Origin of the sequence: Streptomyces sp. NBC_00080, assembly GCF_045041255.1 — a bacterium.
GTDB classification, from domain to species: Bacteria; Actinomycetota; Actinomycetes; order Streptomycetales; family Streptomycetaceae; genus Streptomyces; species Streptomyces coriariae.
The window spans coordinates 2,231,890-2,289,560 of sequence record NZ_CP108235.1 but is presented as its reverse complement, the minus strand read 5'-3'; the positions used below and the strand labels follow the sequence as shown (position 1 = coordinate 2,289,560).

The window sequence follows — 57,671 nt, the reverse complement described above, 5'->3', positions numbered from 1 at the left end:
TCTACGCCGGCCCCGGCGGGATCCTCTGCGAAGGCAGCAAGAACATCCGCGTCCAGGACGTCATCATCATGAATCCCAACGGCTACGCGGGCACGTTCGGCGAAAGCGAGAACGTCCACGTCAAGAAGGCGCGTTCGTTCAGCTCGAAAGGAAATGGAGACGGTTTCGACGTCTTCTCCTCGACCGGGATCGTCTTCGACGGATGCTACATGCGCAACTCGGACGACTGCTTCGCCATCTACGCCCACCGTTGGAACTACTACGGCGACACCCGCGACATCACCATCCAGAACTGCACTCTCTGGGCCGACGTAGCCCACCCCATCAACGTCGGCACCCACGGCAACACCGATGCCCCGGAGGTGATCGAGAATCTCGTCATCAAGAACCTCGACATCCTCGACCACCGTGAGCCGCAGATGGGATACCAGGGCTGCATCGCCCTCAACCCCGGTGACTCCAACCTCATCAAGAACGTCCGCATCGAGGACGTACGGATAGAGGATTTCCGCTGGGGTCAGGTCATCCACATGCGGATCATGTACAACACGAAGTACAACACCTCGGTCGGCCGCGGCATCGAAGACGTCTACATCAAGAACCTCAGTTATCGCGGCACCCACGCCAACCCATCACTGTTCCTCGGCTACGACGCCGAGCACGCCATCAAGAACGTCACCTTCGAGAACCTGGTGATCAACGGGCAGGTCATCGCCGACTCGATGAAGAAGCCCAGTTGGTACTACACCACCGACGCCATGCAGTGGTTCTGCAACGAGCATGTGGTGGACCTCAAGTTCCTCACCACCGCAGAGGCAGAGGTGGCCGCGCAGTGAGCGACATCAGCCGACGCGGCCTGCTGAGGTCGTCCACGGCTTTGCTGCTCGCCTCGGGCATGAACACCCGGTGCGTGCCGGAGGCCAGGGCGGCGACCGAGGGGTCGGCAGGTGACGGATCCGCGTTCGCCTTCACCCACCCCGGTCTGCTGCACAGCGCTGCCGATCTGGCGCGCATGAGGTCCGCAGTCGACGGTAGACAGTCACCTGTCTACGACGGGTATCTCGCGCTCGCTGCACACAGTCGATCGCAGTCTGCATACACCGTCCAGAACGCCGGCCAGGTCACCTCCTGGGGTCGCGGCCCCGCCAACTTCATGAACCAGGCCGTCGCCGACTCGGCGGCCGCCTACCAGAACGCCCTGCTGTGGGCTGTCACCGGAGTGCGCGCGCACGCCGACAAGGCCCGCGACATCCTCAACGCCTGGTCAGCCTCTCTGACGATGATCACGGGAGCCGACGGACCACTCGGCGCCGGCCTCCAGGTATTCAAGTTCGCCAATGCGGCCGAACTGCTGCGCCATACCGGCTACGACGGATGGGCCCACTCGGACATCTCCCGCTGCGAGGAGTCCCTTCTGGACGTCTGGTATCCGGCAGTCTCCGGATACATGCTCTACGCCAACGGCAACTGGGACCTGACGGCCATTCAGTCCATCCTGGCCATAGGCGTGTTCTGCGAGCAGCGCACCCTTTTCGAGGACGCTCTACGGTTTGCTGCGGCCGGCGTCGGAAACGGCAGCGTGGCCCACCGCATCGTCGCGGCGACCGGGCAGGGGCAGGAGAGCGGTCGCGACCAGGGCCATGAACAACTCGCTGTGGGCCTCATGGGCGATGCCGCCCAGGTCGCGTGGAACCAAGGTGTCGATCTGTGGAGCTATGACAGCAACCGCATTCTCGCCGGGGCCGAGTACACCGCCCACTACAACCTCGGCGGCGAAGTCCCCTTCACCCCCGACCTCGACCGCACGGGCAAGTACATCAAGCAAACGGTTTCGGCGACCGGACGCGGCACCCTGCCTCCGATCTACGAGATGTACCACGCGCACTACGCCGGAGTCCGAGGCCTGGAAACCCCCTACACGCGGGCGGCGGTCTTCCGCGGTACCGGCGACGCACGAGTCGTCGAGGGCAGTAACGACGACCTGCCCGGCTGGGGAACCTTCACCTACGCGGGTGCCACCGCGCCTGCCCCGACCGTCCCAGCGTCTCCGGCCGGTGTCACGGCCGCGGGGGAGGAGCGGGCCGTCACGGTCTCCTGGCTGCCGTCCGCCTCGGCGACCAGCTATACGGTCCTGCGCGGCACTGCCCCCGAAGGCCCCTTTGAGCGGATCGCGACCGACGTCCGAAAGCCTACGTACACCGACACCGGGACCGGCGTCCGCGCTGGACGCACCTACCACTACGCGGTCGCTGCAGCCAACTCGCTTGGATGCAGCGGAAGGTCGATCGTTGTCCCGGCTGCCGCCGGGCTTCCCGGGCCCTGGTCGACGACCGACGTCGGCGCTGTGGCGATCGGGGGTTCGGCCGCTTTCGACGGCGAGCGGTTCCTGCTGGAGGCGTCCGGCGACGCCGGTTCCTACCGCCTCGTGCACCTCCCACTGCGAGGCGACGGCGCGGTCACCGCCCGGATCGTGTGGCCGCTCAGCTCTCAGTACTCCAAGATCGGTGTCACCGTCCGCGCCTCCCTGGACGCGGACGCGGCGCACGCCTCGATGCTGATCCAGGGGCTGCCGCTGCACACGTGGAGCGGCGTGTGGACCGTACGGCCGAGTGCCGGGTTGCCCGTCTCGGCGACCGGGAGTACACCCGTACCCCCGTCGCAGCAGGAGGCGATCACCAGCAAGGCCTCGTTCCCGATCTCCGACCTCGGCGTACTGCCGGAGTCCGCCACGCCGATCGAGGCTCCCTACGTCGAAGGCGCGGGTGACGGATACCGCTTGCGGGCGCCCTACTGGGTGCGGGTGACCCGGAAAGGGCGACGTTGCACAGGCTCCATTTCGGCAGACGGTATGCGGTGGACCGTAGTCGGTACGACCGAAGTCCACGATATGCCGCACATTGCATACGCCGGCTTCGCTCTCACCTCCTCCCTCGGAGTGGAAGAGCAGTATGCCGAGACCGGCACCGGCGCCTTCGACAACGTCAGTGTCACCGGGGCGAGCGGGGACGTCTGGTGCACGCCCCGTCCCACCCGCACCACCGCCGACCTGAGCGCCGCCACCACCTCCGACGGCGTCCGGCTGACGTGGAGCGACTCCGACCTCTCCGCCCGCTACACAGTGCTGCGCGCACCACGCGCACAGGGCCCCTATCGGGCGATCGCCACCGCGGTCGGTCCGATCGGATTCGGCACCCGCATCCGCTACACCGACGCGAGCGGCACCTCTGGGACGACCTACCACTACGTCGTTTCCAAGACCAACTCCGCAGGTCAAGGCCCCCGTTCGCGCCCGAGCAGCGCTGTCGCGCCGGCCCTCTCCGTGACCGCCGCCAGGACGATACGTGTCGAAGCCGAGCCACTTCCGTCCCCCTGGACGTACGGCGACCTCGGTGACGTGGTTCTCGATCGGCGGGACTACGGAACCCTCGGTGCCGTGGCCGTCCTCACACCCGGCGACACGGCGTACGACAGCGGGACCTTCGTCGTACGCGGTTCGGGTGTCGATCTCAACGTCAACTCACAAGGGATGACAGGTCAGTTCGTCCGGCGCCCCATGTCCGGGGACGGCGAGATCACCGCACGCCTGCTCTCCCGCGAGGGGGCGGCCATCGACCGGGTCGGTCTTCTGATGGCCAAGTCCCTGTCGCCGTTCGACCAAGCGGCCGGTCTGATCGTCACCGGCGGCACGACCGCCCAGCTCATGCTGCGCCCCACGGTGGCCGGCGCCTCCGGATTCTCCGGCGCGATCGACGTCCGACTCCCTCTCCTCCTGCGGCTGAAACGCACGGGAACCGCGTTCACCGCCTCTGTCTCCGTCGACGACGGCGTCACCTGGAGCGCCCTGGCCGAGGGCTCGATCCCCGGCTTCGGTGACGCCCCCTACCACGTGGGCCTGGTGGTCTGCTCCCGTAGCCCGCTGGCCCTCGGCACCGCACGGTTCAGCGAGGTGATCGCCACCTCGGCATAGCCGACCCGGGATCCCCCACGGATCCGCCACGATGGGAGCCGCAACCCATGAGCCGCACATCCCCCCACCACCATGACAACCACCATGTGAGCCGCCGCGGACTACTGAAGTCCGCCGGCGGTCTCACCGCCGCGCTGGCCCTGGGCGCGAGTGTCACCGACGCCCCCACGGCGGACGCGGCGCCGGCCACCTTCACCCACCCCGGCATGCTGCACAACGCCGGGGACATCAATCGCGCGAAGGTCAGGGTCGCCGCAGGCACCGATCCCTGGCTCTCCGGCTGGAAGAGGCTGACCGCCAACTCCCACTCCCAGGCCGGCTGGTCGCCCAGGGCTACAGCGACGATCATCCGCGGCGGCACAGGCGAGAACTACAGCCTGCTCTACAACGACATAGCCGCCGCCTATCAGAACGCGCTGCGCTGGCGGGTCGGCGGCACCGAAGCCAACGCGCAGTGTGCAGCGCGCATCCTCAACGCCTGGGCCACGAAGCTCACTTCGGTCACCGGAAATGCCGACCGATTCCTCGCCGCCGGCCTCTACGGCTGGCAGTTCGCCAACGCGGCAGAACTGATGCGGGGGTACGACGGCTTCTACCTCGCCGCCTTCCAGGAGATGATGGCCAACGTTTTCTACCCGCTGAACAACAGTTTCCTGACCAACCACAACGATGCCTGCATCACGAACTACTGGGCCAACTGGGACCTCTGCAACACCGCCTCCATCCTGGCAATCGGCATCCTCAACGAGGACTCCGTCAAGTACGACCAAGCCGTCGCCTACGCCAAGTCCGGCGCCGGAAACGGTTCCGTCGCGCACGCCGTTCCGTACCTGTACACCGACGCGGAGGGCTACGACCTCGGCCAGTGGCAGGAGTCAGGACGCGATCAGGGGCACACCGTGATGGGCATGGGGCAGATGGGTGCGATCTGCGAGATGGCCTGGAACCAGGGCGACGACCTCTACTCCTACGACAGCAAGCGGTTCCTGAAAGCCGCCCAGTACGTCGCCAAATACAACCTCGGCAACGACGTGCCCTTCACCACCTACACCTGGGGCAGCGGGCAGAACTGTGCGCAGAACTCTCAGGCCGCCATCTCCGCCTCCTCGCGCGGGCAGGTCCGTCCGGTGTGGGCGCTGCTCCACTACCACTACAACCGACGTCTGTCCCTGGACGACAAGTACGTCTCCCAGATGTGCTTCTCCGTCGCCCCCGAGGGCGGCGGCGGGGACTACGGATCCACCAGCGGCGGCTACGACCAGCTCGGTTTCGGCACCCTGATGTACGCCAAATAGCCCTGCCGCAGGCTCGTGCACCGGAATACCGCGCGCCGTTGTGGTGCTCTGGTCATACCGGTGCGCGAGCGCGGCGAAGGGCTGGTGAGCAGATGGCAGCAGACCAGAGGGACCCACGGGCCGAGGCCCATGCGGACCCCGACCCCGATCCCGTCGTCACGACCCCCTACGGGGCCGTACGCGGGAGGTACGAGAGCGGTATCGCCGCTTTCCGCGGGATCCCGTACGCGGCACCCCCCTTCGACGCCCGCAGGTTCCGGCCGCCGGTGCCGCCCGAGCCCTGGGACGGGGTACGCGACGCGGGCGCCTTCGGCGCAACACCGCCGAAACCGCCGTACTCCGAGGCCTTCGCCCAGTACCTGTCCGACCCCGTCGTGGCGGGCGACGACTGCCTCAACCTCAACGTCTGGACACCCGAGCCCGACCCCGCAGCCCGGCTTCCCGTCCTCGTCTGGCTGCACGGTGGCGCCCTGACCAGGGGATCCTCGGCCGTGCCGGTGTACGACGGACGGAACTTCGCCCGCGATGGAATCGTTTTCGTCTCCATCAACTACCGACTGGGGGTGGAAGGCTACGGACTGTTCCCGGACGCCCCCGCAAACCCCGGCCTGCGTGATCAGCTTGCCGCGCTGGAATGGGTGCATCGTTCGATCAGGGCCTTCGGCGGTGACCCCGACAGGGTCACCCTGGCGGGACAGTCCGCAGGAGCCATCAGCACCGGAGCCCTGATCGCGGCCCCGCAGGCACAGGGCCTGTTCCGGCGGGCCATCCTCCAGAGTGGATCACCGGAGGCCTTCGAACGTGACAAGGTCCGGCGCATGGTCCGCCGTATAGCGACCCGGCTGAAGATCCCCGCCACCGCCGAGGCCTTCGGCGCCGTCGACCGGGAACTGCTGTTGCGTACCCAGGCGGAGGTCGGCAGGCTCAGCAGCCCCGTCCTGGGCGGGCCCGCCTTCGGCATCGTCGTCGACGGTGACCTCGTGCCGCGCGACCCCCTGCAGGCACTCGTGGACGGGGACGCGGCCCCCGGCGTCGACCTGCTCCTGGGCTGGACTCGCGACGAGTACCGGCTGTGGCTGGTCCCGGGCGGTCTGATGGAGCGCGTCGACCGGCTGGGTCCCGTCGCCCTCGCCGGTGCCATGGCCCGCTGTCACTGCGGCCACGAGGTGCCGCGCGGTTACCGCGTCCTGCACCCCGAGGCCGGCACCGCCGAGATCGTCGGCCAGATGGTCACCGACAACCTGCTGCGCGGCCCCCTGCAACGGCTGGCCGAGGCCCGTCCCGGGGCGTCGTATGTGTACGAGTTCGCCTGGCCCTCGCTGAAGCCCGGCCTCGGCGCCTGCCATGCCCTCGAGCTCGGATTCGTCTTCGACACCGGCGAGACGGCCGAGTCCGCGAAACTCGCCGGGGGCGGCGCGCCGCAGGAACTCGCCGACGCGATGCACGGGGCGTGGACACGGTTCGTGGCTACGGGTGACCCCGGCTGGGAGGCCTGGGGTCCGCCGCATCCCGTGCGGATCTTCGGCGAGGCGGACAGCGGGCGGTGCGGGGAGGACGGCATTACGCAGAAGGTCGACGGTATGTCGTATACCGCATACGGTCCGCGCGATCGCGAGCTGGCTCTGTGGACCGTGGAGGCAGTGGCCGCTGAGCCCGGACAACCCGTGGACGAGAGAGCGGCGCCGGACCCGCTGCTGGGCAGGACCCTGCGCGGCCCGGAGCTCAAGTCCGTGGTGCGCCGACTGCGTCGGGCCGGGGGAACCAGGGGACGCTGACCGCCGGGCTACGTAGGTCCTCGAAAGCCTGGGCGTTTCCCCTGCCGCCTCGGAACCGGAGCCACCCTGCCAGTGCCAGTGCCAGTGCCAGTGCCAGTGCCAGTGCCAGTGCCAGTGCCAGTGCCACACGCCGCCGAGCACCCGCGACACGGTCGACGCGAGCACCCCCGCTCGGGCCGCCATCATCCCGGATCGGGCTGCGTGCCGCGTCCGCGGTCTTCCCGTCGTCACGTGCGCGCCCGGAAGAAATCCGGCAGCAACCGCTTTGCCCGAGCGGAGGCCAGCAGCGGTGGGCGGGAGGTCAGGCGTCTATGCGGAGGTCAGTGCCCGGGCGATGGATGCGACCGCCTCCGGACCGACCCGGCAGCAGCCGCCGATCAGACGCGCCCCCGACTCCCGCCAACCCAGGACCTGTTCGGCGGTGAACGTGGATGTGCCGTTCCAGGCGCGGGCTTCCGCGTCCCACACCTCGCCGCTGTTGGGGTAGACCACGACCGGCTTGCCCGTCACCCGAGCCGCGGTCGTCACGGCGGCTTCGACGTCTTCCGGGGCGCAGCAGTTCACCCCGACCGCGATCACCTCGTCCGTGTCGGCGGCCAGGGCGAACGCCTCGTCCAGCGGCTGCCCCGCACGGGTACGGTCGCCGGCGATCGAGTACGACAGCCAGGCCGGCACGCCGAGCCCGCGTACCGCACGCAACAGCGCCTCGGCCTCATCGGCGTCGGGAACCGTTTCCAGCGCCAGCACGTCGGGCGCCGCGGCGGCCAGGACCTCCAGCCGGGGACGGTGGAAACGTTCCAGTTCCGCGATGCTCAGCCCGTAGCGGCCGCGGTATTCAGAGCCGTCCGCGAGCATCGCTCCGTACGGCCCCACCGAAGCAGCCACCCACAACGGATGGGTGAGGCCCTTGTTCCGGGCCTGCCGGGCGGCCTCCTGGGCCAGTTCCACGCTCAGTGCCAGCAGCCGGGCAGCCTCGTCGTGGTCGATGCCGTGCTCGGCGAAGCCCTCGAACGTGGCCTGGTAGCTGGAGGTGATCGCCACGTTCGCGCCCGCCTCGAAATAGGCGAGGTGCGCCTCAGTGATCGCCTCGGGCTGCTCGGCGAGCAGCCGTGCCGACCAGAGTTCGTCACTCAGGTCGTGCCCGGCGGACTCCAGCTGGTTGGACATACCGCCGTCAAGGACGACGGCTCCGGCGGCGAGAGCCGTGGGGAGGGAGGTCTCGGCGGGGGGAGCAGGGATGTCGCTGGTCATGTCACGACGCTAGTCGAACGGACGGCAGACGGTCGGGTCCGCCCGGTGAATGAACAGAGTGACCACGATATGGGATGCGCGAAGGCGGCCAGGTCCTCGCTCACTTCCTCCGGGCCCGGGTGACACGCGCCGGCTCATCGCCCGTGCGCCGAGTGCCGTCCACCACGGCGGCGCCCGCCGACCCGCGTGCGCTTGGTCGCGGGGACCAGCAACCCGCCGAGCAACCCGGCTGCCAGCACGTACGGCCACCAGCCGAACGCGCCGCTCTCGGCCGCGCTCGCACTGCGCGTCTCGGCTGCCACGGACCCCGACGAGGCCTGTCCGTGCGAGCTCGCCGAAGGGCTCACGGCTGTTGCTGTGAGGACGACGTCGTTGCCGTCCCCGCCCTTGTAACTGATCCGGTAAACGGTGTCTGCGAGCTTCACCTCGGCTCCCTCGCGCAGCTGGTCGAAGGTGCCGGTCGTGGGGGTGTTCCCGGTGTGGTTCAGCACGGTGATCTCCCGGGCGGAGGTGTTGCCGGCTGTGGGGGAATCTTTGCCGGAAGCGCTACCCGTTCCGGTCGCGGTCGAGGGTTTGCCGTAACCGCTGTCGGCCCCCGGTGTCGCGGTCGCCGTTCCTGCCGCGGACAGGTCGAGCCCACCGCTCAGGGTGACCTTGCCGCCCACCTTCAGGGGTTTGTCCGCCAGGACCAGTTGTCCTTTGTCGTTCTGCGTATAGGCGCCGGTCACGGTCAGCCCGCCCTTGACCACACCCTCGTTCGTCACGGCGCCGTTCACGGTGCCTTTGCCGCTGAGCGCGCTCGTCACCCGCAGTGCCGAGCCGCCGGTGTCCAGCCGCGCTCCCGTCGACGTCAGCCGGACGGCCCTGCTGTTGGCGAGGGTCGCCCCGCCCCTGAGCGCCAGGGTTCCCCGTTCGACCGTCGTAGTTCCGGTGTACGTCACCGCGGCGCCCGTGAGGGTCGTCGAAGCCGCTCCGGACTGGACGAGCGAGCCGCTGCCGCCGAGCCGTGAAAGGGAGATCGCGGTCTTCGCGTTGCGCACGATGAGAGAGCCGTCGTTCACGATCCGGCGCCGGTCGGTACCGGTGAGCAGAGAACCGTCTCCCTGCGCCGACCCCAGGCGCAGGACCGCCCCTTCTCGCACGGTCGTCGAACCGTCGTAGTACTGCGCGGCCGCGAAGGTCACGTCGTTGCCCTTGGTCCCGGCGATGACGACGTCACCGGCGCCGGGCACGGCCAGGGTGTCGTGGTATTCGCCGCCGCCGATCGGCGCACCCAAGGTGACCGGCCCGTCGTAGTCGAAGGTCAGCAGGGACCGCCGTCCGCCGGCCTCGTGCAGGTTGATGTAAACGGTGTCCTTTGTTCCCGGCATGAAGATCTTGTGCGTGGTGCCGTCGCCCCACTGCACGTCGGCGCCCTCGATGTTGGTGCCGCGTTTGTTCAACTGGTGTGCGATGGAACGCCAGTTGATGTCCGGGTCGCTGAGCGAGGGATGGGCGTCGCCGCCCTGGTCGCTGTAGCTGTACTGCCCGGTGAGGACGACCTTGCTGCCGGGTCGCGAGTGGACGTTGACGTCGCTGCCGTACTCCCGCTGATAGAAGTCCTGCCGCAGCGTGATCGTCTGGCGGAGCGGGGTGTCGATGATCCAGGAGCCCTGGTTGAGGATCGCGCGGGCGTTGGGCAGCGACACCGGGTACTCGGGGCGGCCGACCGCCATCCCGGTGCCGTTGTCGATGACCCCGGAGAACGGGTGGGTGCCCGCCAGGTCGAGGGTGCCCCACATGCTGCGGGGCTGGGTGACGAGGCCGGAGCCGCTGATCGTACCGATGTTGAACGTGCGGGTCAGCGAGAGCCGGAGCGTGCCGTCGACGCGGACGTTGAGCTGATTGAGCCGGTAGCCGGGAGTGTCGTAGGGGAAGTGCCCGATCAGCCCAGTGCCGCCGCCGGTGCCGTACTGGAGGGTCGCCCCACGCTCCACCGTGATCGCGGGCGGGTCGGGGTTGCCGACCGTGGTGTAGGGATGGTTTCCGCCCTGTGTGCGTACCACCTGTCGCTGGCGCGCCTTGGGCAACGTGAAGTCGCTGTCCTTGCTCAGGACCAGCGTTCCGCCGCCGCGCACGGTAAGTGTTCCCCGGCCGCGGAAAACGCCGTCGTAGGTTGTCGTCCCGGAGGGCACGGTGACCACGGTGTCGCCGGCGAGCGTCACGTCCCGGTTCGCGAGAACGTCGGCGGTGACGTCCCGGGCGTCGGCTGCCACGGCCGGGGGAGCGGTGGCCAAGAGGGCGGCGACGGTCGCGAGGGCACCGACTACCGCTGCTGAGGTGTGGAGAGGGCTGCGCACGTATCGGAGACGTGTCGGCGCGACACGGATAACAGAAACTTGCTCTACCGGGTGCCGGTGGAGGCTCGTCCCACCCGGAAATCCACCTTCCCGCCGGAAACTTCCGGAAAGGGCTTTCCGTCAAGTCCCGTCCGACCCGTTGACCTGCCCGTAACGCGCCCTTACCTTTTCGGCGTTCGTCATTCCACATGCCGTTCGGAGTTCCGAACGCCCCTCTCTCGAGAGGTAGCCACGTGCGCCCCGATCCGCTCGTCTCCCGCCGCGCCGCCCCAGGCGCACCCCGACTCCTCCCGCGAGGAACGGAGTACGGCGACTCCCCCTCTCCTTCATGGGTAATCCATGAACCTGATGTGACATCAATTCAGTTGGTCAACGCGGTACTTCACCGCGACCGCGCTCCGTCGAACGACCCCGGCCGACACACCCGGATCCACGCATTCGGCCCGCACCCGGACGGCACCCCCGACTTCGGCGTCCCCGTCGCCGACACCGTGAAGGAGAGTGCGTGAGATGAGACGTGCGTACACGACCCTGCTCGCCCTCTGTCTCGTACTGATGGGCGCTCTCGCGACCGCGGGACCCGCCCAGGCGGCGTCCGTGACGATCGCCAACGGCACGCAGTTCACCGACAGTTCCGGCAGTCCCGTACATGCCCACGGCGGCGGCGTTCTCAAAGTCGGCTCCTACTACTACTGGTTCGGCGAGAACCGCAACGCCGACAACACCTTCCGGTACGTGGACGCCTACCGCTCCACGGACCTGAAGAACTGGGAGTTCCGCAACCACGTCCTGACCCAGTCGAGCGACTCCGAGTTGGCCAGCGCCAACATCGAACGCCCGAAGGTCATGTACAACGCATCCACCGGCAAGTTCGTGATGTGGATGCACAAGGAGAACGGAACCGATTACAGCGAGGCCCGAGCGGCCGTCGCCGTCTCGGACACCGTCGACGGAAACTACACCTGGCAGGGCAGCTTCCATCCGCTCGACCAGCACATGTCCCGTGACATCACGGTCTTCGTGGACAGCGACGGCGCCGGATACATGATCTCGGCCGCACGCGAGAACTACGACCTCCAGATCTATCGGCTCACCGCCGACTACACCGGTATCGCAAGCCTGGTCGCCGACCCCTGGCACGGCGGCCATCGCGAGGCGCCGGCGCTGTTCAAGCGGGGCGGCGTCTACTTCATGCTCACCTCCGGCGCGACCGGCTGGAGCCCCAACCAGCAGCAGTACGCCACGGCGACCTCACTCGCCGGTCCCTGGTCGGCCATGACGAACGTCGGCGACTCGACGGCTTACGGCTCGCAGACCGCATACGTGCTGCCCGTCCAGGGCACTTCGGGGACCTCGTACCTCTACCTGGGCGACCGCTGGGGCAACTCCTTCGGCGGGACCGTCAACGACTCCCGTTACGTCTGGCTGCCGCTGACCTTCCCCACGACCACCTCGCTGTCGATGTCCTGGTCACCCGAGGTCACCGTCGACACGGCGGCCGGCACGGTTACCGGAACGAGCGCCACGTACAACACGCTCATCGCCCGGCACAGCGGCAGGTGCGCGGATGTCACGAGTCAGTCCCTCTGGGCGGGTGCCCAGATCAAGCAGTACGACTGCAACGGCGGCAACAACCAGAAGTACTGGTTCAAGTCCGTTGGAAGCGGTTACTACCAGTTGGTCGTCAGAAACAGTTCTCTGTGCGTTCAGGAGAACGCGAGCTCCGTCAGCCAGGAGAACTGCGACACGGCAGCCACCGGTCAGCAGTGGTCGCTGACGACTTCCGGCAGCTACGTCAACGTCAAGTCCCGTGCGAGCGGTGAGTGCCTGGACGTGAACGGCGCGTCCACCGCCAACTCCGCCGCCCTCATCACCTACACGTGCAACGGAGGAACCAACCAGCAGTGGACGCGCGGAACCTGATCTGCGTCAGGCGAGAAGGTCGATCGCGTCGATCGACGTGCCCGCGCTGAGGTAGGAGGTCGTCCCCGAACCGCTCACCACGTTGATCTTCAGCACGTTGTACTGGCTGGTGTCCGTGAGCCATGCGCTCGCCGGAACGCTGTAGGTGAACGTGTGGTTGTTGCCCCGGTAGGACCCGTTGGTCAGGGACCGGGTGCTCGGCTGGGTGGGTGGGGAGGGGATGGCCGAGGTCCAGGTGTCGTTCACGACGACCTGCGGCCGGCCGTTGGCGTAGGCCGTCGTCACGCCGATGCGCAGGGTGTGCGCGGCGGCGGCCTGGGCCGCGGTGAGCTTGAAGTACACGAGCAGACCGCTGTTGACGTCCTTCCAGATGTAGCAGGGGAACGCCGAGGTCTCGCTGCCGCTGCCGATCACCACATTGCCGGTCCAGGCGGCGGCCCGGACGTCCGAAGGGTGCGCGTACGTCATCAGGTCGGCGTTCTTGAAGCCGCTCGGCGTGCCGGTCCAGTCGTTGATCCGCCAGATCGCGCTCGCGTTGCCCGGGTCGTTCGTGGACGGGATCGCGATCGAGTTGAGGGTGGTCGTCCCGCCCGCGGATACGGTCACCTGCGTACTGTATACAGCCAGTTCGCTCTTGTGGACGGTCAGCGTGTACGTCCCTGGGAGGACCCCGGTGATCGAGAAGTAGCCGTCGGACGATCGTGCCGAACCCCAGTACTGCGCGGCCGAGTTGGCCAGTCCGACCGTGTACGGGTGCGCCGTGTTGCGTCCCGTGATGCCGACTCCCGCGACCCTGCCCCGGCCGCTCGCCGCGACGTAGCCGGAGATGCCGAGCGAATCCGCCCACGAGGTGGTCAGGGTGCCCGGAAACAGTGACGAGGAGGGGGCGCCGCCGTCGGTGAAGGCGATGACGTAGGGGCCCTGGAGGCCGAAGCGCTGTTCCTCGGTCTGGTTCTGGCCGTAGTACAGGATCTCGTACAGGCCGCCGCCGTCGGCGCTCTGGTGGCGCAGGAGGGAGCGGTAGAAGGGGCCGCCCGAGGCCTTCTCGTGGTTGCTGCGCACGATCCAGAGACCGACGCTGCCGGTCGTCCAGCCGATGTAGTTGTAGTCGATGACGCGCAGCTTGGAGTAGTGCTTGGAGCGGGTCTGGCCGTCGGACTTCGCGAAGACGTCGGAGGCCTCGATGGTGCTGGTCGTGAACGTGTAGGAGTCGGGCTCGTCGTTGAGGAACAGGCCCGCCTTGACGCGCACGATGTAACGGGTTGCCGAAACGGATGTGTCCGCTTTGTTGGTCCACAGGTAGACGTTGTTCTCGCCGCTTCGGGCCGCGTAGTAGTGCTTCAGCGTGCCGTGCGTGACCGAGATCAGGATCGTCGAGCCGGACTGCCTGATCGTCACGGTGGAGCTTCCGAGGCCCGACTCGATGTGCGAGTTCATGCCGCCGTAGCCCTGGTACTCGGTTCCCCTGTAGGTCAGCGAGGTCAGGTCGCCGGTGGATTTGCTGACCTTGAAGACCAGGTTGGCGCCGGTGTCGACGACGTAGTTCGAGCCGTCGTCGGTGTAGCCGAAGGCTGCTGCGGCGGCCGGTGCGGCGAGCGGCCCGGCCAGGGCGGCCGAGCCTGCTGTGGCCGCGGTGCCGATGACGAAGGTGCGGCGTCGGATCGGCCGGTGGTTCTCGGATCCGGACATGGGGGTGCCTCCTTCGGGAGGTGTGGGGGTGCGGGTGCCTGAGAGAGTGACAGTTGAATCGATTTCGCGAAAGGGCTTTCGCTCGCTGGAGGTTGGCAATCTCGTGAAATCGGTCCCGGGTCTAGAAAGCGCTTGCCAGAGGCGATACGGTCCAGCCGCCAGCCCCTGTTGCCGTGACGGAGGAGCCGCAAGTGAGACGTTTCAACATTGCCGTGCTGGCGGCGCTGACCCTGACCGCCGGTCTGACCGCGGTACCCGCCGCTCAGGCGCACGGCGGTCGCGCACCCCTCGGCATCGACAACTGCACCGCAACCGCGTGCCACTTCGAAGTCCCGCCCGGAACCTACGACGTCGAAGTCGTCCTCGGTGGTGACGCCGAGTCGAGTACCGGCATCAGCGGAGAGACCCGGCGCGCCCTGCTCCCCGAGACCGTCGCTCCCGCCGGCGAACGGGTGGTCCGCAGCTTCACGGTGGACGTCCGAACCCCTGAGGGTGAGCCGACGGGTGCGGCCGGAACCGCCGGTCTGGACCTGGCGGTAGGGGGCTCGGCGCCGGCCCTGGCCGACATCAGGGTCACCCCGGCCCGGCACGCGCGGCAGGTCTTCCTCGTCGGTGACTCCACTGTCTGCGACCAGCCGGGGGACCCGTACACCGGGTGGGGCCAGCAGTTGCCGCAGTATCTGCGCAGGGGAGTCTCGGTCGCCAACTATGCGGATTCCGGGGAGAGTACGGTCACCTATCTGGGGAACCCGCTGCTCTGGGCCACGGTTCAGCCGTTGATCCGTCCCGGCGACCTCGTCCTGGTCCAACTCGCCCACAACGACAAGACGACGGACGAGGCGACCTACCGAGCGAATCTCGAGACACTGGTGGCGGGAGTGAGGGAGAAGGGTGGTCGGCCGGTCCTGGTGACTCCCATCGTGCGCCGGTGGTTCAATGCCGACGGCACGCTGAACAACGGAACCGCCCTGCTCGTCAACGGACTTGGCGTCGACCACCCGGCGGTGATCCGCTCGGTCGCCGCCGCCCGGGAGGTCCCGCTGATCGATCTCACCGCCAAGACCAAGGCGCTGGTGGAGTCCCTGGGCGTCGAGGGCTCCAAGGCGCTCTACCTCTACAACGAGAAACGCGACAACACGCACACCTCCGTGCACGGAGCAACGGTTTACGCGGGCCTCGTCCGCGACGAACTCTTCGCCCAGCATCTGGTGCCGAGGGGCACCGTGCGGGTGGGATGAACGCCTGGGGGCGCCCCGACCGGAACCGGGACGCCCCCAGGTCCTGGCATCACCAGGCTCCGCACCGGCCGCGAAGGAAAGAAACAGCAGATGCACCTGCCCCCGCCCGACCTCGCCCGCAGCCCCCGCACCGGCTACACCCGCGCCCACTGGGAGGCCGCCGCCGACGCGCTGCTCGCCGCAGTGGAGCCGTACGCCACCGAGGATCGCGCTCTCTACCACTTTCCCGGCGACCGGGAGAGCTGGTCGGGCCACCTGTCCGACGGCCTGGAAGGGTACGCCCGCACGTTGCTGCTGGCGGCCTTCCGCCGTGACGAGACGGCGCTGGAGCATTACGCAACCGGTCTCGCGGCCGGTGTCAGCGGCGTCTGGCCCCGGATCGAGGACCGCGGTCAGCCCCTCGTCGAGGCCGCGTCGATCGCCCTCGCGCTGCGACTGACCCGCCCGCTGCTCTGGGACCGCCTCGACGACGGTGTCCGACAGCGCGCCGCGGCCTGGCTCGCAGACGCGCTGACCGCCGAGGCCTGGCCCTGCAACTGGGAGTTGTTCCCGGTAACGGTAGGCGGCTTCCTGGAGTCCGTCGGTCATGAGCCGGAGGCCTCCCGCAAGGCGATCGACCGCGGGCTGGAACGCATCGAGCAGTGGTATGTCGCCGACGGCTGGTACAGCGACGGCGCCGGCCGTGCCTTCGACTACTACAACGGCTGGGCGATGCACCTCTACCCGGTCCTGCACGCCTGGCTGGCCGACGACGCCGAGCTGCTCACCCTGTACGGCGGCCGGCTCAGGGCCCATCTCGACGACTACGCACGCCTGTTCGGTGGTGACGGTGCCCCCCTGCACCAGGGCCGTTCCCTCACCTACCGTTTCGCCACCACCGCCCCCCTGTGGCTGGGCGCCCTGACCGGTCACACCCCGCTCCCCTCCGGCGAGACCCGGCGCCTGGCCTCGGGTGCGCTGAAGTACTTCCTGGAGCGCGGCGCGGTCGACGAACGCGGTCTGCTGACCCTCGGCTGGCACGGCCCCGACGAGTCGGTTCTCCAGGGCTACTCGGGACCGGCCTCTCCCTACTGGGCGAGCAAGGGCTTCCTCGGGTTGTTGCTTCCACCGGAACACGAGGTGTGGACGGCGACGGAGGAGCCGGGACCGGTGGAACGGGAGAATGCGGTTGTCCCTATCGCTGCTCCCAACTGGCTTCTGCAGTCGACGAGTTCGGACGGCCTGGTCCGCCTGCACAACCACGGCAGCGAGGACGTCCGCTACGACCCCTACTACACACGGTTCGCGTACTCCACGGTCACACGGCCGCTGGACGCGCCACCGGACAACATCGTCATGGTCGGCGGCGACCCGCGTCGCGAGGGCATCGTCCCGCTCGGCGTGGGAGAGGGCTGGGCGGCCTCCCGGTACGTGCTGAGCTCCGGGGCCGAAGTGACCAGTCTGGTGGTGGCCGAGGGCGCGGTGGAGGTGCGGGCCCACCTGGTGGCCGGCGCGGAGCCGGGAGCGGAAGTGCACGTCACGGGTTGGGCACCGGTGGAAGGCGGGGACGAGCGGGCCGAGCTGGTGCCCGTGCACGGGCTGGCGGGCACGTCCCCCCTGTCGGGTGTGCTGGGCGAAGGCCCTGCGACGCTCTTCGTCGCGCTGGCCCGCCTCACGGCCGAGCCGCACCCCCTGCCTCTGCGGGAACTGGTGTCCGTGGAGGTGCAGAGGGTGGAGACCGACAGCGTTCACGGCGTGTACGACCTCTGCGTCCGCCGGCCGGCAGGTTCGGAACGCCATTTCCGCTTCACGGCTTCAGACGCGCAATCCGCAACGTCGTCGTGGTCGGTGAAGCCCCGGTGAGCGGCTTTGCGTAGGACGGGGCCACGGGGGCGTACGCCCAGGTCAGCGTACCGTCCTTGAAGACCGCGAGGTCGCCCGCGATGCGGGTGCCCACCACCTTGTCCGTGCTCTGGAACTTGCGGGCCGCGCGCATACGGCGGTGGCGCGTCGTGCGTCGTGCAGTTGTCATGGCCGGTGGTCGCCGCTGGGCAGGAAAGGGTTGCCGTGCCGGGTGGGCACGGACGGAACCGGTGTGGCGGATGTCGCGGATGTGGCCAGGGTGAGACCGGAAGTGAGCCGGTCCGGTGGACGTGGCTCGGTCGGCGCGCCTCGATGGGTGTGGGCCGGCGGAGGCGGAATCTCCGTTGCCCGCGGGAACGCAGTACAGAAGAATCCGCGTATGACTTCTGCACTCCGTCACGTGACGATCGACAGCTCCGATGCCTACGCCCTGGGCAGCTTCTGGTCCGAGGTGTTCGGCCAGCCGCTCCACGAGGACGACAAGCCGGGCGACGAGGAGGCGTTGATCGAGGGAGTGGGCATGCTCTTCGTCACCGTCCCGGAGGCCAAGAGCCGGAAGAACCGCATTCATTTCGACCTCCAGCCGCAGGACCGCACCCGTGAGGAAGAGGTCGAGCGTCTGCTCGCGCTCGGCGCCACACTGGTCGACGACCGCCGTCGGCCAGACGGCACCGGATGGGCGGTCCTCGCGGACCCGGAGGGCAACGAGTTCTGCGTGGAGCGCAGCGCGGCAGAGCGGGCCGCAGGCTGAGGCAGCGGCCACAGGGCACGAACAGGGACGGCCGGCAGCCGACAGCACACGAGGGATCGGGCTCCCGACCGAACCTGTACGAGCTCGGATGAGCGTTGCCTGATGTGACATCAGCTGCCGGCAGGGGCCGGCGAAGAGGAAAACCCGTCGGAAACAGTTCCTTGGGAAAGTTCGCAGGAAGCAGTCCGACGCAAGCCGATCAGCGGGAACAGTTCGGCGGCGGCCGAATGGACGCGCCCCTAGCGTGGACCGCATGCGTGCACTCAGGGCGACCTCGAACCCCTTCGCCGACCTTCACCACGCCGGGACCCCGCTGCTCCTGCCCAACGCCTGGGACCATGCCACCGCGATGGCCATGGCGCGAAAGGGATTCCGGGCGATCGGCACGACGAGCCTCGCGGTGGCGGCTGCCGTGGGGCTGCCGGACGGCGCGTCGGCTACTCGCGACGAGACCCTGCGGCTTGCGCTGATTCTGGGTTCACAACCGTTTCTCCTCTCGGTCGACGCGGAAAGCGGTTTCAGCGAAGATCCCGACGAGGTGGGCGAGTTCGCCCGTCAGCTGGAGGCGGTGGGCGCGGTCGGCATCAATCTGGAGGATGCCCTGGGACCCGTCGACCGGCACGCGGCGAAGATCGCCGCGGTCAAGGCTGCCGCGCCCGGCCTCTTCGTCAACGCCCGTACGGACACGTACTGGCTCGGCGAACGGGGCGAACGCGGGGAACGCGGAGAGTGCGGCGACGCCGAAACGCTGTCCCGCCTCGACGTCTATCAACAGGCGGGCGCGGACGGGGTCTTCGTACCGGGGCTGACCCAGGCGGGCGAGATCGCCGCGCTCGTCGCACGACTGGACGTCCCCCTCAACATCCTCTACTCGCCGACCGGCCCCACGGTCCCCCAACTCGGCGATCTGGGGGTGAGCCGTATCAGCCTCGGCTCGTTCCTGTACCGGCGGGCGATGGGTGCGGCGCTCGACGCCCTCGACGAGATCCGGGAGGGGCACAGGCCAGTTGGCCGTACGCCGACCTACGAGGACATACAGAAAACCGGCGCCGACGTAGCACGCCATGCCTGAGGGTGTCAGCTACCGGCGTCGCCGGTGTCGGTCTCTCGCGGCCAGTGGACCAGGGCCATGTGCAGGGCGTCGATCGCCTTGTCCCACGACCGCTGCACGTCCCGGGGTGCGCCGAAGCCACCGGCTGCCTCCAGCGTGCAGTACCCGTGAAAGGTGCTGCGCAGCAGGCGGACGGCGTCGGTGAGGTCAGGTTCGTCGAGGTCGTAGGCGCGGAGCATCCCGTAGGTGATCTCCGCGGTCCGGCGCGGAGCGGGCGACTCGGCGACCAGTTCCCGGTCGATCTCCTGGTCGATCCGGATCTGGGTGGCGGCGTACCGGCCCGGGTGCCGGAGGGCGTACTCCCGATACGCCCCCGCGAAGGCGACCAGCGCCTCCTTGCCTGCCAGTCCCACGACGGCCACGGCGATCCGGTCGATCATCTCGCCGCCGACCAGCAGCGCGAGCCTGGTCCGTAGTTCCCGGAGGTTTCTGACGTGCGAGTACAAGCTCGCGTCCTTGACTCCGAACCGTCGGGCCAGCGCCGAAATGCTGACGTTGTCGAAACCGACCTCGTCGGCCAGTTCCGCGGCGGCTTCGACGAGGCGGTCGGTGGTGAGGCCGACTCGTGGCATGGGGACCGCCTTGTGTGCGCTCGGACCTGGAAGTATCAGGCAGGATCCTAAGGGTCTCGCAGGTGGGACAACGGACGGCGGGTGGAGACGGCGGGTGGGGACCGGGTCCAGGCCCTGGAACCGCTCCGTAACCGCTTTCCCGTCCCGGCCCAGCTCCTGTTGCCGGGTCCGGGGCCAAGCGGGCCCGGACCCGGCAACAGGAGCTGCACCGGCGGACCGATACCGCCGGTCCCGCTCAGCACCTGCTCTGCCCACCCGAGAAACCACGGGCACGGAACGGCATCCGCTGGGAACATGATCGGCATACAGACCGGGACCCGGACCCCGGCGCCCAGCCCCACAACCCTGCCCCAGCCCCTCAGCCCCAGCTCCTCAGCCCCAGCTCCTCAGCCCCAGAACCCAGCCCCAGAACCCAGCCCCGGAACCCAGACTCGGCGCCCAGCCCCGAGTCGCCGGGCCTCGAACCCCGCGAGGACGCGTCGCATGCCTGTGCCCGCCGACCCCACCGCCCTGCACCCCATGCCCGAGCAGCCGCGTGTCGTGCTGCTCAGGGCGCTGGTGAAGTCCCCGCTGATCGAAGTCGGGGAATACACGTACTACGACGATCCCGACGACGCCACCGCGTTCGAGACGCGCAACGTGCTCTATCACTACGGTCCGGAGAAGCTGGTCATCGGCAGGTTCTGCGCGCTGGGAACCGGAGTGCGGTTCCTCATGAACGGCGCCAACCACCGCATGGACGGCCCCTCCACCTTCCCCTTCCCCACCATGGGTGGTTCCTGGGCCGAGCACTTCGACCTGCTCACCGGTCTGCCGAACCGCGGGGACACCGTGGTTCGGCAACGACGTGTGGTTCGGTTACGGCACGACGGTGATGCCCGGCGTCCGGATCGGACACGGCGCGATCATCGGCGCCGGGTCCGTGGTCACCGCCGACGTGCCCGACTACGGGATCGTCGGCGGCAACCCGGCCCGTCTCGTCCGCAGCCGCTACAGCGAAGCGGACGTCGCCCGGCTGCTGGCGGTCGCCTGGTGGGACTGGCCCGCCGAGCACATCACCGAACAGGTACGGACGATCATGTCCGGCAGCGTCGACGACCTGGTGGCCGCCGCGCCGAGCACCGCAGCCCCGCACGACCCTGCCCCGGAAACCGTTTCCCCGGAGGCATCCCCACGAGGGCCCGCCTAGCCCGCCGGGCGCCCGGGCTCACGTTCTGGCGCAGGGCCCCGGCGGGGACGTCCGGGCGAACGCCACCGCGGATACGGACGCGGATGCCGATACGGAAGCGGTTACGGACACGGATCAGTTGATCGGCGCGTACAGCACGCCCAGCTTGTCCACCTCGTCGCCCCCGCGGCCCGTGAACCCGACGATCTGCCAGCCGGACGGCGCAGTGAAGGTAGTGGCGGCGGTCGTCGCCGTACCGGAGGACAGTGTGCGGCTCCTGTCGGTCGTGAAGGCCGCCGAGAAGATCCGGGTACGGCCGTCCTTCTGGCCCTGCGTCAGCTTGACCGAGGTGAGGTGTTCGCCCGTCGCCAGCGTCAGCGATGTCGCCGTGCCGCCCGTGCCGCCGTGGGTGAGGGTCGTACCGCCGTCGTGGGTCAGGGCCACCGCGTCGAGGCGGGCTCCGCCCCGCAGGGTCAGCGTGCGCGGGGCCGGGGTGGCCGGCAGGTCGTCAGCGTCGTTGAACGCGGTACCGTGCGGGCCGCCGAGGAAGTCGCTGGCGCGCAACGTCGAGTTGAGGGTGTAGGAGAAGTCGACCGTGTGCGGGAAGTGGTCCGACAGGTTGCCGCCGGCGGAGTCCAGGAACGACGCCCACTCGTTGTTGTAACGGGTTGCGTCCAGGCTCAGGAGCTTGCTGCCCCGGTAGAAGACCTTGTCCACGACCTCGCAGTCGTTGGTCGGCGCGGTCGTCGGGCAGAGCAACGCGTCCGCACCCTGGGTGGGCCGGGTGCCGCCCTTCACCCGCTGTACCCACGCGTCCGTCAGGCCGTTCTCGTCGGCGAGGGTGCGGATGTTGTCGCCGGCGCGGGTGTAGCGCGTGTTGGTGTCGCCCATCACGAGCACCGCGTTGCCGGACGAGTTCGCCTGGATGAAGTCCGACAGCTGCTCTATGTTGGCGCGGCGGGCGGCCAGCGCGTCGTCCGAGTCGTCGGCGTTGGTGTGCACGTTGTAGAGGTCGACGAAGACCCCCTCGGCCAACCGGACCCGGGCCAGCGTGAAGCCCTTGGGCGTAAGGCAGTTGGTCCCCGTGCAGTTGTTCCAGCGCACCCGTTCGAAGTCTTCGAAGGCGTAGTCCGAGAGCGTGTTGAGGCCGTCGCCTATGGCCGCGCCGCCACTGGTCGCCGTGCGGTACGGGTGGTTGTCGCCCGCGTAGAGCGCCGCGTGGTAGTTGAAGTCCTCTTGGACGTTGACGATGTCGTACGCGGCCAACCGCGGTGAGATCAAGGGGGTGTTGGTTGCCGGATGGCCGGAGCTGAGGCCCTCGGGCAGGCCCGCGACGTTGTACGTCAGGACGTTGAAGGTGCCGGACGTGGCGGCGGTGGCCGCCTGGGCGGGGGCTGCGGCGGTCGCGGTGAGGCCGGTCAGGGCCAGGACGCCGGCCGCCAGGGTGCCGATGAGTCGTCTCATGTGAGGGTGTCTCCGGTGGGGGAAGAGCAGCGAAGGAGCTGAACAAAGCTCAGATTGAGGCCGTCCGGAGTGACGCACAAGGGCTGTTGAGGAAACAGTGAGTGCGGAGGAGAAAACGCTTACCCCTTCTGGTTCTGCTTGTTCTGCATGTTCTCTTTGCGCTCCTTGCGGCGCTCCCTCCGCGACCCGTACGACTCCTCCAGCTTCCCGACCGGCGCCTGTACGTGTCCCGACTCCCGCTCGTCGCCTCCGCCCGCACATCTCCACACCGCCTGCCCGTCTTCCTGATCAGGGTGCATCCCGAGCCGGTGCTCGGCGCAGACGGGCCACACCTGCCACAGGCACTCCAGCACCGTGTCCTGCGCGGCCTCGGCGACGGCCGCGAGCGCGGTGCCGGGCCCGGCACCCGAGTCCGGAGTCAGGTCGTTGCCGTGCCAGCGGCCGTCGGGCAGGGCGACGTACACGTGCTCGGACGCATGCTCGTCGGCGGCCGACTCCTCCGGCCAGGCGGGCAGCGCCACCAGGCGCAGGGGGCCGCGGTCCGGCAGAAGGGCGCTCAGGTCGTGGTTGACGAGGGCCAGGGCCTCGTCCCACACCGGGTACTCGCCGGGCGCGACCGTGCGGGGGTGGGGTGTGTCGAAGGAGTCGTGCATGAACCCATCGTGTAGCAGGCACCTTCTCGACGGAACTTCAATATGCGGGCGTTGCTCCTCAGGTGCGGGCAACGGGTTGCGGATCCGGTTGCGGATCTCCGACTCGGTGATCGACACCTCCGGGCCGAGGTCGTTCCGGCCGGGCGGGGCCCAGCCCGCACCCGGCGCTGAGCCGGTCACCCGTTCACCCCCGTGTAGTGCCCCAGACTCCACCGCCACAGCAGCCGCGAGCCGAGGTACGCCAGCAGGCCCAGTAGTGGGGAGGCCGCCGCCAGCCAATGGGGGACCGCGGTGCCGTGGCCGGTGAGCACGGCGGCCGGGAAGTACGCGACGAAAGCGAGAGGCAGGCCGTACGTCAGGAGGCCGCCCACCGCCTTGGGCAGCACGTTGAGCGGGTAGCTGCCGAACGTGCCGAGGAGTTCCTCCAGCCAGCGGCCCCAGTAGTCGGCGGTCGGGAAACGCAGGGCGGCGGAGGCCACCGCCGTGAACAGGGCGGCCTCCAGCAGCATGCCGCCGAGCACGGCCGCCACCAGGTAGGAGATCCGGCCCGCCGTCCAGTCGAGGTGACTGCGGCCGAGTGCGGCCACCATCAGCCCCACGGCGACGGTCAGATCACCGATGGCGTTGGTGGGAAACACGCGCAGCTGGACCTGGAGATGCACCGGCAGGGGCCGCACCAGGCAGACGTCGATCTGGCCTTCCTGGATGTAGTAACCGATCCCGTGCATGCGGCCCAGGCAGAGGACGAACAGACCGTGGGCGAGCATCCGGGTCGCCGGGATGAGCAGCACGTCCGAACTGTCCCAGCCGCCCATCCCGCTGAAGCGGGTCAGCAGCACGGTCGCGAACACGATGACGGAGACCTGCCAGACGGCGCCGATCGCGACCATCATCAGGAACTCGGAACGGTATTCCAGCTGGGCGCGGAAGTTGAGACGGGTGATGCGCCATGCGAGACGTACGGCTTTCAAGGGCATCAGCCTCCTTGGGAGATGACCCGCCGGGCGGCGAGCCGCCACACCAGCCGGGTGAACAGGGCCAGCACCGTCACCCAGGCGGCCTGCACCAGCAGCGCGGGGACGGCGTCCGACAGCGGGACGCGACCGACGTAGAGCGACAGCGGAACGCTCAGGGTGGCCTGGAACGGCAGGAAACCGCTCAGCGTGACGAACCAGTCGGGGAAGAACCACAGTGGCGCGTACACCCCGGACAGCAGGTTCTGCGCGAAGATCAGGATGAGCATCGCCGCGTTGTTGCGCAGGGTGAAGAAGCACAGCTGGTCGATGGCCAGCATGACGTAGTACAGGATCCACTGGCCGAGCAGGAGGCTGAGTGCGAACACGGCCGCCACGGCGGCCGACCCGGGCGGCTCCACCACTCCGGCAGCGAGGCAGACCGCATAGCCGGTCAACGCCCAGGCCGGACCGTACAGTTGTTCCCCCATTGCCCGCAGGGCGTAGTAGCGCTGGGGTGACAACGGGCGCAGGTACCAGTAGACGATGGTGCCGAAGTGCATGTGCTGGATCACGGTGTCCCGGGCCGCGTACTGGTCCAACTCCCTCAGCCGGGAGGCCAGTACGGCCAGCACGGCGTAGGTGACCGCCTGGTCGCGGGTCAGTCCCGCGGTGGTTCCCGTACGGGCGTACAGCCCGTGCCACAGCGAGGCCACCAGTACCCCCTGGACGGCCAGTCGCAGCAGGGCGGCCGTCATCCGCGGTGGGGTGTGCAACTCGCCGAGCGGGGTCACCCGGGCGGTGCGCCAGGCGTTCAGGACCGCCATCACGCGTCCCCGGCCTGTACGTACGCGGCCCGCATGACGTCCTCCAACTCGGCCTCGTCGAGGGCGATGTCGATGACCTCGTACCGTTCGATGACCGACTTGAGCGCCTGGTGCACCGTCGGTGCGCCGGGTCCGTCCGGTCCGAACACCACGCGGGAGCCGTCGTGTCGCAGCACCGCGATTCCGGGCAGGGTCACGACCTCGGCGTGCGGATCGGCGAGGGTGGCCCGCACTTGCCAGGTCGAGCCGAACGTGCGTCGGATCTCGTCGAGGGTGCCGTCCAGAACCAGCCGTCCGTGGTTGATCAGCACCACGCGTTCGGCGAGCCGCTCGACCTCCGTCATGTCGTGCGTGGTCAACAGGACCGTCCGGCCGCGCTGTTCGACCTGATGACGGAGGAACTCGCGGACCTGTTCCTTCACCACCACGTCCATCCCGATCGTCGGCTCGTCGAGGAAGACGACGGGTGGGTCGTGCAGCAGTGCCGCCGCGAGGTCGCAGCGCACGCGTTGGCCGAGGGAGAGGTGGCGCACACGGGTGTCCCAGAAGGAGGACAGGTCGAGCAGGGTGTCGAACTCCCGCAGACGGAGCGCGTGTTCGGCCTTCGGTACCTCGTAGATGTCCCGCAGGATCGCGAACGACTCGCGCACCGGCAGGTCCCACCACAGCTGTGTGCGCTGCCCGAACACGGCACCGATGTTGCGGGCGTTGCGCTCCCGTTCCCGGTACGGCACCACGCCGGCGACGCGTGCCCCGCCGGAGGTCGGAGTGAGGATGCCGGTGAGCATCTTGATGGTGGTGGACTTGCCGGCGCCGTTCGGGCCGAGCAGAGCGAGGAGTTCGCCGGCGGCCACGTCGAAGGTGATGTCGCAGACCGCGTGTTTGGCGACCCGCTCCGGGTTGACCAGGGAGCGCAGCCCGCCGGCCAGACCGGGTCGGCGGACGGTGGTGTGGAAGGTGCGGGAGAGATCGCGTACTTCGATGCTGCCGATCACTTGTTCAACCTCCAGTGAAGCGCGGCCGGCCGGCTGGGGGAGCCGGCCGGCCGCGGGAGACGTCATCACCGTGTCGGAATGTCGATCAAATGGTCAATCGATCAATCGATCTCCGGGAACACGCGGGAAACCCGACGGGTTCGGCGTTCAGGAAGTACTGCTGGAGCGGGCCGGGGCCGCACGACCGGGAGCCGATGCCGTACCGGCCGTGGTCGAGATCGACCCAGACCGTGTCGGAAGGGCCCCGCTGCCCGGCGAGACGCTTTCGACGTGGTCGACGGCCGAGGCGCGCGAGGACATCGGTCTCCTGGGTCAGCCCTTGATGCCGGTCTGCGCGATCCCCTGGACCAGCCAGCGCTGGAGGAAGAGGAACACGAACACCAGGGGCAGGATGGAGAAGGCGGTGGCCATGAAGATCAGATGGAAGACGACGGTCTGGTTGGTCATGTAGTTGGAGAGAGCGACCTGGACGGTCCACGAACCCGGGTCCTGTCCGATGACCAGCGGCCACAGGAAGGAGTTCCAGCCGTTGATGAAGGTGATGGTCGCCATCGCCGCGAAGAAGTTCAGCGAGTTGGGCACCACGATGCGCCAGTACGCACCCCAGTAGCCCAGTCCGTCCACCCGCGCCGCCTCCTCCAGCTCCTTGGGGAACCCCAGGAAGTACTGTCGGAACAGGAAACAGGTGAAACCGCTGAACAGGCCCGGGATGATGAGCCCCCGGTAGGTGTCCACCCAGCCGAGCGACGACACCAGGACGAAGCTGGGTACGAAGGTGACCGCCGTCGGGACCATCAGGGTGCCCAGAACGGCGTAGAAGACCTTGTTGGCGTGCCGGTAGGGGATGCGGGCGAGACCGTAGCCCGCGAGGGAGCAGACCAGCAGCACACCGACGGTGTGCAGGGTGGCCACGACCGCGGAGTTCCACAGGGACTGGCCGAACGGCACCGTGTCGTCGGTGAACAGTTCGCCGATGTTGCCCCACTGGATGTCCGTGGGGAAGAACTTCCAGTTCTCTCCGGTGATGTCGGCGTCGGTGGAGAGGGCGTTGCGGATCAGCAGGTAGAACGGGATCAGGAAGAAGAAGCCGGCGATCCCGGTGGCGACGTAGAGGCCGGTGGAGCTCATCACTCCGCCGCGACCGCCGCGGCGGGGCTGGTCCGACGACGGCGCGGATTCCCGGACTTCGGTTGTCGTGGTGGTCACTTGGACTCCTCCCCCCTGCCGAAGCCCAGGAACTTGCCCTGGAGCAGGGTCACGGCGCAGATCAGCACGGTCAGAATGACCGCGCCCGCGCTGCCGGAACCGTAGTCCTGGCTCTCGCCCAGGGCCTTGTAGTACAGCTCGACGAGGGGCGGACGACCCCACGTGGTCTTCGACAACAGGTTGTAGAACTCGTCGAAGGCCTGGTAAGCGGCGATGAGCAGCAGCAGGATCACCGCGGTGGACGTGGCACGCAGCTGGGGCAGGGTGATGTACCGGAAGGTCTGCCAGCCCGGCTTCGCGCCGTCGATGGCGGCCGCTTCGTACAGCTCGCCCGGGATGTTCTGGAGCGCGGCCAGGAAAAGGATCATGTAGAAACCGGACTGGAGCCACAGCCGTGCGGTGACGATGACGAACCAGTACCAGGGCGGGCTGGGGTCGGCCAGCCAGGCGATGTTATCGATCCCGAACCAGCCGAGGACCGTGTTCATCATGCCGAAGCGGACGCCGCTGAAGATGGACATCTTCCAGATCAGCGAGGCGGCCACGTAACTGCACGCGGTCGGCAGGAAGAAGACCGAACGGAAGAACGCCCGCATGAAGCGCAGCCGGTTCACGAGCAGGGCCAGGCCCAGCGACAGCGCCCAGGTGGTGGGCACGATGAACGCGGCGAAGACGGTGAAGGTGCCGAGCGAGCCGACGAAGTCGTCGTTCGTCAGCATGTACGTGTAGTTCTCGAAGCCGACGAACTTGTCGGGCGTGACCGTGAAGCGGGCCTCGAAGAAGCTGAGCCAGAGGCTCCACAGGATCGGCGCGTAGACGAAGATCGCCAGGCCGATGAGGAACGGCCCTGTGAAGAGCCAGAAGTTGAAGGTGGGGCTGCCCCGCAGGGCCCGCCGCGGCTTGGCCGGTGAGGCCTTGGCCGCGGCGGGGCGCGCGAGGTCGCGCGTCTTGGTCGTCGACATGTCGTGTTCCGTCCCGCGGCCTATCCGAACAGCTTCTTGAGTTCGCGGTTGACGGCCGTGTCGGCCTTGTCGAGCGCGGCCTCCGGGTCCATGTCCTTACGGACGCTGTTGGCGAAGACGTCCTCGAGCGAGGTACGCATGGCCTGCGTCCAGCCGATGTTGTCGAAGTGCCCGAACTCGTTGAAGAGCCGGACGCCTTCGGCGGCGTTGCCCGACTTGAGCTTGGTGGCGGTCTGCGCGAGCGAGGTGCGCGGCGGAATGTGGAAGCCGAAGTCGGTGGCCCATTCCTCCTGGTACTTCTTCTGGTCGATCCACAGCCACTTGACGTACTCCTTGGCCGCTTCGACGTTCTCGCCCTTGGCGTTGACGAACATCGACCAGCCGCCGTTGTAGACCGACTGCTTGCCCGAGTCGATGGTCTTCGGGAAGGGGAAGACACCCCAGTCGTCACCGAGCGCGGCCTGGATCCCCGGCATCGCCCACATTCCGCAGAACTGGATGGCGCACAGGCCCTGGTTGAGCGAGGAGGGGTCCCAGGACTCGGTCGGCGCGCCGAGGAGGAGGTCGCCGCTGGTGAACAGCTTGCGCATCTTCTTCAGCCCCTCGATGACGCCGGGGGTGTGGTAGGCGATCTCGTTCTTGTCGGTGAGGTGGTCGGCGCCGGCCGACCAGATCATCGTGTCGATGACGTTGTGCAGGTCGTTGCCCATGTACAGGCCCTTGACCTTGCCGGTGGTGAGCTTGGCGGCGGCCTCCGCCAGCTCGTCGAGTGTGGTCGGCACCTCGACCTTGGCCTTCTCCAGCATCGACTTGCGGTAGAAGAAGAACTGCGGGTCGTCGATCATCCGGACGCCGTAGATCTTGCCGTCCACCGTGTGCGACTTGATGTCGGCCGGGTTGAAGTCGTCCTTGACCGGCGTGACGATGTCGGTCAGGTCCGCCACCTGACCGCTCTTGATCAGCTGGATCTGCGGGTGGAACTCGAAGAGGTCGGGCGCGTTCTTGGTGAGCAGGGTCGCGAAGAGCTTGCTCTCGAAGTCGGCACTGGTGATCCACTGCGTGGTCACGTCGGCCTTGTCGTAGGCCTTCGCGTACTTCCTGATCGCCTGCTCGGTGCCCTGCTCGCCGTACGCGTGGAAGTACTGCGTGAGGCCGACCCCCGAACCGGAGCCGCCACCGCGGCCGTTGTTGCCGCCGCAGGCGGCGAGCGTGCCGGCGGCGGCCATGCCCGCGGCCGCTCGGAAGAGGGACCTGCGGGACCAGTTGCTGTTGCTCAGTGCCGACATGGCGACGTCCTTGTCTCGAAGTGCGGCTACGGCTCTGTGGCTCGGCGCAGGTGGCTCAATTCCTGTCGCGGAGCGGGACGTTAACCTTCGGCTAAGCCTTCGGCAAGGGGTTGGACGAAGTCTGTTCGAAGCGTTGTGATCGGTTCGGAATGGCGAACGAGAGGGGTCGCGGCAAAGGGTGTGACCTGGCTGCCGCCGGGGTAACGCGGGCGCAGGGCGAGGAGGTTGAGGGCCGCCGGTGTCAGGGCCGGCGGCCCTCGGTCAGTGGGGTGCTTCCGGCGGCTGTCGCCCGGTCAGGGCCTTGCCGGCCTCGCGGGAGCGGGCGTGCGGGATCACTTTCGAGCCGTCGACGACCGTCCTGTCGCCGACGGCGGGGCACTCGCCGTTCGTCCGGCCGGCGCGCTGTCCGGCGGCGCTCGGCAGCCGGCGCGGGAGGCCGTCACCGGCGGGCGTGACGGTCGCTTCGGACACCGATCGGCGGCCGGTGTCCGTGCGGTGGCGTCCCTGGGTGCCTTCTTCGTGTCGCACGACAGGACTGCTGCTCGCTGCCGCCCGCGCGGGGCTGCAGGCGCCGCAGGCCGCGTCGGCGGGCAGCGGATTGCGAGAACGCTTTCCGGCAAGTGCTCCGGCACGGCAAGCGAATCGCCGGGTTTCTGGGAGTCTCCTCGGGCAGAGGGCGTACGCCGTGGTCGGTGCGCGTAACACTGCATCCCTTCCGTCGTCGTGAAGGCGGTGCGGTTTCGCATGGATCATGCGGGTGGTGCGGTACGGCTCCTCGCACCTGCGAAAACGGTGCGCTTGGCGTTTCTCTGGCCCACCGACTGCAATGCCCCTTCGAGCGCGAACGTCGCCGCGCCCAGACAGGCGGGGTCGGTGGGGATGGGGGAGAGGACGATCCGGCTGGCGGCCATCGGCCGCTTCAGTGCGTGCCGGGCGACTGCCTCCCGCACCTCGTCGAGGAGGGGTTCGCCGAGCCGGGCGGCGACCCAGCTGCTCAGGACGACCACCTCGGGGTTGAGCACGTTGACCAGGTTGGCGATACCCGCGCCGAGGTAGCGGGCGGTGTCGCGGACGACCTTGACGGCGACCGGGTCGCCCGCGGCGACCCCGGCGGCCAGGGCATCGATGGTGGCGGTCTGGTCGTCGGGATGCAACAGCGGGCTCCGCGGGCTGAGTTCACGCAGGTTCTGCATGATGCCGGGCGCGCCGACGTACGTCTCCACGCAGCCGTGGTTGCCGCAGCGGCACAGCCGACCGTCGAGCACGAGCGTGGTGTGCCCCCACTCGCCGGCGCTGTTGCTGACGCCCCGGTGCAGCCCGCCGCCGAGGACGAGACCTGCCCCGACGCCGGTGCCCAGGTTGACCACCACTGCGTCCCCATGACCGCGTGCCGCCCCGAACCACAGCTCGGCGACCGCGCCCGCGCGCAGCGGGTTGTCCAAGTACAGGGGATACGCGATGTGTTCGGAGAGCAGGTCGAGCAACGGCACATCGTGCCAGTCCCAGTTGGGCGCGTACTCGGAGATGCCGGTGGCCCGGTCCACCTGCCCCGGCACGCTCACCCCGACGCCGAGCACCCGGGCGGCCTCGACCCCGGCCTGCGCGACCACCGAAGCGGCGGCCGCGGCGACATGGCCGACCACCTGCTCGGGCCGGCTCTCGCCGGGCCGCATGTTCTCCTCGGCGCGGGCCAGCACGTTCAGCGCGAGGTCGAAGAGCTCGACATGGACGTAGGTCTCCGCGATGTCCACGCCGATCAACGCGCCCCCCGACGCGTTGACGGCCACGAGGCCCCGCGGGCGGCCACCCGCCGAGTCCTCGAACCCGACCTCGGTGATCATGCGGAGGTCGAGGAGCTCGCCGACGAGGGTGGCGACGGTGGCGAGCGAGAGACCGGTGGCGGCCGCGAGCTCCTGCCGGGAGGTGGGTGAGGCGGCGATGATCTGACGCAGCACCTCGTAGCGGTTCGCGGTGCGGATGTCCCGTGATGTGCCGCGCTTCATGCAGCGTGCCCCCTCATCCCTTCCGTGCCTTTCCGTGGCGGGCGGGCCCGCACTGCGACGGCACCGGCGCCGCGCCAGGCTATGGGCTGCCGAACCGTTCGACAAGGGGTTAGGAAAGGGGCTTTATAAAGTCGCCCGGAGTCGTGTGCTCAGCCTGCCAGGACGTCCCGCACGAAGGCGTTGGTGAACTTCCCGGCCGGATCCAGCACCCGTGCGAGGGCGGTGAAGTCGTCGATCCGGGGATACCGTCCGCGCACCACATCGGCCGGCATCTCGAACACCTTGCCCCAGTGCGGCCGCGGCTCGAAGGGCTCCAGCGCGGCTTCCACCGCCCGCACCACCGGGAGCACGGCGGCCGTGTCCTCGACCCAGGTGAAGTGCAGTGCCACGGTGTCCCGTCCGTAGGAAGGGCTCAGCCACTGATCGTCGGCGGCCACCGTGCGCACCTCGCACACCTGGAGCACGGGGGCGACCGTCTGCCGGATACCGTCGATCGCATACAGCGCCTCGGTGGCATGCCGGCGCGCCAGCAGGTACTCGCTCTGCAGCTCGTTACCGCTGCTCGGGGTGAACTCCGCCCGGAAGTGCGGCAACCGCTCGTGCCACGGCCCCGGCACGCCGAACTGCTCGGTGCAGTTGACCGCCGGCATCCCCGGTACCGGATGCAGCGCCTCCACGGCCGGTGTGGCCCACGGGAAGTCGGCGAGGGGCTCGTCCGTGCGCCGTTTCAGCCACACCTGCCGGAAACCGGGCGCGCCCCAGTCGGTGAACAGGCTGACGCTGTACGCGGCCCCCGCGACGGTCTCGAAGTCCAGCCCATCCAAGGGCAGTTCGGTGAACGTGTGCTGCTCGACCTCGAAGCCCGGCTGCAGATCGAGGACGAGCGCGGTGACCACCCCGAGAGCGCCCAGCGAGGTGACGGCCCCACCGAACCGCCGGTCGCCGCGTCCGATGACGACGGTCGAGCCGTCGGCGGTGACGATCTCCACCTCCCGCACGGCCGAGGCGAGCGAGCCGTTGCCGACCCCCGACCCGTGGGTGCCGGTGGCCACCGACCCGGCGACCGAGATGTGCGGCAGGGAGGCCATGTTCGCGAGCGCGAGCCCGCGCTCGTGCACGCGGCGCGCCAGCTCGGCGTACCGGACCCCGCCCGCGACCCGCACGGTCCGGGCCGCCGTGTCGACGTCGACCTCACCGGCCAGCGCGCCCAGCGACAGCAGCACCCCGTCGACGCCTGGCTCGGCGATCTCGTTGAACGAGTGCCCGCTGCCCAGCACCCGCACCCGCCCGCTCCCCGCCACCAGCGAGCGGAGCGCGTCGAGAGAGCGCGGACGGTGCAGTTCGCCGGCGGCGAAGGTGATGTTGCCGGCCCAGTTGGTAACGGTTTCTGTCATGCGACTGCTCGCCCCTCCCGAGGAGATCGAGAACCCGGAATTCCCAGGTGGAACCTACCTTGCCCGCAACACGAGGCCCCCGCCCCCACCTCCGCGCGGCCGGGGGCATACCGTGAGGAGTCGTACGCCTGAGCCGGGAGGAGAGACGGATGGACAGCCGTACCGCGCTGGTCGAGGATCTGATGGAGCGGTTTCCGCATGTTCCGCGGGAGGCCGTCTTCAAGGAGGACCTGCTGCGCGGAGGCGTGGCCTTCGACCCCTCCGCCCTCAGTGACAACGAGTCGGGCGAGGTCAAACCGAAGTCCTACTTCATCTTCTCCTTCGACCACGGCACCCTGCCCGAGCTGGGCGAGGCCGCGCTGCGGCGCCCGCCGGAGGAGATCATCCTCACGGGAGGCCCCTACGACCTGCGGCGGACGGTCGTCTCGGTCCGGGTGAATCCGTCCTCCCCGTACCGTGTCGCGGCGGACGACGAAGGTCTGCTCGGGCTCTACCTCGACGGAAAGCGCATCGCCGACGTCGGCGTGCCGCCGATGCCGGAGTACTACCGGCACAAGCTCTCCAACGGGAAGTCCGTCATGGAGGTCGCCCCGACCATCCAGTGGGGTTACCTGATCTATCTGACCGTTTTCCGGGTGTGTCAGTACTTCGGCGCCAAGGAGGAGTGCCAGTACTGCGACATCAACCACAACTGGCGCCAGCACAAGGCGGCCGGCCGGCCCTACACGGGCGTGAAGGACGTCGAGGAGGTCCTCGAAGCCCTGGAGATCATCGACCGGTACGACACCCAGAAGGCGTCCACCGCCTACACCCTCACCGGTGGCGCGATCACCAAGACCGTCGCCGGCCGGGACGAGGCCGACTTCTACGGTCACTACGCCAAGGCCATCGAGGAGCGCTTCCCGGGCCGCTGGATCGGCAAGGTCGTCGCCCAGGCGCTGCCCCGCGACGACGTGCAGCGCTTCAAGGACTACGGGGTGCAGATCTACCACCCCAACTACGAGGTGTGGGACCGCCGGCTGTTCGAGCTGTACTGCCCGGGCAAGGAGCGCTACGTCGGCCGCGACGAGTGGCACAAGCGGATCCTGGACTCGGCGGAGATCTTCGGCGCGCGCAACGTGATCCCCAACTTCGTCGCGGGGGTGGAGATGGCCGAGCCGTTCGGTTTCACCACCGTGGACGAGGCCATCGCCTCCACCACGGAGGGCCTGCGTTTCTTCATGTCGCAGGGCATCACGCCGCGCTTCACCACCTGGTGCCCGGAGCCCACCACCCCGCTGGGCAAGGCCAACCCGCAGGGTGCGCCGCTGGAGTACCACATCCGGCTGCTGGAGGCCTATCGCGCCACCATGGACGAGTTCGGTCTCTCCTCGCCTCCCGGCTACGGACTGCCCGGACCCGGCCGCGCGGTGTTCTCCGTCAGTTCCTTCATGGACAGCCTTCCGGCGGAGGACTCGGCGACCGTATAGTCCGCGCAACGGTCACCACGGTCCGCGAAGGGCGCCCGCGCAGCAGCCCGCGGAGCAATCCGCGGAAAAGTTCGCGAAAACGGTGTCGCAACTTGGCGCCGGCAGTGAACACAGGGTGCTCCGCGTCCGTACTGGAGGCCGGAGTACCGGGCGCGGCCGTCTTCTCGGCGTTCCGTTCAGCTGTCTGTGCTGCTGTCCTGACATGACATCTGAACAGGGCGCTTGTCAGTTGTGTTGGAAACGTGAAAAGCTCTGCCCCTGCCGCGAGGTTCCCCCCAACTCCATTGCCGTCATGGTGAGTTGACCTCGCTTGTGGATGCAGGAGACTCATGCCCGACCTGCCGACCCCGAAGGACGCCGCCGAGGCCGCGCTGTTCTCCGAGTGCTGGGACGCCGTCCTGTCGTACGCCGATCTGTGTACGTCCGGCTCGACCGCGGCGAACCAGCTGGCCCGTGAGGCGTTCGCACTCGGCATACGCGAGGCCCGCGCCGCCGAGGACGGTACCGCACGAGGTGCCGGCCGCCGCTCGTCCCGGCTGCCCCGGATCCCACTGCTGCTGACCGCCGTACGCACCACGGCCGCCGCCTGGGAGGCCCGGGGACAGGGCCACAAACTGGACCCCGATCTGCGCCTGTGGCTCAACTCCGACAAGGCCGCACGGTATGTCGGACCGCCCCTGAGCCGCCCCATCGCCCTGCGCGGACTGCGTGACATGCAGGAACCGGACGCCGCTCTGCTGTGGCTGGCGGAGGTCGAGGCGCTGCCGCTGCAGGCCGTGGTCCGCAGGCAGGGCCTCGACCCGACCGCCGCGGTGGAGGAGCTGAACCAGGTCCGCGGACTGTTCCGGGACCGCTGCCACCGCAACCATCTCGACACGCCGATGGACGCGCAGTGCCGCAGCTACGTCCGGCTCCTGGACGCCGTCACCCGCTCGCCCGCCGCGGACACGCCCCCCGATCTCTCCCGCCACCTCGCCACCTGCGTGGAGTGCGCGGAGGCCGCCGCCTGTCTGCGGCTGCACGGGGGCGGCCTGCCCGCCGCCCTCGCCCAGGGCGTCATCGGCTGGGGCGGCCTCGCCTACCTGGAGCGCCGGCGCCGGGCCGCCGAGGTGCGCCTCGGCCCCGGCCGCCCGGACGGGCCGGACGCCGAGGGCGCGGCGGAACAGATCGCCGCGAGCAGGGCGCGCATGCTGCGGGGCGGCATGCTCGCCGCCGCTGCCCTGGTCTCCGTGGTGGCACTCGCCGTGTCGATGATACCCGGCGACACCGGCGGCGGCAGCGGCGGCGAGAACGTCGCCCAGGGCAACCCCGCGGACAGCACCCCGGTGGCCGGCCCCGGCTCCGTCCTGCCGTCCGCGGATCCCGCCGCCTCTGCCGCGCCGTCCTCGTCCCGCCCGGCGGCGTCCGCGAGCGGTACGCCCTCGGCGACCGGCGGCGACGATGCCGGTAAGCCCGACCCCGAGCCCCAGGGCACCTCCTCGGCCACCGCCGGTGCCGGTGCCGGCGGAAGCGAGGAGGCGGCGGCCTGCGAGGTCACGTACGACCTCGTCAACCAGTGGCCCGACGGCTTCCAGGCCACCGTCACCGTCACCACCGCCGTGACGCTCGACGGCTGGCGTGTGGCCTGGTCCTTCCGCGACGGCCAGAAGGTCGACCAGATGTGGGACGCGAGCCTCGCCCAGAACGGCTCACGGGTCACCGCGACCGCCGCCGACTACAACAGGTCCGTCTCCGCGAACGGCACGCTCACCTTCGGTTTCCTCGCCTCCTGGCAGAACAAGAACAGCGCACCGTACGCGTTCACCGTCAACGGACAGACGTGCACGAGCTCTTGACGCGCGACGGCTGAACCGGGCGCCGACGGGAGCGGGGCGCGGGACGGAGCGAGGGCGGGGTTCCAGCCCTCGCTCCGCGCGCCCACGGACCGGGGGCCAGGGTCTCGCGTCGAGCGGGAAGGGGTGACCCCGGACGGGCGCAGCCGCGTCGGCCACGCGCGCGTACGACGTCGGCGAGTGGGCCGTAAATGGGTGGCAACCGGCTTCCTGCGCCCCTATCCTGAGTGAGCTTTGAGCGGGGCCGACGGCCGCGCTGTCAGTCGTGTGAGGAACCTGAGGAACGGGAGGTGTGACCGATGACTGTCGCCGAGAAGGGTGCTGTTCGCAGCGACCAGACGTTCGTTCACTCCACCTCCGCGGTCTCCGGCTGACCACTTCTTCCGCCTCGCGTACGCGAGCGCTGCCGGGGCCGCCCCTGTGAAGGGTCCCCCTTGCATTTCTTCTCCACCTCCACCTCCTCTTCGGCTTCGCCGCTGCCTCTCGCCGCGTACGGCTGGGACGCCGACCGGGAAGCCGAGTTCGCCCCTCACGCCGAGCGGGGACTGCTGCCCGGCCGCGTGGTGCGGGTCGACCGTGGGCTGTGCGATGTCGTCACCGCGGCGGGCATCGTGCGCGCCGACACCGAGTTCGTCGTTCCCCGTGACCCGCTGAAGGTCGTGTGCACGGGCGACTGGGTCGCCGTCGACCCCGAGGACGCCGATCCGCGATACGTGCGGACACTTCTGACGCGCCGTACGGCCTTCGTGCGTTCCACCTCCTCCAAGCGGTCCGAGGGACAGATCCTCGCCGCCAACGTCGACCACGCCGTCGTCGCGATGTCCCTGGCCGTCGAACTCGACCTCGGCCGCATCGAGCGGTTCCTGGCGCTGGCCTGGGAGTCCGGCGCCCAGCCCGTCGTCGTGCTCACCAAGGCCGACCTGGTGCCCGACCCGGTCGCGCTGTCGTACCTCGTCGAGGACGTCGAGGCGAGTGCGCCCGGCGTGCCCGTGCTCACCGTCTGCGCGCGCGACGGCGACGGCGTCGAGGAACTCGCCGCGCTCCTCGGGCGGGGTACCTCCGTGCTCCTCGGAGCGTCCGGCGCGGGCAAGTCGACGCTCGCGAACGCGCTCGTCGGCGAGGACGTGATGGGCGTCCAGGCGACCCGCGACATGGACGGCAAGGGACGGCACACCACCACCACCCGCAACCTGCTGCCACTGCCCGGCGGGGGCGTCCTCATCGACACGCCCGGACTGCGCGGCGTCGGCCTCTGGGACGCCGGCACCGGGGTCGGACAGGTCTTCGCGGAGATCGAGGAGTTCGCCCGGGACTGCCGGTTCCACGACTGCGCGCACGAGTCGGAGCCGGGGTGCGCGGTGCGGGCGGCCGTCGAGGACGGGCAGCTGCCGACGCGACGGTTGGAGAGCTACCACAAGCTCGTCCGGGAGAACCGGTGGATCGTCGCCAAGTCCGACGCCCGCATGCGTGCCGACGTCCGCCAGGACTGGAAGCGCAAGCAGGCCGCCGGCCGGGCCGCGGGAGAGGCGAAGCGGGGGCGCGGGCCGTGGCGACCCGCTCCGCCGCGGTAACACGTGCCTGTTGCGATATCGCTTGCCGGTCCTGAGGCGCACGCCTGTGTCGGTAACGCTCGCCGGTCCGGTGAACGCGTGCGTGGTCCGGTAAGGCTTGCCGGACCCGGACCCGGACCCGGACCCGGACCCGGACCCGGACCCGGTAGCGCGTGCCCGTTTCGGAAACACGCGTCTGTTCGGGAAGCCCTTGCGGGTCTCGGTAACGCACATGCGGTCCGGTAACACTTGCCTGCCGGCAATCCGTTTCCGGTGCAACGTCACGTCCGATTTCCGCTAGCACCGTTTCTCCGGGGCGCGAAGACTGGAGTCCATGACGGACCAGGACACGCAGTACGAGGCGGTCCGCAGCAGGGATGCCCGGTTCGACGGCGAGTTCTTCTTCGCCGTCGAGACCACCGGCATCTACTGCCGGCCCAGCTGCCCCGCCGTGACGCCGAAACGCCACAACGTGCGTTTCTTCGCGACGGCCGCCGCCGCGCAGGGCTCGGGTTTCCGGGCCTGCCGACGGTGCCGCCCGGACGCCGTGCCGGGATCGGCCGACTGGAACGCGCGTGCCGACGTCGTCGGCCGGGCCATGCGATTGATCGGTGACGGCGTCGTCGACCGGGAGGGCGTCACCGGGCTCGCCGTACGGCTCGGCTACAGCGCCCGCCAGGTGCAGCGGCAGCTCACCGCCGAACTCGGCGCGGGACCGGTCGCCCTCGCCCGGGCGCAGCGCGCGCACACCGCGCGGGTCCTGCTCCAGACGACGGGCCTGCCGGTCACGGAGATCGCCTTCGCGTCCGGGTTCGCCAGCGTGCGCCAGTTCAACGACACCGTCAGGACCGTGTACGCGACGACCCCGACCGGACTGCGGGCCGCGGTCCGCGCGGCCCGCCGCACCGCCACCCCGTCCGCGGGGATCCCGCTGCGGCTCGCCCACCGGGGCCCGTACCACGCGGGCGCCGTGTTCGACCTGCTGCGACGGGAGGCCGTCGCCGGGGTGGAGGAAGTGAGCGGGCCGCCCGGCGGGCGCACCTACCGCCGTACGCTTCGACTGCCGTACGGCACCGGGATCGTCGCCGTGGACGAGCGGGCGGGAGACGCGGGCCGGGCCTCGGCCGTCCACCCCGGTGGGTGGCTCGACGCCCGGTTGCATCTCACCGACCCGCGCGACCTCACCACCGCCGTCCAGCGGTTGCGGAGGCTGCTCGACCTCGACTCCGACCCGTACGCCGTCGACGAGCGGCTCGGCGCCGACCCGAGGCTCGCCCCGCTGGTCGCCGCCCGGCCAGGGTTGCGGGCGCCGGGGGCCGCCGATCCGGAGGAGTACGCGGTGCGGGCGGTCGTGGGGAGAGCGGCGGCCGAGCGGCTGGTTCGCGCCTACGGCAAGGCCCTCGACGCGCCCTGCGGGACCCTCACCCACCTTTTCCCCGAGCCGGCCGTCCTGGCGCAGGTCGGGTCTGGGCCAAGGTCCGGATCCGAGTCCGGATCCGAGTCCGGATCCGAGTCCCGGTCCGGGTTCGAGGGGCCGCTGGGCGTCCTCACCGCCGCCCTCGCCGACGGCACCGTACGGCTGGACCCGGGCGTCGACCGGGACGACGCCCAGGAGGCACTGCTCGCACTGCCCGGGTTGGACGCCCGTACGATCGCGGAGATCCGTGCTCGTGCCCTCGGCGACCCCGACGTCGTGCCGCCCGGCGTGGACGTCCCCGACACCTGGCGCCCCTGGCGCACGTACGCCCTGCACCACTTGCGCGCCGCGGAGGAACGATGACCGACCTGACGTACTGGACCAGCGTGGAGAGCCCGCTCGGCCCTCTGCTGCTGACCGCCGACGCCGACGCCACGCTGACCTCCCTCTCCGTGCCCAGGCAGAAGGGCGGACGGACCGTCCAGGACGGCTGGCGGCACGACCCCGGACCCTTCCGTTCCGCCGCGGAACAGCTCGCCGCCTACTTCGCCGCCGAGCTGAAGGAGTTCCGGCTGCCGATGCGCAGTGACGGCACCGAGTTCCGCGAGCGCGTGTGGACCGCCCTCGACTCCGTGCCCTACGGGGCGACCACGACGTACGGCGAGATCGCGGCCCGCGTCGGCGCCTCGCGGATGGCCGTACGGGCCGTCGGCGGGGCGATCGGGGCGAACCCGCTGCTGATCGTGCGCCCCTGCCACCGGGTGATCGGCGCCGACGGCTCGCTGACGGGCTACGCGGGCGGGCTGGAGCGCAAGGTGCGGCTGCTCTCGCTGGAGGGCTCGCTCGAGGAGCGGTTCCGGAATCTGGCCTGATCGGGGGCCGCCGCCGGCGGTGTCTCATCCCCGGAACCGACCTCCCACAAGCGCCGACATCGACATCTCCCAAGCACCGACCTCCCTCAGGCGCCGTCATCTCCACGGAACGGTCAGCCCCACAGGACCGTCCCCAGCCACGCGCCCATGATCAACAGGCAGGTGAACAGCTCCGTGAGGACGCTGGAGCCGCCCGAGCGCATCGCCGTGCGCAGGGCCGCCCGGGCTTCGCCGTGACGGCCCAGGCGAAGACGTTCGGAGAGATAGATGCCGCCCATGAAGCCCGGGATCGCGCCGATCACGGGCAGCAGGAAGAAGCCGAGGAACGCGCCGATCCCCGCGTACGCCGCCATCCGGGGAGTCGCGCCGCTCTCCCGCAGCCGACGGGGCGGCAGCGTCCAGCGCACCACCTGCGACAGGAACAGCGTGACCGTGGCACCGACCAGCACGATCCAGGCGGTCGGCTGCGGATCCTCCAGCGCCCACCACAGGACCGCGGCCCACACCAGCCACGATCCCGGCACGCCGGGCACCAGCACTCCGCACAGGCCGAGCAGAATGACCACTCCGACCAGCAGGAGTTGACCCACTCCCATCTGCCCAGGGTGCCCGAGCCAGGGAGAACGCGCAGGTCAAGCCGTACGCCTCGGACCCCTGGCGCGGCCGGTCAGTGCTCCCGGGCCACCCACCCGCGTTCGTACGCGTGCCAGCCCAGTTGCAGCCGGGTCGTCACCCCCGTCAGCTCCATCAACCCCTTCACCCGGCGCTGTACGGTCCGCAGCCCGAGGTCGAGCTGCTTGGCCGCGCTCGCGTCGGTCATCCCGGCCAGCAGCAGGGACAGGATCTCCAGGTCGGTGGCATCGGGACCGTCCGGGGCCTGCTCGGCCACGCCGGTCGCGCCGAGGCGCAGCGGCAACGCCTCCCGCCACACCGACTCGAACAGGCCCGAGAGCAGCTCCAGCAACCCGCTCGCGTGCACGACCAGCGCGGCCGGCTCCGCCGAGCGGCCGGTCAGCGGCACCAGGGCGAGCGAGCGGTCGGCGACGACCAGCTTCGTCGGCACCCGGTCCACCACCCGCACCTGTTCGTCCCGGCCCAGCGCGGCGGTCAGCTCCGTCATGCCGTCCGGCTGGTCGAGCACCGCCCGTTCCAGTACGACGCGGTAGCGCACCCCGCGGGCCGTCGCCCGCTCCTCGGCGTCGTTCTCGCCGCCGGTCACGGCCACCGGGGTGCCGGTGACCAGCGCGCACACCTCCTCGCTCGCCCCGAGCTGGATCTGGAGGAAGCGCTGGGAGACGGCGGCGGCGCCCGTCACCACCTCGACCAGGTCGTGCACCGCCGGTTCGGCGGCCGCCGCCCGGTACTCCTCGGCGAGCAGGGCCGCCGCCAGCTCCGCCTTCTCCAGCTCGTGTCGCTGCTGGGTGAGCAGCGCCCCCAGGGCGACGCCCGGAGGTGCGGCGACCCAGCGGCCGGGGCGACCCGAGGACTGTGCGGCGAGACCGTGCCGCTCCAGCCGGCGCAGCGCGCGTTCGGTGTCGTGCTCGCCGAGGGCCAGCCGACGCGCCAGGTCGGGCACGTCGGCGGCACCCACGGACACCAGCGCCCGGTACGCCGACTCGTGCGTCCCGTCCAGCCCTATCGCTCCCAGCATCGGGTGCTTCCCTCCTTCTGACGTCCCGTGAATGGCGGGAAACAGCCACGGCGTAAACCCGCCGCCGCACATCATCGCCGTACCGCCGGTCACTCTGCCAAGGTGTGGCCACGGCGGAAAACGTGATCATCGACTGATCATCCACAGCGGAGGTCCAGGAGCGCCGTGCAGACTCGGGCCGGTCGGCCACGACGCCGCGGCACGGAAACCTTTCGAGAACGTGATCCGAGCTCATGACGCGCAGGGGCGCATAGGGGAATGAGCCTGGGTCACCCCATGTCGCCGGGCGGTTCTCCCGTGGGGGGTGGAACCGCCCGGCGACCTTTGTCGCACCGTGCTTCGCACTGGCGTTCAGGACGTCACTCGGCCCGCTGTTCGACACACGTGCGGTGGCGCATTTTCCGGATGCCCCGTTTTCATCCGGCCCGCGCAGTGGACAATCGGGAGCATGAGCCAGCAGGGGGGAAGGCCCACCGGTCACGAGGACGACTGGTGGGGGCAGTTGTACGACGACGCCACCGAGGACACGGGGCCCGCGCGCGCCGCAGACTCCCTGGACGACCGTTTCGCCTCGGCCGCCGGAGCGGTGCGCTCAGGTGATGCCGCCGGTGCCGCCGGTCCGGCGGCGAACGCGGGTACGCCTGACGACGTCGGCGGTCCCGGGTCCACGGCGGCCCCGCGGCATCCGAAGGGCGCGGGCGGCACGGGGGGTCACGCGGGCGGCGCGGACGCCCCCGGCGGCGCGGGTCCGGTACCGGCACCCCGTGCCGAACGGCCCGGTTCCGCAGGGCAGACCGACTGGTGGACCTCGTCGGCCGCCGCGACGGCAGGGGCGCCACCGCCCCCGGAGGCCACTGTTCCGCCGCCCCGGAGCCGATCCACCGCCGAGTCCGCAGCCGGTTCCGTCCCGGGGCGGGACGCCGGGTGGGACACCCCGTGGGATACCGGTCCGGATGCCGGTCCGGATCCCGAGCAGACTGCTGGTGCTGGTGCTGGTGCTGGTGCTGGTGCCGGACGCGACGGTGACGAGCGCGACGGCTGGAGCGACGCCGAGCCTGCCACCGGACGGGACTCCGAACCGGACTTCTGGCGGGACGGTGGACGGTCTTCCGGACGGGATTCCGGACGGGATTCCGTACGGGACGATGGACCGGGCTCCGTACGGGACGGCAGGCAGGACCCCGGAGGGGATTCCGGACGGAACGCCGCGCGGGACGGCATCGGGCGCAGTCCGGAGCGTGACGTCGGCGAGCGGTATGTCGGCGGCGGCGCAGGCGCCGTGGGGACGGACCAGGGTGCCGGCCCGTCGGGGCGGCACCGCGCTCCTTGGGAGCCGCCGTCGGACACGCCCGCGGGTCCTGCGAACTTCCTGCCCCGCCCGTTGCCGCCGGGATTCGCCGAGCGACCGTCCCACGACCCCGCCCCCTCCACCGCCGACGGCCTCGCGTCGACGGAGACACCCCCCGACGCCTCCGAACCTCCGGCGCCGTCCGCCCCGCCCGTGCCGCCGTCCACCCCGCCCGCACTGCCGACGACCTCACCCGCCGCGCAGGCGACGGCGACCGTCACCGGCGAGGGCACCTGGCCGACCTCACCTGCCGCGCCGCCCCCACCGCCCGCGATGCCTCCCGTGCCGGCCCACGCGCCGTCGCCCCCACAGGCCCCCACCGCTTCCGTCGACGGTTCGGCGGCCCCCCTCTACGCGGCGAGCCCCGCGCCCGCCCCCGAACGCGAGCCGGACTCCGAGCGCGCCCCCGTCTCCCCGAGCACCTCTCCACCGGACCATCCCCCCACCGTGCCCGCCCTGCCCGCCGTCCCGCCCCTGTCCACGTCCAAGGACTACGTCGGTTCGGGGCCGCCCACCTACGATGCCGAGCCCACCGCTCTTCCGCCCGCGGACCCGGACGACCTCGCCGACCTGGTCGCCGACACCGTCCTGGACGGCGCCCGGTACGGAGTCTGGGCGATGCGGGCCGCCTCGGTGCGGGGGGACTCCGCGCGGTACCGGGGGGAGCCGCGCCGTGACGCGTTCCTCACCGCCCGCTTCGGCGCGGGGGAGCAGGCGCTGATCCTGGTCGCGATGGCGACCGGTGCCCGGGCGACCCCGGGAGCGCATCGGGCGGCCACGGAGGTGTGCCGGTGGATCGGGCGGGCCGTGGGCCGCAGTCACGTCCGGCTCGCGGAGGACATGCGGGCGGCCAGGCGCGGAGACCTGAAGTCGGGCCTGCACCGGCTCACCGACCGCAGCCTCGGCCGGCTCCGCGCCAGCGCCGCCGAGCAGGGCCTGGAACCGGAGGAGTACGCGGCCACCCTGCGCTGTCTGCTCCTGCCCGCCGACCCCGCCTGCCGTACGCGCGTCTTCTTCGGCGTCGGCGCCGGCGGCCTGTTCCGGCTGCGCGACGGTGTGTGGCGGGACATCGAGCCGCAGGTGGGCGAGGTGGCGGGCGCACCGGTCGTGGGGTTCGGATCGTTGCCCGCCGAGACGCCCGAGGGCGACCGGCTCACCATGGACCTGGGCATCACCACACCGCCGAACCCTTACGATCCGGACCCCGAACCGCCCCGCGAGCCCTTCCGTTTCCGCGCCTCCGTAGCCCGCTCGGGTGACACGCTCCTGATGTGCACGGACGGCCTGGCCGAGCCCCTGCGCGGGGAGCGGGAGCTGTCCGCGTATCTGGCGGGACGCTGGTCGGACCCCACTCCGCCCGGTCTCGCCGCCTTCCTCGCCGACACCCAGGTGAGGGTGAAGGGCTATGCCGACGACCGCACGGCGGCGGCCGTCTGGGAGGCGTAACCGAGTCGCCGCGGCCACTGTGGAGTCAGGGACCCGAGGCGACCGAAGGGGTGCGTCGATCCATGGCCAAGCAGAACGTCGCGGAACAGTTCGTGGACATCCTCGCCCGCGCGGGGGTGCGGCGCCTCTACGGTGTCGTGGGGGACAGCCTGAACCCCGTGGTGGACGCGGTGCGGCGCAACCCCGCCATCGACTGGATCCACGTCCGGCACGAGGAGACGGCCGCCTTCGCCGCCGGTGCGGAAGCCCAGATCACCGGGAAACTCGCGGCCTGCGCGGGGTCCTGCGGACCCGGCAACCTCCATCTCATCAACGGCCTCTACGACGCCCACCGCTCCATGGCTCCCGTTCTGGCCCTCGCCTCGCACATCCCGTCCAGCGAAATCGGTCTCGGCTATTTTCAGGAAACCCACCCCGATCAGTTGTTCCGCGAGTGCAGCCACTACAGCGAGCTGATCTCCAGCCCGAAACAGATGCCCCGGCTGTTGCACACCGCCATCCAGAACGCGGTCGGGCGCAGTGGCGTCAGCGTCGTGTCGCTGCCCGGTGACATCGCCGATCAGACGGCCCCCGGGAAAGCCGTCGAAACCGCTCTCGTCACCGCCCGGCCCACCGTCCGACCCGGCGACGCCGAGATCGACGCGCTGGTCGCGATGATCGACGCGGCCGACAAGGTCACGCTGTTCTGCGGCAGCGGTACGGCCGGCGCGCACGCCGAGGTCATGGAGTTCGCCGGCAAGATCAAGTCCCCGGTGGGGCACGCGTTGCGCGGCAAGGAACACATTCAGTACGACAATCCGTACGACGTCGGGATGAGCGGTCTCCTCGGCTACGGCGCCGCCTACGAGGCCACCCACGAGTGCGACCTGCTGATCCTGCTCGGAACCGATTTCCCCTACAACGCCTTCCTCCCCGACGACGTGAAGATCGCCCAGGTCGACGTACGCCCCGAACACCTCGGCCGGCGCTCGAAACTGGACCTCGCCGTATGGGGCGACGTACGGGAGACCCTGCGCTGTCTCATCCCGCGGGTGCGGGCCAAGGCGAACCGGCGTTTCCTCGACCGGATGCTGAAGAAGCACGCCGACGCGCTGGAGGGGGTGGTGAAGGCGTACACCCGGAAAGTGGAGAAGCACGTTCCCGTCCATCCCGAGTATGTCGCCGCCGTCCTGGACGAACTCGCCGACGAGGACGCCGTGTTCACGGTCGACACCGGTATGTGCAACGTCTGGGCCGCCCGTTATCTCACCCCCAACGGCCGGCGTCGTGTCATCGGCTCCTTCTCGCACGGCTCCATGGCGAACGCGCTGCCCATGGCGATCGGCGCCCAGTTCACCGACCGCCGCCGGCAGGTCGTGTCGATGTCCGGCGACGGCGGATTCGCCATGCTGATGGGCGACTTCCTGACGCTGGTGCAGTACGACCTGCCGGTGAAGGTCGTGCTCTTCAACAACTCGTCGCTGGGCATGGTCGAGTTGGAGATGCTGGTCGCCGGTCTGCCCTCGTACGGCACCACCAACAAGAACCCCGACTTCGCCGCCGTCGCCCGCGCCTGCGGTGCCCACGGTGTGCGCGTCGAGAAGCCCAGACAGCTGGCCGGCGCGCTGAAGGACGCCTTCCGGCACAAGGGCCCGGCCCTCGTCGACATCGTCACCGACCCCAACGCCCTGTCCATCCCGCCGAAGATCAGCGCCGAGATGGTCACCGGTTTCGCCCTCTCCGCCTCGAAGATCGTTCTCGACGGCGGAGTGGGCAGGATGCTTCAGATGGCCCGCTCCAACCTGCGCAACGTGCCCCGGCCGTAGGACGGTGGCGGCCGGTCGGGGATGTCAGTCGCCGGTCGGGACCCACTGACGTTCACCGTTGTCGGTGCCGTACCAGTAGCGCGGCAGCCCCTTGATGCCGCTCGTGCGGAACGGGCGGCCGCCGTCGTCCATCCGGACCGTGCCGGTGCGCCCCTGGGACGACCAGTCCAGTTCGAGGTACCAGTCGCAGGCACAGGTCTCGGTCCGTGCCGTGACCAGCAGCACCTCGGGGTCGGTGCTGGACACGCGGTAGGGCAGGCTCACCGCCGGGATCGGCGTGCCCGCGTCATTGCCGGCGACGGAGTGCGCCACGGGGCGGTCCTTGTCCAGGTCGACGGCGAAGTAGCGCTTGCTGAGAGAACCGCCGCAGCCCTGGTCCATGGCGTACGCGGTGCCCGTCATGGGCGCGGCACGACCGACGACCCGCACGCGCAGCGCCGTCAGGACGACGGCTGTGGAGTTGCGGCCCTGCACCGAGATCTCCACGTTGGTCTCCCGTCCGTGCACCGCCCCCTGGGCGGTTGCCCAGGGGCCGGCGTCCTGCTCCGCCGGGGGCGGCGGAACCTGCGTCGGCGGCTTGTCGATGACGTAGTCGTGACCGCAGCCGAGCGCCCAGACCTGTGAGTCGACGGTCCAGGCGAGCGGTACGCCCGACGCGGGTTCCGACGCCTTGCCGCCGGCCGGGGAGGTGTCCGGGGCGGGGGAGCTCTTCGCGGGGCGGGCGGAAGGGGAGGCGGTGCCGGGTGTGGGCGAGGTGGCCGAGCCTGCGCCGGGCGTGGGCGAGGGGGGCGAGTCCGTCGTCCGGGGCACGGGCGTGGCGGACCCGGAGGACCGGCCGACGTCGCCGGAGGCCGAGGGGTGGCCACCGCCGGGCAGCGCGGACAGCGTTCCCAGGGTGGCGAGCAGCGCGCAGGCGACACCGATGACGACCGTGGTGCGCCGACGGCGGTACCAACGGCGAGGCGGTACCTGTTTCCCGTCCGGTTTCCGGGCCTGCGTGCCTGCCGTAGGCCGGGGTTCCGTTCCTGCCGGTGTTTCGGAGGGTTTCGCGGTCTCCGAGGGCGTCACGGTTTCCGGTTTTTCCGGCGCCCCAGTTGGTACTGGCGATTCCCGCGTTTCCCGCGTTACCGGTAAGGCTGCCGTTCCCGGTGTTTCCGACCGTTCGCAGGCTTCACGCGTTTCCTGGGCTGCCCGGGCTTCCGGTGTTCCAGCTGTTTCTCCGGGGTCCGGTGTCTCCGAAGTCGCCGCGGTCCGGGCCCGCCGGCGGGCCGCCACCGCTCGCAGCCACCGCCGGTGCAGTTCGAGGCGTTCCTCCGGTGTTGCCCCGCAGAACTCCGCGAGCCGTTCGACAGGGGCGAAGTCCTGTGGAACCGCCTCCCCGGCGCAGTACCGGTGCAGCGTCGAGGTGTTCATGCCCAGCCGGCGGGCCAGGGAGCCGTAGCTGCGCTCCGTGCGCCCCTTCAGTTCCGTCAGCAGCGCCGCGAACTCCGTCACTTCGGCCACACCGTCGTCGGTCGACACCGTTCTCCCTGTGTTCGTCCGGCCCGGCGGTCATCCCAGGCACTCATATACCTGCACGTCAGATGGGATGGGATGGTTCCACCTCGGCCGATAGGCCGCTGACCGTTGCACCGGGCCACCCGTACCGCCGATGCTCTTGGTGTCGCACCGACCAGGGCCGGACCGACCAACCGGCGTCGTGGCGACGACCCACAGCCATGCACTCACTCACGGGGGACACCCATGTCCAAGCGCACCCGAGCCGGCACGCTCACCGGGCTCACCGCACTCACGGCTGCGGGCCTCGCCCTCGGTACCGTACTCGCCGTACCGGCCGGCGCCGCCCCTGTGCGACCGCCCGGTTTCCTCTCGGCCGCCGACCTTCCGCCGCACCCCGGTTCGTCCTGGACGGCGGGCAAGGTCACCGCCGGCGCGTCCCCGGACGTGGAGGTGGACCGCTGCCTCGGCATGGCGCTGGGCGACGGCCGGGACTCCTGGTACCGGGACTTCCGGACCGACCTCGACACGAGCGCCCGCCAGGTGAGCGTCGAGCTGTCGAGCGTCAGCGCGGCGAAGGGCCGGTTCGCACGGGTCAACCAGGACATCAAGTCCTGCCCGGCGTGGATCGAGCAGGCCGACCCGGAGGTCGAGGCCACGCTCAAGGACTACGGGAAGCTCGACGTGGAGGAAGGCGCCCACGTCTACGGCCTGCACACCGAGACCTCCTGGGGCGCGACCGACATCCGCCTCCTCTCGGTCGGCCGGGACGGTACGACGGTGACGGTCGTGGACTGGGGCCAGCTGGGCGACTTCGGCGACGCCCCGGTGAAGGCCTTCAAGAAGACGACCGTCACTGCCGTCAACAAGCTCCACTGACACACGACCACCGAGGAAGAACCGGGGCCGCCGCCCTCCCGCCACGGGGGTCGGGAGGGCCGGTGGCCCCGTACGACCACACAGCCACCAGTCAGGCCGGACAGGCCGCACACACGAGACACACGGGGAACACGCACATGACCAGCGACAACCGCATGACCAGCAACAACAGCGCGACCGGCAAGAGCAGCACGACCCGTTTCCGGACCGCCCGCCGTCGTACGGCCGTGGCCGCCGGCCTCGCGCTGGCCCTCGGTCTCGGCGTGACGGCGCAGGCCTCCGCGGGCAGCCCGCGCAGCGTGAGCGGCAAGCCGTCCGACAACATCACGCGCATCGCCGACTTCTACGGCGCCTACATCGACGCGGTGACCGACGAGGGCGGCGGCGAGCTCGCGGACGAACTCCGCAAGCACTACCTCACCCCCGCCTTCCAGAAGGAGCTGGCGGCCTGGGAGGACAAGAACCACGCCAACGGCGTCCTCCAGGCGCAGAACGTCCCGCTCGCGTGGAAGGTCACGGACAACGGCACGGCGAACTACACGGAGGCCGTCGTCACGCTCACCTGGGGCAGTGACACCACGCAGCTCATCGTCGACATGACCCGCGGCACCCACAAGATCTTCCACATCGGCACGAAGGGAGTCGAGGCCGGCTAGGTCACCACCGTCCCGACCGTTCGATCATCGGTCCGTCCAACCCTGTTCCCCGCCGCAGCCGTTCGCGCACCGGCGGATTCCGGCCAACCTCGTCGGCCGCGCGAGGGCGCGCTCGGCGCGGCGGCGCGATGGAGGTCGGCGCGATGGAGGTCGGCGGACGACGCGGTGGGGGCGGTACCGACTGCCCCACCCCTTCTTCGCATACGGCCGGGTAGGCAGGGGCGGATCGGTAGACGGGCCGATTCCCGGCGGTCGGCGTGCCGCTTGGGCGCGTAGCCACCGAGGCGGTCGGGACGGCCGGGGCGGCGGCCGTATCGCACCGCGATACGCCGGCTCACTCCCGCTCGCGAGGGAGGGGACGTTCAGGTGCCGTTTGCGCGGGTGCACGCCCCCCGGAAGGCGCGTCGGCGCCGTCGTGCGGCAGCCCCTTCGCCCGGAGTCCGGGGCCGATCACCGCCTCTGCCCGGCGGCCCGCCCTTTGCGCCGGTGCCTGTCCCGCAAAGCGGAACCCGCTCGTCGACCAGGGCTTTCCCCGCCGGGCGCCGGCCGCGGCGGGATCAGGGGTGGTGGGAACGGCCCGGTCCACCGGCAGGGGCTCGTCCGACTCGGGCCTCGTCGACGTCACCAGCGGCACAGGGGTCACGAGCCGCGCGGGACGCGTCAACCGTCACAGCGCTCGCTCCGGACGCGCTCGGGCGGGGGGGCGTACGTGCCGCATGCGGCCCCTCCCGGACGGCCCGAACAGTGCTGTCGTACGGTCTCCCCGTTCCCCGCAGCGTCCTGGACGCCCGCCCGAACATGGCCGAACACCCGGGCGTCGATGATTCGACATGACTGGCGCGGTGCCGACCGGGCAAGGATCCCCGTGAACGTGTTCGAGCAGGAGGGGAACCCACATCGACACGCGGGCGGGGGTCATGGAGAGGCAGGCACGGGGAAGCGGTCCGACGGCGATCGCGAGCACCTCGGCGACGAGACAGGCGGGGGAGAGCAGGGCCGAGGACGTGGCGGAGCAGAACCGGGCGGAGCAGCTCAGTCGCAGACTCGGACGGGCCGACCTGCGGGCGGTGCCCGAGACGCGCCGGGCGCTGAGGGAACTGTTGCGGGGCTGGGGGAGGCCGGGGCGGTCGGAGACGGCGGAACTGCTCACCAGTGAACTCGTCACCAACGCGCTCGTGCACACCGACGACGACGCTGTCCTGACGGCCACCGTCTCCCCGTCCGGCCTGCGGGTGGAGGTGCGGGACTCCGTGGCCCAGCGCCCCCGGCCGAGGGTGCCGAGCGCCGACGAGGCCACGCACGGCCGGGGTCTGGTCCTGGTGGAGTCCCTCGCGGACACGTGGGGGGTACGGGCGCAGGGCGGCGGCAAGGTCGTCTGGTTCGAGCTGGGCGCCGGGGCCGCGTGAGCGAACGCAGCCGGGCAACCGACCGTTGAGCGGCGGTTGCCGAGCGGCGGGCAACGGCAACGGGAAGGGGGCGCGACCTCGGCGGTCGCGCCCCCTTCCCATGAAAACCGATCGTCCGTCAGCCGAACTGCTGCTCCAGGTCCTTGAGCTTTCGCTCCAGGGAGTCGAGGCGCGGCAGGGCCATGGTGTCGTCCTCCGCGGTGAGGTCGACGGTGATCGAGGAGTCGGCTCCGTGGCGTACGGGCTGAAGGGAGTGCCGTGAGCGTACGGGCAGCTGCTCCGCCGAGTTCGCTATGGCAGGCTCCGACGAGACCCGCTCGGCCGTGGCCGGTTCCAGGGCGGCCGGGGCCTCCACCGGACGGCCACCGCCGCCACCGCGGCCGGGGAAGCGGGGGCCGTGGCCCCGGCTGATCGCCTTCAACTGAGCCCGTTCGACGCGGTGCTGCTCGCGACGGCGCAGCTTCGTCTCTTCCTTGCGGGCCTTGTCCTCACGGACCTCGTCGACGGCCTCGTCCAGGCTGCGCACGTTCTCGAGCAGCATGAGCGACCAGGCCTTGTAGGTCTCGCGGGGGGCACGCGCCCAGCGCACGACGCGGATCTGCGGGAGCGGACGGGGCACGAGACCCTGCTCGCGCAGCGCGGCCCGGCGGGTCTGCTTCAGGGCCCGGTCGAAGAGCACGGCCGCCGAGAGGGACATGCCGGAGAAGAACTGCGGCGCGCCGTCGTGACCGAGGCCCCTGGGCGCGTGCACCCAGTTGAACCAGGCGGCCGCGCCCGCGAACGTCCACACGAGTATCCGGGAGCCGAGTGCGGCGTCGCCGTGACTGGCTTCGCGCACCGCGAGCACCGAGCAGAACATGGCCGCGCCGTCGAGGCCGAACGGGACGAGGTACTCCCAGCCGTTGGTCAGGCCGAGGTTCTGCTGGCCGAAGCCGACCAGGCCGTGGAAGGAGAGGGCGGCGGCAACGGCCGCGCAGCAGAACAGAAGAACGTAGGAGGCAGTGCCATATATGGCCTCCTTGCGCCTGCGGCGCTCCTCGGTACGCTCCCACGAATCGTCCGCGCTCGCGTTTGCCCCGGAGGAGCGCTTGCCGCGCGCGAGCACCGCCACCGCCGCCAGCATGCCCAGGAGCAGTACGGCGCCGGGAAGCAGCCAGTTCAGCGATATGTCGGTCAATCTCATCAGGGGTCCCTTGCATTGGGATAGGGCGTAACGCCCGCCATAGTGGCGCAATCCCGCCGTCCCTCAGGGGGTTTCGGGGCAAGAGGCCGCCAAGGAAGTGCAAGGGGATGCCCAGGGCGACGTTCTGCTCGAACTGCCGCTTGAGGGGCGGGAGTTGAGTTCGAATAAGACTACCCGTACGGGTGGTTCCCCGGATAGTTCCCGGGGCAAGTGAGGAAATTGTGAATTGCCTGTAACCCTGGGGGGAGTCCCGTCCGGGTGATCTTACGGGACGGCCGGCGGCGCCCGGCCCGCGGGGGCGCCTGAGGCCTCCTCAACTGGCGGCGACCGCAGTGAGCTTGGTGACGCGGTCCGCGTCGCAGGTGCGCGGGCAGGTGGCGCAGGTGTCCTCGGGGCGCAGTGTGTAGAACATGCAGCAGCTCGCCCGGTCCCGGGTGGGCAGGGTCTCGCCGTCCGGTCCGGTCAGCTCACGGAAGGAGGCCGCGCCGACGTAGGGGCGGGTGGCGCCCGGCAGGAGCAGCTCCAGTTCCCGTCGCGCCCGGTCCTTCTCGCCCTCGCCGAGCAGTTCGGCGACGTACCAGAGGCTCTCGACGATCTCGTCGGTCACCATGCCCCACAGGGCCCGGCCACGGCGCCGCGCGGGTGGTCCGAACCCGGCGAGCACCGGCTCGTGGTGCTCGGCTATCGCGGCCCGCACCTCCGCCCGCAGCGCCTCCTCGTCCGGGACCACCCGGGCGCCGGGCAGCAGCGCCGCCGGATCGCCCGGCAGGCAGGCGAAGGAGGTGGGCGGCCGGACCGCCATCCGCATGCCGTCGCCGGTGCGGTCGTACGAGACGTGCGTCACGGGGAGGCGGGGCACCCGGCGGTGCAGGAACCAGGGGACGGTGATCAGCAGGCAGGCGGGCCAGGAGTACCGGTGCAGCCCGAAGCTCGCCACGACGTCCGGGCGGGCGGACTGTCCGTAGTCACGGACGACCTGGGCGTCGTCCCAGGCGAGGAAGGCCTCCAGTGCCGCTCCGCCCTCCGCGAGGTCGGCCGCCGTGACCCAGCCGCCGCCTTGTGGAAACGGTTCCCGGTGCTCCAGCTCCGTGACGGTCAAGCCGGGGAAGACCGCCGCGAGGCGGGCGTAGGCCTCCGCTGTGGCCGACGGGGCTGTGGGCATGCCGGGACCGCCGTTTCGAAAGGAACTAAAGGTAAGCCTTACCTTACTCAGTATCGTCGGGATTTGAACTGACGGCCAGTACGCCTAAGGTGCTTGACGGACGAGTAACAACCCGCCGTAATGACCCCAAGTACCGACAAGGCCGGAGGAGGCCCCGTGGAGCAGGGTGCGCAGGGCTCCACCGGTACCGGAACCCCGGCCGTACCGGGGGCCGAGGGCCGTTCCCGGGTGCCCGCGCAGTCAAGGGGGTCCGCCGGGTACGGCGAGGACGCGGACCGGGAGAGGTGCGGTCCGACGGGCGCCGCGCGCGGTGAGCACACGCACAGCGAGACCCCTGTCCCGCGCCCCCGGCCGGTGGTGCAGCGCTCCTCGGTGCGCGGCCAGATCCTCGACGCCCTGCGCACCGCGCTCGTCGCCGGGGAACTGCTGCCGGGCGAGGTGTACTCGGCGCCGGTCCTCGGTGATCGCTTCGGGGTCTCCGCGACGCCGGTCCGCGAGGCGATGCAGCAGCTCGCGCTGGAGGGTGCCGTCGAGGTCGTCCCCAACCGGGGCTTCCGGGTGATCGTGCGGGGCAAGCGCGAGCTGGCCGAGCTGGCCGAGGTGCGCGCGCTGATCGAGGTTCCCGTGATGCTGCGGCTCGCCCGTACGGTGCCCGCCGAGCGCTGGGCGGAGTTGCGGCCGGTCGGCGAGGCCGGCGTGCGCGCGGCGGCCTCCGGCTGCCCGGCCACGTACGCGGAGGCCGACCGGGTCTTCCACCGGGCGGTGCTCGCCCTGTCCGGCAACGAGCAACTGGTCGGTGTCGCCGAGGATCTGCACCGACGCTCGCAGTGGCCGCCGGCCGGCGGTTCGGTGCGGCGCGGGCGGGCGGATCTGATGGCCGACGCGGCGGAACACATGGCACTGCTGGAAGCGCTGACGGCCGGCGAGCCGGACCGTGCGCAGGCGCTGGTGCGCGGGCACTTCACCGGCACACGAGGCTGAGCCGGACCGCTGCCGGGCCACGACCCTGCCGCCCGCACCGCCCGATCAGCGACAAAGCGGCTGCGCCGCGCGCCGCCCCCTGCCCGCGTGTCGCCACGCCCGGGTCCCCCCGCCCGAGCGGTGGCCCGCCCGCAGTGCGCGCGAGACCTCGCCTGCCGGCTGCGCAGAAGCCTTGCCCGCTCGGGTTCCCCAGGAGCCTGGCCTCTCGAGCCGCGAGAGGGCCACGACCCCTCGCACCGGGCGAGCGTCACGTCCCCTCAAGTCGTGAAGGGGGCCCGCCCGCTCGGCCCGTCAAGAGGCCCCGTTTCCTTGGGCCTTGAGCGCGCTGCCTCCTTCACCCGTCCGCCCCCGTCGGGGCCTTGGCCTCAGACTCCGGACGGGCTGGGCGTCGGCGGTGGGGCCAACTGCCGTGCCAGCCAGGTCGGTACGCCGCCCAGGAGCCGGAACAGCCGTCGCGCCTCCTCCCGCAGCCGTGAGGCCTCCGGGTCGACCTCCGCGTCCGCCAGTGAGGCGAGCGCCGGGGCGGTGCCCACCAGGTAGCCCAACTCCTCCCGGATGCGCAGGGATTCGGCGAAGCCGTGCCGGGCCTCCGCCACCTCGCCGTCGCGCAGGGCGAGTCCGGCGAGGTGGCGCCAGGTGAAGGACAGCAGCAGCAGGTCGGAGTGGGCCGCCGCGGCCGTGTGGGCGCGCCGGTACGCGGCCCTGGCGGCCTGCGGGGAGCGCGAGATGTTCTCGGCGAGCAGACCCCGGCGGAAGTCCAGCAGCGCCCGTCCGGGCGCGTCCGGCGGGATCAGCGCCGCCGCCCGGCCGAGCGCGGCCCGCGCCTCGTCCACCCGGTCGCGCACGCCGTGCAGCGTGGCCGCGTAGGCAAGTTGCCCTCGTTCACAAGCGGCCGCGCCGCGCTCCTCGTCGTCGTGGGCCAGCGCCTCCGCCGTGCGCAGCGCGTCCTCGGCGTCCTGCCAGCCCTGCTCGGTGTACAGGCACCGTTCCACGAGCAGCGCGGCCCGCTGGACCGAGCCCGCCGCACTGTCGGGCGGGAGCAGAGCCGCCGCGTCGGCCCAGCAGGCGCGCGAGCGCAGCCGCCATACCGCGGTCTGGAGGGGATCGTCACCTGAAGTCGTTCCGGTACCAGACATGGCGGTGTACGCCACGTTGCCCTCCCCGAGCGCGCCGTCGAGCTTTGAGTGGTGGCCGCATCTCAGCACGAATCGCGGGACCGGGCCAAGGGGGCGGGTGAAGGATTTCACAAAGTCGTGGGACTCCGCGCCCCAAAGGTTTCGACAGGTCGTGACCCAGGGGTGGTAACCGGTGTCGCTTCGGTATCAGCTCATCCGCAGCGCAAGGAAGAAATCCAGCTTGTCCTCCAGCCGCGAGAGGTCACGGCTCGTCAACTGCTCGATCCGTCCGACCCGGTAGCGCAGCGTGTTGACGTGCAGGTGCAGACGGGACGCGCACCGGGTCCACGAACCGTCGCAGTCCAGGAACGCCTCCAGCGTCGGGATCAGCTCCGCGCGGTGCCGCCGGTCGTAGTCGCGCAGCGGGTCCAGGAGACGGGCGGTAAAGGCTTTCCGCACATCGTCCGGGACGAACGGGAGCAGCAGCACGTGCGAGGCCAGTTCCTGGTGGCCCGCGGCGCAGACCCGGCCGGGGCGGGCGGCGGCCACCCGCCGGGCGTGCCGTGCCTCCTCCAGGGCCCCGCGCAGCCCCTCCGCCGAGTGCACGGCCGCGCTGACGCCCAGCGTGAGCCGCCCGTCGCCGTCGAGTCCGGACGACAGCGGCTCCCGAACGGTCGCCAGCAGCGCGTCGGCGAGGAGGCCGGTCTCGGAGCCGTCGTGCTCGCTCGACACCGCAGGCAACGGGACCAGGGCGATGGCCTCGTCGCCGGTGTGGGCCACGGCGATGCGGTCGGAGGGCTCGGGTCCGGTGGCGAGCGGGTCGACCAGGATCTCCTCCAGGAGCGACTGGGCGAGAGGGCCGGCCTCCAGCCCGCCCTCGTCCCACTCGACGCGGGCCACGACCACCTGCCAGTGCGGGGCGGCCCCCAGCCCCGGCAGCAGCACCGGCGCGGCCACCCGCAGGCGGGCCGCGATCTCCGCCGGGGCCGCGCCTGTCTGGACCAGCTCCAGCACCTCCTGTGCGAGACGCCTGCGCACCGTGCGCGCGGCGTCCCGGCGGTCCCGCTCGACGGCGATCAGCTGGGTGACGCCCTGGAGGAGGTCGAGGCGCTCGTCCGCCCAGTCCCCGGCGTCCGCCTCGACGGCCAGCAGCCAGTCCGACAGGACGCTCTCGCGCACGTCCCGCGGTGTCTGGGCGGCCTGTGAGGTCCGTGCGGCCTGCGGGGCGCGGCCGCCGCTGCCGATCGGGAACAGCGAGTACGTCGTCTGGCCGATGATCACCCGGTGCGGTCCGCGCCGCCCGGTGCGGACGGCCGCCAGGTGCTCCGCGGCCAGCTTCGCGCACGCCTCGGGCGGCAGGGCCGGGCCCGCCATCTTGGGGCCGGCGATGAGCCGTCCGGTGGGGGACAGGACCCAGGCCCGCAGGTCCAGGTCGGAGCCGAGCAGATCCAGGACCACGTCCGGGCCGCCGCCCGCCGGGCCCGAGGTCATCATCCGGCGGTGCCGGTCCACGACGGCCGCGAGGTCCCCGGCGCGCTCGCCGGACACCTGCCGTACGACGTGCTCGGTGATCGTCGCGAAGGCCACCGACTCGTGCACCGCGAACAGCGGGAGACGGTGCCGGGCGCAGGCCGCGGCCAGGTCCTCCGGAACGGCCCCCAGCTCCGCCTCGCCGGCCGCGAGCGCGGCCACCCCGGCCTGCACCAGGATCCGCACGAACGGCTCGGAGTCCGCCGCGTCCCGGCGCCACGCCAGACCCGTCAGCACCAGCTCGCCCCCGGAGAGGTAGCGGCTGGGGTCGCGCAGGTCGGTGGTCATGACACCCCGTACCGTGCGGTCCAGCTCGTCCTCGCCGCCGAGGAGCCTGAGGCCCAGCGCATCGGTGTCCAGCAGTGCGCGCAGCCGCATCTCGTCGCCGCCGTTCTTTGTCTCGAAAACTACGATGAATCCTGAAGGACGTGGTGGGAGAGGGCCCGCCGTCGGCCCCGCCCCGGGGAGCCCGACCCGTGCGGCGGACAGTCACGAACCGCATTCTTCGGTGGCCAGGTCGTTTCCTACGTTTCCACAGGAAAACGAGGAGGTTACTGAGGACCTCCGTTCATACGAATCTACAAGATGCCTGGGCCGACCAGCCAACTCCTTCATGGTTTCCGTGACTGACCCGGTCGGAGCAAGGCGCTGTGTACTGGCCTCACTCCGCGTGAACACCACATGAACGAGCCGGGCCCGCCGCACCCGATTCTGGCTCGATACGACTCACGAGACTCAAGAGACGAAGAAGAGAGCCGGTCATGGACTTCCTTCGCCCCGCCAGCTGGGAGGACGCGCTCGCCGCCAAGGCCGAGCACCCCACCGCTGTGCCGATTGCGGGTGGCACCGACGTGATGGTCGAGATCAACTTCGACCACCGGAGGCCCGAGTACCTGCTCGACCTCAACCGTGTGGGTGACCTCTACGAATGGGAGGTCGGCGAGGAGAGCGTGCGGCTCGGCGCCTCCGTCCCCTACACCCGGATCATGGAGAATCTGCGCGCGGAACTGCCGGGCCTCGCCCTCGCCTCGCACACCGTGGCCTCCCCGCAGATCCGCAACCGTGGCGGCGTCGGCGGCAACCTCGGCACCGCCTCCCCGGCCGGCGACGCCCACCCCGCCCTGCTGGCGGCCGGCGCCGAGGTCGAGGCGGAGTCCGTGCGCGGTACCCGCCGGATCCCGATCGACGCCTTCTACACCGGCGTGAAG

43 protein-coding genes and 3 pseudogenes (2 of these 46 only partly in view) are annotated in these 57,671 nt (G+C 70.3%); 23 read left to right on the top strand and 23 right to left on the bottom strand.

The window, feature by feature from the left end; genetic code table 11:
• The 4 genes from OHU34_RS10005 to OHU34_RS09990 form a co-directional block, all read left to right on the top strand.
• Positions 1-836: the 3' portion of a glycosyl hydrolase family 28 protein gene (locus tag OHU34_RS10005; protein ID WP_142266734.1), read on the top strand. It extends 688 nt beyond the left edge of the window; 836 of the gene's 1,524 nt are visible here — the last part of the coding sequence; its start codon lies beyond the left edge, outside the window; its stop codon occupies positions 834-836.
• On the top strand, positions 833-3,967 hold the full coding sequence (locus OHU34_RS10000) for an alginate lyase family protein (RefSeq protein ID WP_405765907.1): 3,135 nt from the start codon (positions 833-835) through the stop codon (positions 3,965-3,967). The genes OHU34_RS10005 and OHU34_RS10000 overlap by 4 nt, the downstream gene beginning before the upstream one ends.
• A 47-nt stretch (positions 3,968-4,014) precedes the next feature.
• The gene (locus tag OHU34_RS09995; RefSeq protein WP_405765905.1) at positions 4,015-5,262 is read left to right on the top strand and encodes an alginate lyase family protein; all 1,248 of its coding nucleotides are present in this window, start codon (positions 4,015-4,017) and stop codon (positions 5,260-5,262) included.
• A 92-nt stretch (positions 5,263-5,354) separates the two neighbouring features.
• A complete protein-coding gene (locus tag OHU34_RS09990) occupies positions 5,355-7,037 on the top strand; it encodes a carboxylesterase/lipase family protein (protein WP_405765902.1) in 1,683 nt (560 codons plus the stop codon).
• A 309-nt stretch (positions 7,038-7,346) separates the two neighbouring features.
• Here OHU34_RS09990 and mmuM read toward each other — a convergent pair whose 3' ends face one another.
• Positions 7,347-8,288 carry a homocysteine S-methyltransferase gene (mmuM, locus tag OHU34_RS09985; protein ID WP_405765899.1) on the bottom strand — a complete coding sequence of 314 codons (942 nt, stop codon included), beginning with the start codon at positions 8,286-8,288 and terminating at the stop codon, positions 7,347-7,349.
• A gap of 134 nt (positions 8,289-8,422) precedes the next feature.
• Complete coding sequence (locus OHU34_RS09980; protein WP_405765897.1) at positions 8,423-10,627, bottom strand: autotransporter; 2,205 nt, start codon at positions 10,625-10,627, stop codon at positions 8,423-8,425.
• 398 nt (positions 10,628-11,025) lie between these two features.
• On the opposite strand from OHU34_RS09980, the pseudogene OHU34_RS09975 reads away from it, so the two are divergent.
• Both OHU34_RS09975 and OHU34_RS09970 read left to right on the top strand, forming a co-directional pair.
• Positions 11,026-11,136: pseudogene (locus OHU34_RS09975) on the top strand (alpha-N-arabinofuranosidase); the annotation flags it as partial.
• 1 nt (position 11,137) lies between these two features.
• Complete coding sequence (locus OHU34_RS09970) at positions 11,138-12,550, top strand: RICIN domain-containing protein (RefSeq protein ID WP_405765895.1); 1,413 nt, start codon at positions 11,138-11,140, stop codon at positions 12,548-12,550.
• A gap of 6 nt (positions 12,551-12,556) precedes the next feature.
• Here the strand turns inward: OHU34_RS09970 and OHU34_RS09965 are convergent, their stop codons facing one another.
• Positions 12,557-14,239, bottom strand: a complete 1,683-nt coding sequence (locus OHU34_RS09965; protein WP_142266741.1) for a rhamnogalacturonan lyase B N-terminal domain-containing protein — start codon at positions 14,237-14,239, stop codon at positions 12,557-12,559.
• Positions 14,240-14,430: 191 nt separating this feature from the next.
• Here OHU34_RS09965 and OHU34_RS09960 point away from each other — a divergent pair, with 191 nt between their 5' ends.
• The 4 genes from OHU34_RS09960 to OHU34_RS09945 all read left to right on the top strand — a co-directional run bounded on the left by OHU34_RS09960 (position 14,431) and on the right by OHU34_RS09945 (position 19,142).
• The gene (locus OHU34_RS09960) at positions 14,431-15,477 is read left to right on the top strand and encodes a rhamnogalacturonan acetylesterase (RefSeq protein WP_405765893.1); all 1,047 of its coding nucleotides are present in this window, start codon (positions 14,431-14,433) and stop codon (positions 15,475-15,477) included.
• 90 nt (positions 15,478-15,567) lie between these two features.
• Entirely contained in the window at positions 15,568-17,319 is a 1,752-nt protein-coding gene (locus OHU34_RS09955; protein ID WP_405765891.1) for a DUF2264 domain-containing protein, read from the top strand.
• 379 nt (positions 17,320-17,698) lie between these two features.
• Complete coding sequence (locus OHU34_RS09950) at positions 17,699-18,070, top strand: VOC family protein (RefSeq protein ID WP_160160015.1); 372 nt, start codon at positions 17,699-17,701, stop codon at positions 18,068-18,070.
• Between the two features lie 253 nt (positions 18,071-18,323).
• A complete protein-coding gene (locus OHU34_RS09945) occupies positions 18,324-19,142 on the top strand; it encodes an isocitrate lyase/phosphoenolpyruvate mutase family protein (RefSeq protein WP_230194324.1) in 819 nt (272 codons plus the stop codon).
• A 5-nt stretch (positions 19,143-19,147) separates the two neighbouring features.
• Here the strand turns inward: OHU34_RS09945 and OHU34_RS09940 are convergent, their stop codons facing one another.
• Complete coding sequence (locus OHU34_RS09940; RefSeq protein ID WP_142266747.1) at positions 19,148-19,753, bottom strand: TetR/AcrR family transcriptional regulator; 606 nt, start codon at positions 19,751-19,753, stop codon at positions 19,148-19,150.
• A 483-nt stretch (positions 19,754-20,236) separates the two neighbouring features.
• On the opposite strand from OHU34_RS09940, the pseudogene OHU34_RS09935 reads away from it, so the two are divergent.
• A pseudogene (locus tag OHU34_RS09935) lies at positions 20,237-20,942 on the top strand (CatB-related O-acetyltransferase).
• A 114-nt stretch (positions 20,943-21,056) separates the two neighbouring features.
• On the opposite strand, the gene OHU34_RS09930 reads toward OHU34_RS09935, so the two are convergent.
• From OHU34_RS09930 to OHU34_RS09880, 11 genes are all read right to left on the bottom strand, one after another.
• Positions 21,057-22,385, bottom strand: a complete 1,329-nt coding sequence (locus OHU34_RS09930; protein ID WP_142266749.1) for a jacalin-like lectin — start codon at positions 22,383-22,385, stop codon at positions 21,057-21,059.
• Positions 22,386-22,504: 119 nt separating this feature from the next.
• Positions 22,505-23,038: a hypothetical protein gene (locus tag OHU34_RS09925; RefSeq protein ID WP_405765887.1), complete on the bottom strand. Its 534-nt coding sequence runs from the start codon at positions 23,036-23,038 to the stop codon at positions 22,505-22,507.
• 176 nt (positions 23,039-23,214) lie between these two features.
• Complete coding sequence (locus OHU34_RS09920) at positions 23,215-24,015, bottom strand: ABC transporter permease (RefSeq protein ID WP_200839844.1); 801 nt, start codon at positions 24,013-24,015, stop codon at positions 23,215-23,217.
• Positions 24,015-24,818 carry an ABC transporter permease gene (locus tag OHU34_RS09915; RefSeq protein WP_405765885.1) on the bottom strand — a complete coding sequence of 268 codons (804 nt, stop codon included), beginning with the start codon at positions 24,816-24,818 and terminating at the stop codon, positions 24,015-24,017. The genes OHU34_RS09920 and OHU34_RS09915 overlap by 1 nt, the downstream gene beginning before the upstream one ends.
• Positions 24,818-25,813, bottom strand: a complete 996-nt coding sequence (locus OHU34_RS09910; protein WP_142266751.1) for an ATP-binding cassette domain-containing protein — start codon at positions 25,811-25,813, stop codon at positions 24,818-24,820. Before OHU34_RS09910 ends, OHU34_RS09915 begins: the two co-directional genes overlap by 1 nt.
• A 312-nt stretch (positions 25,814-26,125) precedes the next feature.
• Positions 26,126-27,019 (bottom strand): carbohydrate ABC transporter permease, encoded by an 894-nt coding sequence (locus OHU34_RS09905; RefSeq protein ID WP_142266752.1) that lies wholly within the window; start codon positions 27,017-27,019, stop codon positions 26,126-26,128.
• A complete protein-coding gene (locus OHU34_RS09900; protein ID WP_142266753.1) occupies positions 27,016-27,981 on the bottom strand; it encodes a carbohydrate ABC transporter permease in 966 nt (321 codons plus the stop codon). The genes OHU34_RS09905 and OHU34_RS09900 overlap by 4 nt, the downstream gene beginning before the upstream one ends.
• Positions 27,982-28,001: 20 nt before the next feature.
• Positions 28,002-29,267: an ABC transporter substrate-binding protein gene (locus OHU34_RS09895; protein ID WP_200839845.1), complete on the bottom strand. Its 1,266-nt coding sequence runs from the start codon at positions 29,265-29,267 to the stop codon at positions 28,002-28,004.
• 261 nt (positions 29,268-29,528) lie between these two features.
• Complete coding sequence (locus OHU34_RS09890; RefSeq protein ID WP_405765881.1) at positions 29,529-29,795, bottom strand: hypothetical protein; 267 nt, start codon at positions 29,793-29,795, stop codon at positions 29,529-29,531.
• Positions 29,796-30,016: 221 nt separating this feature from the next.
• Positions 30,017-31,270 carry an ROK family transcriptional regulator gene (locus tag OHU34_RS09885; protein WP_142266755.1) on the bottom strand — a complete coding sequence of 418 codons (1,254 nt, stop codon included), beginning with the start codon at positions 31,268-31,270 and terminating at the stop codon, positions 30,017-30,019.
• A 149-nt stretch (positions 31,271-31,419) separates the two neighbouring features.
• Positions 31,420-32,664 (bottom strand): FAD-binding protein, encoded by a 1,245-nt coding sequence (locus tag OHU34_RS09880; RefSeq protein ID WP_142266756.1) that lies wholly within the window; start codon positions 32,662-32,664, stop codon positions 31,420-31,422.
• Between the two features lie 149 nt (positions 32,665-32,813).
• Between OHU34_RS09880 and OHU34_RS09875 the strand changes: the two genes are divergently transcribed.
• The 5 genes from OHU34_RS09875 (at position 32,814) to OHU34_RS09855 (ending at position 39,804) form a co-directional block, all read left to right on the top strand.
• A complete protein-coding gene (locus tag OHU34_RS09875; RefSeq protein WP_020125387.1) occupies positions 32,814-34,133 on the top strand; it encodes a radical SAM protein in 1,320 nt (439 codons plus the stop codon).
• A 329-nt stretch (positions 34,134-34,462) separates the two neighbouring features.
• Positions 34,463-35,968, top strand: a complete 1,506-nt coding sequence (locus OHU34_RS09870; protein WP_405765879.1) for a cellulose binding domain-containing protein — start codon at positions 34,463-34,465, stop codon at positions 35,966-35,968.
• 431 nt (positions 35,969-36,399) lie between these two features.
• Positions 36,400-37,536 (top strand): ribosome small subunit-dependent GTPase A, encoded by a 1,137-nt coding sequence (gene rsgA / locus OHU34_RS09865; RefSeq protein ID WP_142266758.1) that lies wholly within the window; start codon positions 36,400-36,402, stop codon positions 37,534-37,536.
• A gap of 313 nt (positions 37,537-37,849) precedes the next feature.
• Positions 37,850-39,295, top strand: coding sequence for a DNA-3-methyladenine glycosylase 2 family protein (locus OHU34_RS09860; RefSeq protein ID WP_142266759.1), 1,446 nt, complete (start codon positions 37,850-37,852; stop codon positions 39,293-39,295).
• Complete coding sequence (locus OHU34_RS09855) at positions 39,292-39,804, top strand: methylated-DNA--[protein]-cysteine S-methyltransferase (protein WP_142266760.1); 513 nt, start codon at positions 39,292-39,294, stop codon at positions 39,802-39,804. Before OHU34_RS09860 ends, OHU34_RS09855 begins: the two co-directional genes overlap by 4 nt.
• A 113-nt stretch (positions 39,805-39,917) precedes the next feature.
• Here the strand turns inward: OHU34_RS09855 and OHU34_RS09850 are convergent, their stop codons facing one another.
• Entirely contained in the window at positions 39,918-40,400 is a 483-nt protein-coding gene (locus OHU34_RS09850; RefSeq protein WP_054243256.1) for a DUF456 domain-containing protein, read from the bottom strand.
• Positions 40,401-40,471: 71 nt separating this feature from the next.
• Positions 40,472-41,455, bottom strand: a complete 984-nt coding sequence (locus OHU34_RS09845; RefSeq protein WP_142266761.1) for a helix-turn-helix domain-containing protein — start codon at positions 41,453-41,455, stop codon at positions 40,472-40,474.
• A 448-nt stretch (positions 41,456-41,903) separates the two neighbouring features.
• Between OHU34_RS09845 and OHU34_RS09840 the strand changes: the two genes are divergently transcribed.
• Complete coding sequence (locus OHU34_RS09840) at positions 41,904-44,249, top strand: protein phosphatase 2C domain-containing protein (RefSeq protein WP_405765877.1); 2,346 nt, start codon at positions 41,904-41,906, stop codon at positions 44,247-44,249.
• Positions 44,250-44,311: 62 nt separating this feature from the next.
• Positions 44,312-46,054, top strand: coding sequence for a pyruvate dehydrogenase (locus tag OHU34_RS09835; RefSeq protein WP_230194310.1), 1,743 nt, complete (start codon positions 44,312-44,314; stop codon positions 46,052-46,054).
• 24 nt (positions 46,055-46,078) lie between these two features.
• Here the strand turns inward: OHU34_RS09835 and OHU34_RS09830 are convergent, their stop codons facing one another.
• Positions 46,079-47,122 (bottom strand): hypothetical protein, encoded by a 1,044-nt coding sequence (locus OHU34_RS09830; protein WP_308285894.1) that lies wholly within the window; start codon positions 47,120-47,122, stop codon positions 46,079-46,081.
• 288 nt (positions 47,123-47,410) lie between these two features.
• Positions 47,411-47,548: pseudogene (locus tag OHU34_RS09825) on the bottom strand (helix-turn-helix domain-containing protein); the annotation flags it as partial.
• 249 nt (positions 47,549-47,797) lie between these two features.
• Here OHU34_RS09825 and OHU34_RS09820 point away from each other — a divergent pair.
• From OHU34_RS09820 to OHU34_RS09810, 3 genes are all read left to right on the top strand, one after another.
• Positions 47,798-48,430, top strand: coding sequence for a hypothetical protein (locus OHU34_RS09820; protein WP_230194308.1), 633 nt, complete (start codon positions 47,798-47,800; stop codon positions 48,428-48,430).
• 155 nt (positions 48,431-48,585) lie between these two features.
• Positions 48,586-49,086 carry a hypothetical protein gene (locus OHU34_RS09815; RefSeq protein WP_142268123.1) on the top strand — a complete coding sequence of 167 codons (501 nt, stop codon included), beginning with the start codon at positions 48,586-48,588 and terminating at the stop codon, positions 49,084-49,086.
• 917 nt (positions 49,087-50,003) lie between these two features.
• Positions 50,004-50,492, top strand: coding sequence for an ATP-binding protein (locus OHU34_RS09810; protein WP_405765874.1), 489 nt, complete (start codon positions 50,004-50,006; stop codon positions 50,490-50,492).
• A 118-nt stretch (positions 50,493-50,610) separates the two neighbouring features.
• Here the strand turns inward: OHU34_RS09810 and OHU34_RS09805 are convergent, their stop codons facing one another.
• On the bottom strand, positions 50,611-51,675 hold the full coding sequence (locus tag OHU34_RS09805; RefSeq protein ID WP_142266765.1) for a DUF2637 domain-containing protein: 1,065 nt from the start codon (positions 51,673-51,675) through the stop codon (positions 50,611-50,613).
• A gap of 313 nt (positions 51,676-51,988) precedes the next feature.
• Positions 51,989-52,837 (bottom strand): (2Fe-2S)-binding protein, encoded by an 849-nt coding sequence (locus OHU34_RS09800; RefSeq protein WP_142266766.1) that lies wholly within the window; start codon positions 52,835-52,837, stop codon positions 51,989-51,991.
• Positions 52,838-52,993: 156 nt separating this feature from the next.
• Here OHU34_RS09800 and OHU34_RS09795 point away from each other — a divergent pair, with 156 nt between their 5' ends.
• Positions 52,994-53,818: a GntR family transcriptional regulator gene (locus OHU34_RS09795; RefSeq protein ID WP_405765872.1), complete on the top strand. Its 825-nt coding sequence runs from the start codon at positions 52,994-52,996 to the stop codon at positions 53,816-53,818.
• 365 nt (positions 53,819-54,183) lie between these two features.
• Here the strand turns inward: OHU34_RS09795 and OHU34_RS09790 are convergent, their stop codons facing one another.
• On the bottom strand, positions 54,184-54,969 hold the full coding sequence (locus OHU34_RS09790) for a hypothetical protein (RefSeq protein ID WP_057605949.1): 786 nt from the start codon (positions 54,967-54,969) through the stop codon (positions 54,184-54,186).
• A gap of 171 nt (positions 54,970-55,140) precedes the next feature.
• Positions 55,141-56,841, bottom strand: a complete 1,701-nt coding sequence (locus OHU34_RS09785; RefSeq protein ID WP_142266768.1) for a PucR family transcriptional regulator ligand-binding domain-containing protein — start codon at positions 56,839-56,841, stop codon at positions 55,141-55,143.
• A 383-nt stretch (positions 56,842-57,224) separates the two neighbouring features.
• On the opposite strand from OHU34_RS09785, the gene OHU34_RS09780 reads away from it, so the two are divergent.
• Positions 57,225-57,671: the 5' portion of a xanthine dehydrogenase family protein subunit M gene (locus tag OHU34_RS09780; RefSeq protein ID WP_020125405.1), read on the top strand. It continues 444 nt past the right edge of the window; 447 of the gene's 891 nt are visible here — the first part of the coding sequence; its start codon is at positions 57,225-57,227; its stop codon lies beyond the right edge, outside the window.

Excerpts from the sequence above, each read along its gene's own strand:
- OHU34_RS09995 (WP_405765905.1), top strand. The coding sequence starts at position 4,015 with ATGAGCCGCACATCCCCCCACCACCATGACAACCACCATGTGAGCCGC.
- OHU34_RS09990 (WP_405765902.1), top strand. The coding sequence starts at position 5,355 with ATGGCAGCAGACCAGAGGGACCCACGGGCCGAGGCCCATGCGGACCCC.
- mmuM (WP_405765899.1), bottom strand. The coding sequence starts at position 8,288 with ATGACCAGCGACATCCCTGCTCCCCCCGCCGAGACCTCCCTCCCCACG.
- OHU34_RS09970 (WP_405765895.1), top strand. The coding sequence starts at position 11,138 with ATGAGACGTGCGTACACGACCCTGCTCGCCCTCTGTCTCGTACTGATG.
- OHU34_RS09965 (WP_142266741.1), bottom strand. The coding sequence starts at position 14,239 with ATGTCCGGATCCGAGAACCACCGGCCGATCCGACGCCGCACCTTCGTC.
- OHU34_RS09955 (WP_405765891.1), top strand. The coding sequence starts at position 15,568 with ATGCACCTGCCCCCGCCCGACCTCGCCCGCAGCCCCCGCACCGGCTAC.
- OHU34_RS09950 (WP_160160015.1), top strand. The coding sequence starts at position 17,699 with ATGACTTCTGCACTCCGTCACGTGACGATCGACAGCTCCGATGCCTAC.
- OHU34_RS09945 (WP_230194324.1), top strand. The coding sequence starts at position 18,324 with ATGCGTGCACTCAGGGCGACCTCGAACCCCTTCGCCGACCTTCACCAC.
- OHU34_RS09940 (WP_142266747.1), bottom strand. The coding sequence starts at position 19,753 with ATGCCACGAGTCGGCCTCACCACCGACCGCCTCGTCGAAGCCGCCGCG.
- OHU34_RS09930 (WP_142266749.1), bottom strand. The coding sequence starts at position 22,385 with ATGAGACGACTCATCGGCACCCTGGCGGCCGGCGTCCTGGCCCTGACC.
- OHU34_RS09925 (WP_405765887.1), bottom strand. The coding sequence starts at position 23,038 with ATGCACGACTCCTTCGACACACCCCACCCCCGCACGGTCGCGCCCGGC.
- OHU34_RS09920 (WP_200839844.1), bottom strand. The coding sequence starts at position 24,015 with ATGCCCTTGAAAGCCGTACGTCTCGCATGGCGCATCACCCGTCTCAAC.
- OHU34_RS09915 (WP_405765885.1), bottom strand. The coding sequence starts at position 24,818 with ATGGCGGTCCTGAACGCCTGGCGCACCGCCCGGGTGACCCCGCTCGGC.
- OHU34_RS09900 (WP_142266753.1), bottom strand. The coding sequence starts at position 27,981 with ATGTCGACGACCAAGACGCGCGACCTCGCGCGCCCCGCCGCGGCCAAG.
- OHU34_RS09895 (WP_200839845.1), bottom strand. The coding sequence starts at position 29,267 with ATGTCGGCACTGAGCAACAGCAACTGGTCCCGCAGGTCCCTCTTCCGA.
- OHU34_RS09885 (WP_142266755.1), bottom strand. The coding sequence starts at position 31,270 with ATGAAGCGCGGCACATCACGGGACATCCGCACCGCGAACCGCTACGAG.
- OHU34_RS09880 (WP_142266756.1), bottom strand. The coding sequence starts at position 32,664 with ATGACAGAAACCGTTACCAACTGGGCCGGCAACATCACCTTCGCCGCC.
- OHU34_RS09875 (WP_020125387.1), top strand. The coding sequence starts at position 32,814 with ATGGACAGCCGTACCGCGCTGGTCGAGGATCTGATGGAGCGGTTTCCG.
- OHU34_RS09870 (WP_405765879.1), top strand. The coding sequence starts at position 34,463 with ATGCCCGACCTGCCGACCCCGAAGGACGCCGCCGAGGCCGCGCTGTTC.
- OHU34_RS09860 (WP_142266759.1), top strand. The coding sequence starts at position 37,850 with ATGACGGACCAGGACACGCAGTACGAGGCGGTCCGCAGCAGGGATGCC.
- OHU34_RS09855 (WP_142266760.1), top strand. The coding sequence starts at position 39,292 with ATGACCGACCTGACGTACTGGACCAGCGTGGAGAGCCCGCTCGGCCCT.
- OHU34_RS09850 (WP_054243256.1), bottom strand. The coding sequence starts at position 40,400 with ATGGGAGTGGGTCAACTCCTGCTGGTCGGAGTGGTCATTCTGCTCGGC.
- OHU34_RS09845 (WP_142266761.1), bottom strand. The coding sequence starts at position 41,455 with ATGCTGGGAGCGATAGGGCTGGACGGGACGCACGAGTCGGCGTACCGG.
- OHU34_RS09840 (WP_405765877.1), top strand. The coding sequence starts at position 41,904 with ATGAGCCAGCAGGGGGGAAGGCCCACCGGTCACGAGGACGACTGGTGG.
- OHU34_RS09835 (WP_230194310.1), top strand. The coding sequence starts at position 44,312 with ATGGCCAAGCAGAACGTCGCGGAACAGTTCGTGGACATCCTCGCCCGC.
- OHU34_RS09820 (WP_230194308.1), top strand. The coding sequence starts at position 47,798 with ATGTCCAAGCGCACCCGAGCCGGCACGCTCACCGGGCTCACCGCACTC.
- OHU34_RS09815 (WP_142268123.1), top strand. The coding sequence starts at position 48,586 with ATGACCAGCAACAACAGCGCGACCGGCAAGAGCAGCACGACCCGTTTC.
- OHU34_RS09810 (WP_405765874.1), top strand. The coding sequence starts at position 50,004 with ATGGAGAGGCAGGCACGGGGAAGCGGTCCGACGGCGATCGCGAGCACC.
- OHU34_RS09805 (WP_142266765.1), bottom strand. The coding sequence starts at position 51,675 with ATGAGATTGACCGACATATCGCTGAACTGGCTGCTTCCCGGCGCCGTA.
- OHU34_RS09800 (WP_142266766.1), bottom strand. The coding sequence starts at position 52,837 with ATGCCCACAGCCCCGTCGGCCACAGCGGAGGCCTACGCCCGCCTCGCG.
- OHU34_RS09785 (WP_142266768.1), bottom strand. The coding sequence starts at position 56,841 with ATGCGGCTGCGCGCACTGCTGGACACCGATGCGCTGGGCCTCAGGCTC.